Genomic DNA, 57,286 nt, shown 5'->3' on the forward strand with positions numbered 1-57,286 from the left:
GGTACGGAACGTTCGGGTCGTATTGCGGTTGCGCCACAGTCCGGCCCCACACGCGAGCCCGGCTGGACAGGGCCCGGCCGCCCGGTCGACGATATGCGGGCATTCCCCGCCGCATCCGGCCCGGTGACGGGCCGACGGACAGACCCGGCGGGGGCGTACCCGGGGGAAGAACGAAGTGAGCCGACCAGACCGCACCGCGCCGACGACCGACCGCCGCCGCGGCACGCCCCTCACCGGCAGGCCGTCCAGGCTCCCGTTCGCCCGCTTCCCACGGCCCTGAGCGGGAGCGCACGCCCGGTCCCGCACGCCCCCGGTGTCAGTGCGCTCCGCTAACGTCCCGTCCGACCGGCCACCCGACCCGCCGGTCCGTTCCGGGTCCTCCGCTGTCCCGTCCCCACTTGTCCCCATCTGCCCGGAGGCATCGATGAGCTATCCGCCCGACCCCAACAACCCGTACAACCAGCCCCAGCAGCCGCAGCAGCCCCCGCAGCCGCAGCCCGGGTACGGCTACCCGCAGCAGGCCCCGCCGGCCGCCGGGTACGGCTACCCGCAGCAGCAGGCGTACGGGTACCAGCCGATGCCGGGCACCATCCAGGCGAACAACGGCTACATCAACATCGCCCAGCTCGGCACGGTGAAGATAGCCTCCATGGGCCAGCGCTTCGTGGCCCGGCTGATCGACTTCCTGGCGGTCGGCGCGGTCATCGCCCTGGTCATGGCGCTCGGCCTGGCCGGCTCGCTCGGCATCGTCAAGGACACCGAGGACTGCAGCACGTACTCCTACGGGACCGTCAGCTACGACGACTGCATCCAGCAGCAGAACGACGCCGCGGCCGGCCTCGTCGGCACCATGCTGATCATGATCGTCGTGCTGTCGCTGTTCAACCTGCTCTACGAGTGGCTGATGGTCTCCTTCGTCGGCGCCACCCTCGGCAAGATGGCCATGGGCCTGCGCGTGGTCAAGGAGAACACCGGCCGGACCCCGGGCCTGGGCGGCGGCTTCATCCGCTTCATCATCCCGGTCGTCGGCGGGTTCCTCTGCTACATCGGCGCGGTGCTGGTCTACCTGTCGCCGTTCTTCGACAACTCCGGGAAGCTGCAGGGCTGGCACGACCGTGCCGCCGGCACCCTGGTGATCAAGAAGTAACACCGCGCACGACGGAGCGGCCCGGCCCCCTCGGTGGAGGGAGCCGGGCCGCTCGGTCGTTCCGGCGTTCCGTCGGTCGATCAGTGGAAGAAGTGACGGGTGCCGGTGAAGTACATGGTCACCCCGGCCTCGGCGGCGGCCGCGATCACCTCTTCGTCGCGGATCGAGCCGCCCGGCTGGACGATCGCCCGGACCCCGGCGGCGATCAGGATCGCCGGGCCGTCGGCGAACGGGAAGAAGGCGTCGGAGGCCGCGTACGCGCCCTTGGCCCGCTCGCCGGCCCGCTCGACCGCGAGCTTGCAGGAGTCGACCCGGTTGACCTGGCCCATGCCGACGCCCACCGAGGCACCGTCCTTGGCCAGCAGGATCGCGTTGGACTTGACGGCCCGGCAGGCCCGCCAGGCGAAGGCCAGCTCGGCCAGCTCGGCCTCGGACAGCGCCTCACCGGTCGCCAGCGTCCAGGTCGCCGGGTCGTCGCCCTCGGCGTGCACCCGGTCGGCGTCCTGGAGCAGCACGCCGCCGGAGATCGGGCGCACCTCCTGGCGGTTGGCCGGCGCCTCGGGGGCGAGCAGCACCCGCAGGTTCTTCTTGCGGGCCAGCACCTCGACGGCGCCGTCCTCGTAACCGGGGGCCACCACGACCTCGGTGAAGATCGGGGCGATCTGCTCCGCCAGCGCCACGGTGACCGGGCGGTTGACGGCGATCACGCCGCCGTACGCGGAGACCGGGTCGCACTCGTGCGCCTTGCGGTGCGCCTCGGCGACGTCGGCGCCGGTCGCGATGCCGCACGGGTTGGCGTGCTTGATGATCGCGACGGCCGGGCCGGCGTGGTCGTAGGCGGCGCGGCGGGCGGCATCGGTGTCGACGTAGTTGTTGTACGACATCTCCTTGCCGTGCAGCTGCCGCGCGCCGGCCAGGCCGCCACTGCCGTCGGTGTACAGCGCGGCGCCCTGGTGCGGGTTCTCGCCGTAGCGCAGCACGTTCTGGCGCTCGAAGGCGGAGCCGAGGAAGGCCGGGAAGGCGTCCTCGGTCTCGGTGTAGCCGGACTCCTCGAACCAGTTGGCCACCGCGACGTCGTAGGCGGCGGTGTGCGCGAAGGCCTGGGCGGCGAGCCGCTTGCGGGTCAGCAGGTCGAAGCCGCCGGCCTGGGCGGCGGCGAGCACGTCCTGGTAGCGGGCCGGGTCGACCACGACGGCCACCGAGGGGTGGTTCTTGGCAGCGGCGCGGACCATGCTCGGGCCGCCGATGTCGATCTGCTCGACGCACTCGTCCGGGGTGGCGCCGGAGGCGACGGTGGCCTTGAACGGGTAGAGGTTCACCACGACCAGGTCGAAGGGCTCGACGCCCAGCTCGGCCAGCTGCGCGCGGTGCGACTCCAGGCGCAGGTCGGCGAGCACGCCGGCGTGCACGCGGGGGTGCAGCGTCTTGACGCGCCCGTCCAGGCACTCGGGGAAGCCGGTCAGCTCGGAGACCTCGGTCACCGGGACGCCCGCGGCGGCGATCCGGCCGGCGGTGGAACCGGTGGAGACGATCGCGACCCCGGCGGCGTGCAGGCCCTGGGCCAGCTCCTCCAGACCGGTCTTGTCGTACACGCTGATCAGGGCGCGCCGGATCGGCCGGACGTTCTCGGAGACGGGAGTGGTGGTGGGGGCGGCGCTCATGCCGGAATCCATACCTTTCGGTCCTCGATGCGGTGACCCTCGCGGGCCAGCCGGCCCACGACGTCGACGAGCAGCTTGCGCTCGACTGTCTTGATGCGCTCGTGCAGCGCCTCGCCGCCATCGGCGTGATCGGCGTCGAGGACCTCCACGACGCCCTGCGCGATGATCGGCCCGGTGTCGACGCCGGCGTCGACGAGGTGGACGGTGCAGCCGGTGACCCGCACCCCGTACGCCAGCGCGTCGGTGACGCCGTGGGCGCCGGGGAAGGAGGGCAGCAGCGCGGGGTGGGTGTTGACGATCCGTCCGGCGAAGGCCGCGATGAACTCGGGGCCGAGGATCTTCATGAAGCCGGCCGTGACGACCAGGTCCGGCCGGTACCCGGCCACGGAGGCGGTCAGCGCGCGGTCCCACTCCGCCCGGTCCGGGTGGTCCTTCACCCGGTGCACGAACACCGGCACACCGGCGCGCTCGGCGCGCTCCAGGCCGGCGATGCCGTCGCGGTCCGCGCCGACGGCCAGGATCTCCACGCCGTACGCGGGGTCGGCGGCGGCGTCGAGCAGTGCCTGGAGGTTGGTGCCGGAGCCGGAGACCAGCACCACCAGGCGGGCCGGTCCGGGCGTGCGGGGCGGGAAGAGCTGAGCGGGGGCGGCGGCCACTGCGCGATTCTCCGTAGGTCGGGCGCCGTGCGCTGGTACTTCCACCGGCGGTGGGGCCACTACGAACGGCAGGTCGAGCGAGGGGGAACTCCTGGAGAACCCGCCGCGACGCGGGCGCCCGGGGAACCCGTGGGAGCTGCTGACCGTCACCACCATAACGGCTGGTCGGACGGCCCCCGAAACACCGTCGAGGGCTACGCGCGTAGCTGAGACGGGGATCTCGCCGGGTCGTCCCCACCGTCCCCACCGTCCCCGCCGGACCCCGACCGGGCCGCGGTGCGACACCCGCGACCGGTTATCCGGGACGCGACCGGAGCCCCCACCGGGGCCTGCGGGATCATAGGGTGGCGCGGGCACCCGCCCCACCGACCGAGAAGGAATGGCTGAACCATGAGCAGCGGTGACGACACCGGCGAGCGCAACCCCTTCGCGCCGCCGCCGGCGGATGCCCCCGACCAGCCGTGGCGGCCACGCGCTCCCCACTCCGCCGAGGGCTCCGAGCGCCCCGAGGGCCAGGACGGCGATCCGGACGAGCGCCCGCTCGTCCCCCCGCCGCACCCGTGGAGCCCCGGCTACCAGGGCGGCGGCTGGCACCCCCGCCCGCCCGCGCCGCAGCCGCCCCGGCTCGACCCGAGCGACCCCGCCCAGCGCAAGGCCCGCAACGCCGCGCTGGCCGGCATGGGCGCGCTGGTCTGCGCGTTCGCCACGCTCCACTACGTCGCCCTGTTCCTCGGCGCGCTCGCCATCGCCTGGGGCGTCTCCGCGATGCGCACCCCCAAGCCGGCTCCCGCCGACTCCTCGGCCGGTGCCCCGACCGGTGCCCCGACCGGTGGCGCGGTGACCGCCGCCGGGCCCGTCGCCCCGAACCCGCTCACCCCGGCCGCCCTGGCGGGCATCCTCACCGGTGCCGTGACGGTGGTCTTCGTCTCCTCCGTCCTCGGCCTGGCCCTGCGCTACAACGACTACGTCACCTGCGTGCGGGACTCCCTGACCGCCAGCGCCGCCGACGGCTGCGAGCGGCTCGCGCCGCAGTGGTACGTGGACATCACCAAGCAGCGCGAGTAGGTCCGGTCACGGGGCCGGGTCGGCCGCGCCCGGATCGGCCGCGCCCGTGTCGGCGTCGGCGTCGGACACGCGGGGGTCGGGGTCGCTGCTCCGGATATCCGACAGACGGGTGACCGTGGCGTGCACGCGGGCGCGAAGGAGGAGTGCGCTCCGGCGTGCGGCCACGGTGAGCGCTCCAGGGAGGAGCGGCGCACGCCCGCCGGCCGCGCGCAGCACCCGGGCGCGGGCCAGCACGGCGGTCGGGGCGGCCACCGTCGCCACCCAGGCCGCCGCGGCCAGGCCCGTCCACCACGGCACCGGCCCCAGCCAGGCCATCCGGCCCGCCGCCAGCGCCCCGCCCGAGAGCCCTCCGAGCCCCGCCGCCGCCGACCCGACCAGCAGCCCGGCCACCAGCGCCGCCACCGCGGTCGCCGGAACCGACCACGGGCCGCGCGCCCCGGGCCGGCCGCCGGGCCGGCCCGCGATCCTGGCGTCGATCCGGGCCTGGGCCCGCCCGCCGGTTCGGCCGCCGCCGACGGCCGCCGCCCGGCCCAGCAACAGCCCCGGCGCCACGCCCGCCAGCGCCGGCAGCACGCACACCACCAGCCGCCAGCCGCCCGCCCCCGGCTCCGGGAACAGCGCGAACAACGGGAAGTCCGGCACCGGCCCCAGCACCGTCCGCACCGGCGACACCACCGTCCCCTCCCCCGCCGCGAACCCCGGCCCGAGCGCGTACGCCGCGCCCCACAGCACCGCGTTCGGCAGCAGCACCAGGCTCACCAGCAGCACCCCCGCCACCGCCGCCGGCCCGCCCGCGAGCACCTCCGACGAACCGCTCGTGGACACCGCACCCAGCAGCGCCGCCACCGCCGCCCCCGCCACCACCAGCCCGCCCGCCGCCAGCAGCCCTCCCCCCGCCGCCAGCGCGGCCGCCCGGACCGCCACCGCCCCGCCCGTCGGCCGGACCGTCTCCGGCAACCGCGCCAACCACCGCTCCAGCACCCCCGTCACCAGCGGAACCACCCCGCGCGGCCGGGCGCCGACCGCCACCGCCGCCCCGGCCACCAGCGCGACCACCACGAGGTCCGGCAGCACCCTGGCCCGGAACTCCCCCTCGCCCGCACACTGCGCCACCACCCCGCACGCCACCGCGGTGTACCCCGCCCAGACCGCCGAAGCGCCGCCGCGCCCCGGTCGCCCCGCACCCCGCGCCGTCACCCGGCCCGCCACCCGGACCAACTGGCCCACCGCCAGCAGACCGAGCAGCAGCGGGGTCACCGACAACGGCGCCTCCGCCGCCCCGCGCAGCACCGGCGCCCCGTGCCCGAGCAGCCACACCGCCGCCACCAGCCGCAAGGTCCCGTCCGCACCCCCGTCGGCGTACGGCGTCACCACCCAGAGCCCGAGCACCGGGACGGTGACCGCGCAGAGCCCGATCAGGGCCGTCCGGACCCCGGCCAGCAGGGCGGACAGGACGGGCCTGGCCCCCAGTTCGCCCGGCGCTCCCAGAATCGGACGACCCGTCAGCTGCGTCATGGGCCACATCGTGCCAAGGCGACTCGCCATGCTCCGTGAAGCGGCAAACGGCCGGGGTGTCCCAGATTATTGGCTTATGCGCATTTTCAGACCATGCCTGCTCGCCACCGCGACCGACCCGGCCCGGAGTGTCTGATGACCAGGCCCCCGACCGCCGAGCACCCCGGCAACCAGCCCGCGCCCGCGACGCAGCGCCGCAACGGGAAGGGGCGCCGCGCCAAGGCCGCACCGACCGCGCCGACCTCCGGGAACGAAGCCGGGAAGGACGAGGCCGCCGGGCTGCTGCGCCGGCTGACGGCACGTGAGGCGCAGGCCTTCGCCCACCTCGCGGCCGGCCGGGACCTCGCCGAGACCGCCGTCGCCCTCGGCGTCACCCCCACCACCGCCCGCAGCTACCAGCACCGGGCCCTGCGCAAACTCGGCACCCGCACCCAGGAGGAGATCACCGCACTCGCCGCCCTGCTCCCCACCCCGGACGCCACCCCCACCTCCGCGCCCAACCGCCGCCCGAAGCCCGCCGGCGGAAAACCACGACGCGGCCCGAAGCCCGACCGCACCAGGACCACCCCGGCGACACCCCCCGCACCCCACCGGGCCGACGACCGGCCGCCACGGCCCGACTCGCCCGGCGGCGGGTCGGGGCAGGGTGCCCCGGCCGACAGCGGCGAGCACAGGCGGAACACCACGGAGGCCGCGTCGACCCTCCAGGCCGACAGCCAGCAGACCCCTGCCGAGACACCCCCGGCCGAGAGGCAGCGCACCAACCACACACGGAACATCACGGAAACCCCGCCGCCCCTCCAAGGCGGCGACGGGCAGACCCCCACCGACCACGTCGATGCGTCCCCGGCCGACAGGCAGCAGCGCCCCACGCGCGCCGAAGCGGCAGCCCCGCTCGACACGCGCGCCCCGCACCCAGTGGCGGACGCCACCGACACGAACCGCCCGCAGGGCGTACGCGCCGGCCGAGCGGCCGCGCGGGCCGGGCGCAACGCCGGCCGGTCGGCGGCGGAGCAGGCTGTCGCAGCCGACGTCGATGCCCCGCCGGCAGGAGAAGGACAGCCCGCGAGGAGCGCCGGTCCGCCGACAGCGGGGGGCCGAGCGGTCGAGGCCGGCGGCGGCTGGGCGGCGGACGCCGGGCAGGACGGCAGCCGGGCGGCGGCGATGGAGGGGGCCGGGGGGCGTGCCGAGTGGGTGGGGGCGGTGGGGTTCGAGGAGGTGTATGCGGGGGCGCACACGCGCTTGGTGCAGCAGGTGTTCCTGCTCACCGCCTGCAAGTACCGGGCCGTGCGCTGTGTGGGGCGGGCGTTCGACGAGGCGCGGCGGAGGTGGGCGGAGGTGGTCGCGGGGGGCGAGCCGGAGGCGTGGGTGCGGGCGCGGGCGTTCGAGTCGGCGCTGTCGCCCTGGCACCGGGGTGGCCCGCGCCGTGCCCACGCGTGGCGGCTGCCGCACCGGCGGATCAAGGTGCGTCCGGCGGACGAGGCCCAGGCGGTGCTGCCGGACCACGACCGGCTGACCGACCGGGACCGCGCGCTGCTCAAGGCGCTCCGACGGCTGTCGCGTCCGCAGCGCCGGGCGCTGGTGCTGCACGACGGCCTGGGGATGCCGGCCGCCGCGGTGGCGGTGGAGGTGGAGTCGACGGTGACGGCCGCCGAGGCGCGGGTGTGGGCGGCGCGGGTGGCGCTGGCGCACTGGGTGCCGGAGCTGGTCGGGCCGGATCCGGCGGCGGACGGGTTCGCCGACCGGCTGTGCGAGCTGATGCACCGGGCGGCGGTGCGCGGGGCGCCGGAGCCGCCCCGGCCGCCGGTGCCGCTGCTGCGGGCCCGGCACGGGCTGGCGAACGCAGGCCGGACGGGGGCGGCGGCGCTGCTGACGGCGGCGGTCGGCGGTGCGGTGCTGGCGACGCTGGCGGGTGGCGGGCCGGGCGAGCTGTTCCGGCTGCCGGATCCGCCGCCGCCCTCGCTCTGCGCGGCGTTCCCGACCTCGGCGAGCGATCCGGACGCACCGCTGCCGCTGCTGCCGGACGGGCCGCCGTCGGGGATCCAGAGCCTCTGGTGCTCGCCGACGCCGGGGCTGGAGCCGGTCGTACTGGATCCTCCGCCGCCCCGTGAGGACGGGCCGTACCGGCCACCGGCGGGCGGGCGGGCCGCCGAGGCGCTGCCTCCGCCGGGCGCGGTGGCCGCCGAACCTCCGCGCGGCTGCGCCCCCTGGGCGCTGCACCAGTGCGCACCGGTCCGCTGAACAGCGCAGCAGCGCAACAGCCGGGGCGGCGAACAGCACGGCGCCCCCGCCCGGAGGTCCGGGCGGGGGCGCCGTGCTGCGAGCGGTGGGCGTCAGCCCTTGAACAGCTCACGGGCCAGGCGGGCGGTCTCGGACGGCGTCTTGCCGACCTTGACACCGGCGGCCTCAAGGGCCTCCTTCTTGGCCTGCGCGGTGCCCGAGGAGCCGGAGACGATGGCGCCGGCGTGGCCCATGGTCTTGCCCTCGGGGGCGGTGAAGCCCGCGACGTAGCCGACGACCGGCTTGGTCACGTTCTCCTTGATGAAGGCCGCGGCCCGCTCCTCGGCGTCGCCGCCGATCTCACCGATCATGACGATGAGCTCGGTCTCCGGGTCCTCCTGGAACGCCTTGAGGGCGTCGATGTGGGTGGTGCCGATGACCGGGTCACCGCCGATGCCCACGGCCGAGGTGAAGCCGATGTCCCGCAGCTCGTACATGAGCTGGTAGGTCAGGGTGCCGGACTTCGAGACCAGGCCGATCTTGCCGGCCTTGGTGATGTCGGCCGGGATGATGCCGGCGTTCGACTGTCCGGGGCTGATCAGGCCGGGGCAGTTCGGGCCGATGATCCGGGTCTTGTTGCCCTTGGCGCCGGCGTGGGCCCAGAAGGCGGCGGTGTCGTGCACCGGGACGCCCTCGGTGATGACGACGGCCAGGCCGATCTCGGCGTCGATGGCCTCGACGACGGCGCTCTTGGTGTGCGCCGGCGGGACGAAGATGACGGTGACATCGGCACCGGTCTTCTCGATGGCCTCGGCGACGGTGCCGAAGACGGGCACCTCGGTGCCGTCGACGTCCACGGTGGTGCCGGCCTTGCGCGGGTTGACACCGCCGACGATCTGGGTGCCGGAGGCGAGCATGCGGCGAGTGTGCTTCATGCCCTCGGAGCCGGTCATGCCCTGGACGATGACCTTGCTGTCCTTGGTAAGGAAGATAGCCATGGTGTGAAAGTCCCCTTCCTTACTTGTTGGCCAGCTCGGCGGCGCGGTCGGCCGCACCGTCCATGGTGTCCACCTGCTCGACGAGCGGGTGGTTGGCGTCGGTCAGGATCTGACGACCCAGCTCGGCGTTGTTGCCGTCGAGGCGGACGACCAGCGGCTTGGTGACCGCCTCGCCCTTCTCCGCCAGCAGGGCGAGCGCCTGCACGATGCCGTTGGCGACCGCGTCGCACGCGGTGATGCCGCCGAAGACGTTGACGAAGACCGACTTGACGTCGGTGTCGCCGAGGATGATCTCCAGGCCGTTCGCCATGACCTCGGCGGAGGCGCCGCCACCGATGTCGAGGAAGTTGGCGGGCTTGACGTTGCCGTGCTTCTCACCGGCGTACGCGACCACGTCGAGGGTGCTCATGACGAGACCCGCGCCGTTGCCGATGATGCCGACCTCGCCGTCGAGCTTGACGTAGTTGAGGCCCTTGGCCTTGGCGGCGGCCTCCAGCGGGTTGGCGGCGGCCTTGTCCTCAAGGGCCTCGTGCTCCGGCTGGCGGAACTCGGCGTTCTCGTCCAGGGAGACCTTGCCGTCGAGCGCGATGATCTTGCCCTCACCGGACTTGATCAGCGGGTTGACCTCGACGAGGAGGGCGTCCTCCTTGATGAAGACGGTCCACAGCTTCTGCAGGACCTCGGCGACCTGGTCGGCGACCTCGGCCGGGAACTTCGCGGCGGCGACGATCTCGGCGGCCTTCTCCGGGGTCACACCCTCGTTGGCGTCGACCGGGATCTTGGCGAGCGCGTCGGGGTTCTCCTCCGCGACGACCTCGATCTCCACACCGCCCTCGACGCTGGCCATGGCCAGGAAGGTGCGGTTGGTGCGGTCCAGCAGGAACGAGACGTAGTACTCGTCCTTGATGTCCGCGGTCTGGGCCAGCATCACCTTGTGCACGGTGTGGCCCTTGATGTCCATGCCGAGGATCTGCTCGGCCTTGGCGACGGCGTCCGCCGGGTCGGCGGCGAGCTTGACGCCGCCGGCCTTGCCTCGGCCGCCCACCTTCACCTGAGCCTTGACGACGGCGCGGCCGCCGAAGCGCTCCGCGATGGCGGCAGCGTCTGCGGCGGTCTCGATGACATCGCCGTCAAGCACGGGCACCCCGTGCTTGGCGAAGAGGTCCCTCGCCTGGTACTCGAACAGGTCCACGTGTTTGTCCTTGTTCGTGGTCGCGGATTGTGTCTCTACGAGCGTGCCACGGCAGGATCTTCGCTGCGGGTCGTCGGGGCGGTGCGGGTACGCAGAAGTACGGCCTTGCGGCCCACACAGCCACGGGCGCACACGTCAATCAACACGCGCGTCACGTCCGTCTGGCAGGTTATCCCCGGACGACGGGCGTGTTTCGCCCGGGGCCTGCCCGTCTTTGGTGAGAACCGTCACAGAAAGCCCAGGGGGCGTACGCCGGGCGCCCGGACCGGCAGCCCAGGTCGGACCCGCCACGGGTTCCGCCGTTCGAGTGAACCCCGGCGCCGGCACCTTGACGACCGGGCCGGCGGATCCGTTCACGCCCCCTGCTCCGGCACCGGGATCGGGCGCTTCTCGATCGCCGCCGCCATGATCTCCGGGAAGGCGTCGGGGGTGCAGGCGAAGGCCGGGGCGCCGAGCGCGGCCAGCGCGGCGGCGTGCGCGTGGTCGTAGGCGGGCGCGCCCTCGTCGGAGAGCGCCAGCAGGGCGATGAACTGCACGCCGGCCGCCTTCATCGCGGCCACCCGCTTGAGCATCTCGTCACGGATGCCGCCCTCGTAGAGGTCGCTGATCAGGACGACGATCGTCTCGGCCGGCCGGGTGATCCGGGACTGGCAGTAGGCGAGCGCCCGGTTGATGTCGGTGCCGCCGCCGAGCTGGGTCGCGAAGAGCACGTCGACCGGATCGGTGAGCTGCTCGGTGAGGTCGACCACCGAGGTGTCGAAGACGACCAGCCGGGTGTCCAGGCTCTTCATCGAGGCGAGCACCGCGCCGAACACCGCCGAGTGCACCACCGACGGCGCCATCGAGCCGGACTGGTCGATGCAGAGGATGACGTCCTTCTTCACCGCGCGCTGGGCGCGGGCGTAGCCGACCAGCCGCTCGGGGACGACCGTGCCGTGCTCGGGCAGGAAGTTCTTCAGGTTGGCCCGGATGGTGCGGTCCCAGTCGATGTCGCGGTGGCGCGGGCGGTTGACCCGGGCGCTGCGGTCCAGCGCGCCGCCCAGGGTGGCCCGGGTGCGGTCGGCGAGCCGGCGCTCCAGGTCGGCGACCACCCGGCCGACGACCGCGCGGGCGCTCTCCCGGGTGGTCTCGGGCAGCGCGTGCTTGAGCGAGAGCAGGGTGCCGACCAGGTGGACGTCCGGCTCGACGGCCTCCAGCATCTCCGGCTCCAGCAGCAGCTGCTCCAGCCCGAGCCGGGTGATGGCGTCCTGCTGCATCAGCTGGACCACGGTGGACGGGAAGTAGCTGCGGATGTCGCCCAGCCAGCGGGCCACCTGCGGGGCCGAGCCGCCGAGGCCGGCGCTGCGGCGCCCGGAGCGCGGCTGCCCGGCCCGGCCGTCCTCGGCGGCCCCCCGGTAGAGCGCGGCGAGCGCGCCGTCCATCGCGGCGTCCCGGCCGTGCAGGGTGCGGCCGGTGCCGTCCGCCTCACCGCCGAGGACCAGCCGCCAGCGGCGCAGCCGCTCGTCGGCGGGGGCGCCGGGATCGGCGGCGGACGCGGTGGCGGGGGTGGTGACTGCCATCGGGGGCTCCTCTGCGGGTGGTCGGCGGTCTGGGGGGACGGCGGGGCCGTCAGGTGTCGCGGGCCTCGGCCTGCCGGGGGATCCGCGGGCGGTCTCCGGGCTCCTCGTCACCGGTCGGCAGTCCGAGCAGCAGGGCCACCACGGGCAGCGCGGCCTCGGCCCGGACCCGGTCCAACTCGGCCTCCTCCCCGGCGGGTTCGGCGTTCCCCGGGCCCAGCGGACCGGCCGCCACCCGGCCGCCGACGGTGTGCCGGACCCCGGCCTCCAGGGTGGCGAAGGTCCGCCGCAGCAGCGGCAGCACATCAGTGAAGACCTCCGCCGGGACGCCGGTCAGCCAGCCGTCGAGCAGGCCGAGCAACCGGGGGTCGTGGAGCAGCAGCGCGCCGCCCCCGGTCAGGAACCCCTCGATCCAACCGGCCGCGTCCGCCGGGCTGTTGGCGGCGGACAGCACCAGGCCGAGCCGCCGCCCGGCCTCCGCGGAGTCGAGCCGGCCGTCGTCCAGCAGCAGCCGCACGGCGCGCCCGCGCAGCAGGCCGGGCACGCCGGTGGCCGGGCCGCCGGACGGCTCGCGCCGGGCGAGCGCCCGCAGGGTGGCGGCCCAGCGGTCGGCGAGTCCGGCGGCGGGGCCGTCCGCCTGGTCCAGCAGGCCGATCGCGCCGTGCACCTCGTCGAGGTGACCGCGCATCACGGCGGCGCCGGCGGCGTCCAGACCGGTGCAGGCGGGCGGCAGGCCGACGCAGATCCGGTCGGCGAGGCCCGCGGCGACCTCGCCGAGGGCGCCGTGGTCGGTGCCCCGGACGTCGCCGTAGCGCAGCGCGCGCACCAGGGCGGGCAGCGCGCCGGCCAGGTGGGCGACGTCGGTGTCCAGGGCGGCGCAGTCGGCGAGCACCCGCATCACGGCGGGCAGTGCCTCGGCCAGCCCGGCCACCAGGCAGGTCTCCACCAGCCCGGTGAGCTCGGCGAGTTCGACGGCGGCCCGGGCGGTGCCGACCGCCTTGCCGACGGCGGCCCGCTCGACCGTGGTGCCCCACTGGGCGGCCTCGGCGATCCGGACGGCGAACTCGGGCTGCCAGCACAGCCGCCAGCTCTCCCGGAAGGTGCCGGTGGAGGCGACCGAGGAGCGGACCGGCACGCCCCAGTCGACGCCGAGCAGGCGCAGCCGGTGCAGCAGTCGGGAGCGGGCCGCGTCGGTGTCCTTGCGCAGGTCGAGGTCCAGCTCGCGCGGGGCGGGGTCGGGCTTGAGCCGCAGGGCGCGCTGGAGCCGGGCGAGGTCGCGCTGCAGCGGGACGGCGGGCGCGGCCTCGGGCACCTCGCCGAGCGCGTCGCCGATCACCAGCCGGTCCTGGACGAGCGCGAGGGCGACGTCCGAGCCGTCGCACATCACCGCGCGGACGGCGTCCAGCGTCTCGGTGAGTCCGGCCAGCGGGCGGCCGCGCATGACGGCGAGGGTGCGGGCGAGCCGGACGGCCTCGATGACGTGCGCGGAGGAGACCGGGTGGTCCTCGGCGCGCAGCAGGTCGGCGGCCCGGGTGAGCCAGCCGGGCAGCGGGTCGCCGTCCGTGCGGTGCAGGTGGTGGTACCAGCCCGGGGAGACGATCCCGGCGCCGTAGCCGGTGAGCTGGGAGAGCCGGCGGTGCGTCCAGGGCACCCAGGTGATCTCGGTGCGCACCTTCCTGGGCAGTTCGGCGAGCAGCGCGCGGTCGTGCGCGACGGTCGGCATGGCGGCCAGGGCGGGGACGTGGAAGGCGCCGCAGACCACGGCGATCCGCCGGTGGCCGGCCCGGCGGGCGGCGCGGATCTGCTGGCGCATGTACGCCTCGCGCCGCTCGTCGCGCCGGCCGGCGGCGCCGTCCTCGCGCAGTGCCGTCATCGCCTCGGCGACGGCCGCGAAGGGCGCGAGCGCGTCCTCGTCGTCGCCGGGGCGGCGGTGCTCGACGACGTCCTCCCACCAGCGTTCCGGGTCGTCGTGGCCGGCCGCCTCGGCGAGCCGGGCGATCGGGTCGCGCGGCAGGTCCGCGTCCTCCTCGTCGCCGTCGTCGCCGCCCGGCTCCTCCGCCTCCCCGGCGTCGGCGAAGGCGTAGCCGGCCGGCAGGTCGATGAAGCGGAGCGGGAGGCCGAGTCCGGTGGCGTAGCGGATCGCCACCCACTCCGGCGAGAACTCGGCGTACGGCCAGAACGCGGCGCGGGCCGGGTCGTCGGCCGCGTGGGCCAGCAGGGCGACCGGCGGCACCATGTCCTTCTCCGCGGCCAGTGCGAGGATCGGGTCCGCCTCCGGCGGGCCCTCCACCAGGACGGCGTCCGGTCGCAGCTGCTCCAGCGCGGCGGCCACCGAGCGGGCCGAGCCGGGGCCGTGGTGCCGGACGCCGAGCAGCGTCACCTCTGCGCTCATCGCGCCGTCCCTCCCGAGTGTTGCGAGCTTGTGGTCATGTGGCGCGGCGTCGTGCGGCGCACGGCCGTGCCGTTCAGCGGGCGTTCTCACGGGCGGCGCGGTAGAAGTCCTTCCAGCCGTCGCGCTCGCGCACCACGCCCTCGACGTACTCGCGCCACACCTGCTGGTCGGCGGCCGGGTCGCGGACCACCGCGCCGATCACGCCGGCCGCGACGTCGCCGGCCCGCAGCACGCCGTCGCCGAAGTGGGCGGCGAGCGCCAGGCCGTTGGTGACCACCGAGATGGCCTCGGCGGTGGACAGGGTGCCGCTGGGGCTCTTCACCTTGGTCCGGCCGTCGGTGGTGATGCCGGCCCGCAGCTCCCGGAAGACGGTCACCACGCGCCTGATCTCCTCGGCGCCGCCGGGCAGTTCGGGCAGCTGGAGGGAGCGGCCGAGCTGTTCGACCCGACGGCTGACGATCTCGACCTCCTCCTCCAGCGAGCCGGGCAGCGGCAGCACCACGGTGTTGAAGCGGCGGCGCAGCGCGCTGGACAGCTCGTTGACTCCGCGGTCGCGGTCGTTGGCGGTGGCGATGAGGTTGAAGCCGCGCACGGCCTGGGTCTCGGTGCCCAGCTCCGGGATCGGAAGGGTCTTCTCGGACAGGATGGTGATCAGACTGTCCTGCACGTCCGCCGGGATGCGGGTCAGTTCCTCGACCCGGGCGATCCGGCCGTCCGCCATCGCCCGCATCAGCGGCGAGGGGACCAGCGCCTCCCGGCTCGGCCCGTTGGTGAGCAGCTGCGCGTAGTTCCAGCCGTACCGGACGGCCTCCTCCGGGGTGCCGGCGGTGCCCTGCACCAGCAGCGTGGAGTCGCCGCTGATCGCCGCGGCGAGGTGCTCGGAGACCCAGGTCTTGGCGGTGCCGGGCACGCCGAGCAGCAGCAGCGCCCGGTCGGTGGCGAGCGTGGTGACGGCGACCTCCACCACCCGGCGCGGGCCGATGTACTTGGGGGTGATCACGGTGCCGTCGGGCAGCTCGCCGCCCAGCAGGTAGGTGGCGACGGCCCACGGGGAGAGCTTCCAGCGCTCCGGGCGCGGGCGGTCGTCCTGGGCGGCCAGCGCGGACAGCTCGGCGGCGAACGCCTCCTCGGCGTGCTGCCGCAGGACCTCGGTCGCGACGTCGGTCATCGGGGCTCCTTCGGGTCGGCCGCCGGGCACACGGATGCCCGGGCGACGGGGTGATCGGGGGGAGCCAGGTCGGCGTCCCGGCCTGCGGAAACCACCATGCACCGGAGCACTGACAATCCTGACCGCCGCTCAGTTCGGGCCGTCCGGGCGCCGGGTCGAATGTCAGTGCCGCCGCCTACCGTCGTGGTCATGGAGGAACGCTGGAGCACCGAACACATCCTGTCCCTGGCGCCCGACGCCGCCTCGCAGAAGGCCGCGGGCAAGCTCTCCGCGCCCGCCCCCTGGTCCGCCGCGGGCACCGACGGCGCGGCGGTCTGGGGCGAGTGCAGGGGCAGCGGCAGCACGCCGTACCGCACGGTCGTCGAGCTCGCCACGCCCGCCTACCAGTGCAGCTGCCCGAGCCGGAAGTTCCCCTGCAAGCACGCCCTGGGGCTGCTGCTGCTCTGGAGCGGCTCGCCCGCCTCGGTGCCCGACGGCGCCGAACCCGTCGACTGGGCCGCCGAGTGGCTGAAGGGCCGCCAGGAGCGGGCCGAGCAGCGGGCGGTGCGGGCGGAGGCGCCGGCCGATCCGGCCGCCGCCCGACGCCGCGCCGAGAAGCGCTCCGCCCGGGTCGCGGCCGGCGCCGCCGAGCTGCGGCTGCGGCTCGCCGACCGGGTCCGGCACGGCCTCGCCGACCAGTCCACCGCCGGCCCCTGGGAGGACGTCGCGGCCCGCATGGTCGACGCCCAGGCCCCAGGTCTGGCCACCCGGGTCCGCGAGCTCGACGCGGTGCCGCAGCAGGGCCTGCTGGCGGAGTACGCGATGCTCCACCTGCTCGCCACCGCCGCGACCCGGCTCGACGAGCTGCCCGCACCGCTCGCCGCGACCGTCCGCGCCCGGGTCGGCTACACCACCGAGACCGCCGAGCTGCTGGCCGGCCCGACCGTCCGGGACCGCTGGCAGGTGCTCGGCAGCCGGATCTCGCCCATGGACGGCGGCGGCGACGAGCGGCTGACCACTCGTCGGCTCTGGCTGCGCGGCGCCAAGACCGGCCGGCCGGCCCTGCTGATCGCCTTCGGCCGGCCCGGGCAGGCTCCCGAACTCGCCCTGCCCACCGGCCAGGTGGTCGAGGCCGAGCTGGCCTACCACCCCGGCGCCCGCCCGCTGCGGGCCGTGCTCGGCACCCGCTACGGCGCCCCCGCGGCCGCGCCCGACGGCCCGCCGCCCGGCCTGGCCGTCGCCGAGGCGGTGGCCGGCTACGGCACCGCGGTGGCCGACGACCCGTGGCTGGACGCCTGGCCGACGGTGCTCACCGAGGTCGTCCCGGTGCTCTCCGAGGAGGGCTGGCACCTCACCGACGGCCGGCACACCGTCCCGGTGCACCGCGCCGCCGTCCCGGAGACCGCGCTCTGGCGGCTCGCCGCCGTCTCCACCGGCCGCCCGCTCACCGTCTTCGGCGAGTACGGCCACCGCGGCTTCGCGCCGGTCACCGCCTGGGGGCGGGACGGCCGCCCGATCGGCCTCACCACGGCCTGAGCGGGCCCGCCGAACCACGCCCCGGGCGGGCCTCGGCGAACCCCTGACGAGCCCGCGCGCCCACCACCCCGACATCCACCCGCACCCGTTCCACCGGAGGAGGAGGCCCCCGTGCCCGACCCCTGGGAGTCCCTGCAGACCACCGCCCTGCTGGGCACCGACCGCCGCCCGCTCCCCGCGCCCGGCCCGGCCGCCCCGTACGACGGCGCCGTCGACCGCGCCGACCCGGCCACCGCGCTGCTCGAACTCGCCGCGCTGGAGACGGTCCGCCGCCGGGCCGGCGCGCTGCCCGCCCCGGCCCCCGCCGCGGCCGGCCGACCGGCCGCCGAGGACCCCCGCCCCGAGCTGCCGGCCGCCGCCGCCCGCCGGCTCTCGCTGCTGCTCTCCACCCGCGGCGGCGGCAGCGGCACGCTCGCCAACGTCGCCGAACTGCTCCCGCAGTGGCTCGCGACCGCCCGCGAGCGCGGCTACCGCGCACCCGCCGCCAGCGTCCCGGCCCTGCTGGACGCCGCCCGCGCCCGCAGCGAGCTGCGCCCCGACGCGGTCGCGCTGGCCGGCCCGCTCGGCCGCTGGCTCGCCGAGCGCAACGCGGACTGGCGGTTCGTGCAGCGCGCCGCCCCGGAGCCGTCGGCCGTGCCCGAGCCGCCGACCGTTCCGGAGGCACCGACCGCCCCCGGCAGCGCGCCCGCCGAGGGCGACCACCTGTGGCACGAGGGCCTGTTCGCCGAACGGGTCACCCATCTCACCCTGCTCCGCCGCCGCGACCCGGCGGCCGGCCTGGCCCTGCTGCGCGGCACCTGGCCCACCGAGCGCGCCGAGGACCGGCTGCTGTTCCTGGACGCCCTCCAGGAGGGCCTCTCACTCGCCGACGAACCCTTCCTGGAAGCGGCGCTCGGCGACCGCAGCAAGAACGTCCGGACCACCGCCGCCGAACTGCTCTCCACCCTGCCCGGCTCCGCGCTCGCCACTCGAATGGCCGAGCGCGCCCGCGCGGCCGTACGCCTCTCCACCCATGGCACGCATCTGCTGGTCACCCCGCCCACCGCCTGCGACCCCGCGATGCAGCGCGACGGCATACCGCCCAAGTCGCCCACCGGGCGCGGCGAGCGGGCCTGGTGGTTCGGCGAGGTGATCGCCGCCGCCCCGCTCCCGCTCTGGTCCGAGCACACCGGCCTGACGCCCGAACAGCTGCTCGCCCTGCGGGTCGGCGACGCCATCGACGAGACCAGCAGCACCTGGGCCGACGATCTGCGCGAGGCCTGGGCCCGGGCCGCCGTCCGCCAGCACGACGCCGCCTGGGCGCGCGCCCTGCTCGGCCCCGCGCCCGTCCCCGGCCCCGGGCGCGCCGCCCGCGCCACGGGCGCCCCCGCCAAGCTGCTCGCGGTGCTCCCGCCCGCCGAACGGGCCGCCTGGACGGCCGCCTTCATCGAGGCGCACGGCCTCGGCGACGCCTTCCAACTGCTCGGCGCCTGCGCCACCCCGTGGACGCCGCCGCTGTCCACCGCGGTGGTCGAGGCCCTGGCCCGGGCCGCCTCCTCCGGTGCCTACCCGTGGAGCCACAGCGGGGTGCTCGGCATGACCGAGCGCGCGCTCTCCCCGGACAGCGCCGGGGCGGTCGAGGAGCTGGCCGCCGGGGCCGCGACCGCCACCGCCTGGGGCGAGACCTTCACCCGGCTGGCCGGGACGCTGCGCTTCCGTGCGGCGATGCTCGCCGAACTGGCGGCCTGAGCGGCGGCCCGGAACGCCGACGGGGCCGGTGCCGGACGACGTGTCGGGCACCGGCCCCGTCGGCGGCCGTGCGTTCGGCGGTCGCGTGTACGGCGACCGCGCGTTCGGCAGCCGTCAGCCGGCGGCCCGCAGGTTGGCCTCGACCCAGGCGACCACCTCGGTGGTCGGCGTGCCCGGGGTGAAGATGTCGGCGACGCCCATCGCCTTCAGCTCGACGATGTCCTCGTCCGGGATGATCCCGCCGCAGAAGACCTTGATGTCCTCGGCGTCACGCTCCTTCAGCAGCTCCAGCACCCGCGCGCAGAGCGTCATGTGCGCCCCGGACAGGATCGACAGCCCGATGCCGTCCGCGTCCTCCTGGATCGCGGTGTCGACCACCTGCTCCGGCGTCTGGTGCAGGCCGGTGTAGATGACCTCCATACCGGCGTCGCGCAGGGCGCGCGCGATGACCTTGGCGCCGCGGTCGTGACCGTCCAGCCCCGGCTTGGCGACCACCACGCGGATCGGCCCTGACACACCCATCACTGCCTCCCGGACCTCGTCGTCCATCCCCCACCGGACCTTGTGGGCACGGGCGAGGTTAACGAGCAATAACCAATTGAGGGGAGGGTAGCGCCACCCGCCCTGGTTGGCGGCCCCACCCCTCAAGACGAGGGCAAAATCACAGACCGCCCGTCGCCCCTCCCCTGTTCTACCCCGCAACCGCACAGCCCCAGCCCCTTGACATACGGACTTTTGTCCGGACGTCCGGCTTCCGGCTACAGTCTCGTTCGTTTAGCCCCCGCCCGACGACGCGCCCGAGGCCACCTGAGGAGGCAGCCGCGATGGCTCCCGAAGCAGCCGCCCGTCCGACCCGTGCGGAACTGCGCCTCGCCGCCCGCGAGCAGTCCCGGTCCCAGCGCCGCGACGCCGCCAAGGCCGCCACCCGCACGGCGCTGCTGCGGGTCGCGCTGCCCTCGGTGGCCGCGCTCGGCGTCGCCGCCGCGGCGGCCGTCACCGTCCAGGGCGAGGCCGACCAGCAGCGCGCCCAGGCCGCCGGGCGGGTCCCCGAGCAGGCCACCGCCGCCGACTCCCCCGACGTCGCACACAGCGAGGCCGCCCAGGCCGCCCAGCAGGCACTGGCCGCCGGGGAGACCGCCCAGGCCTCCCGCGGCGACGCCCGTCAGCCGCTCGCCGGCACCCAGGGCACACCCGACGCCGGGCAGAACGGGCAGAACGGGCAGGGCGGCCAGACCGGCCAGCCGGTCGCGCAGGCGAACACCACGGCCCCCGACCAGGCCCCGGCGCCGGCGCGCCCCGCGATCGCGATGCCGGTCGCCCAGCACGGCCTCGGCGAGGTGTTCGGCGCGGCCGGCACCCACTGGGCCAAGCGCCACACCGGCGTCGACTTCCCGGTGGACGGCGGTACCCAGGTGATGGCCGTGGCCGACGGCACCATCCGCACCCAGTGGAACCCGTCGTACGGCTACATGACCATCCTCAAGACCGCCGACGGCACCGAGGTCTGGTACTGCCACCTGCGCTCGTACAAGATCCGCAAGGGCACGGTGAAGGCCGGCGACCTCATCGCCTTCGTGGGCAGCAGCGGCAACAGCACCGGCCCGCACCTGCACCTGGAGATCCGCCCGGCCGACGGCGGTGCCCCGGTCGACCCGCTGCCCTGGTTCCTCGCCCAGGGGCTCGACCCGCGCTGACACAGCCGGCGCGGGCCGAACCACCACGAGACACGCCCTACAGCTTCTCCACCGGCGCGTAGCGCAGCAGCAGCTGCTTGCGCCCCTCCGAGCCGAAGTCCACCGTGGCCTGCGCCTTGTCGCCGGCCCCCGTGGTGGCCACCACGGTGCCCAGCCCGAAGGTGTCGTGGGTGACCCGGTCACCGACCGCCAGCGCGACCACCTCGCGCTCCACCGCCGCGCCCGAGCGCCGCGCCGACTGCCCCCAGCCCGCCTTCGGCGAGGCCGCGGCCGACGAACCGCGCGAGGATCCGCCCCGCGAGGACCCGCCGCCGAACGACGAGCCCCCGGAGCCGCCCGAACCGCCCGAACCGCCCGAGGACCGTCCGCCCCAGGAGGACCCCGAGCCGAACCCGCGCGAGGCCGGCGCCGAAGCCGCCCCCGTGCGCTTCCACTCCACCAGCGGCTCCGGGATCTCCTCCAGGAACCGCGAGGCCGGGTTGTACGACGGCTGACCCCAGGCACTGCGCAGCACCGACCTGGTCAGGTAGAGCCGCTGCCGCGCCCGGGTCAGCCCGACGTACGCGAGGCGCCGCTCCTCCTCCAGCTCCTTGACCTGGTTGAGCGCCCGCATGTGCGGGAAGATGCCGTCCTCCATGCCGGTCAGGAAGACCACCGGGAACTCCAGGCCCTTGGCGGTGTGCAGGGTCATCATCGTGATGACGCCCTGCCCCTCCTCGTCCTCGTCCGGGCTTCCTCCCTCGGTCCCGTACTGCTTCGCATCCGGGAGCTGGTCGGAGTCGGCGACCAGCGCCACCCGCTCCAGGAAGTCGGCCAGCGAGCCGACCGGCGGCGCGCCGTCCTCGCCCGCGTCCGGCCGCTCGCCCGGGTCCTGCTCGTACTCCAGGGCGACCGAGGCCAGCTCCTGGAGGTTCTCCACCCGGGTCTCGTCCTGCGGGTCGGTCGACGCCTGGAGCTCGCCCAGGTAGCCGGTCTCCTCCAGCACCGCCTCCAGCACCGCGGCCGGGCCCGCGCCGGACTCGACGACCTGGCGCAGCCCGGCCATCAGCGCGTTGAACTTCTTCACCGCGTTCGCCGAGCGCGCGGCCATGCCGTACGCCTCGTCGACCCGCCGCAGCGCCTGCGCGAAGGAGATCCGCTCGCGCGCGGCCAGCGCGTCGATCATCGCCTCGGCCCGCTCGCCGATGCCGCGCTTGGGCACGTTGAGGATCCGGCGCAGCGGCACGGTGTCCTCCGGGTTGGACAGCACCCGCAGGTAGGCCAGGACGTCCTTGACCTCCTTGCGCTCGTAGAAGCGCACCCCGCCGACCACCTTGTACGGCAGGCCGACCCGGATGAACACCTCCTCGAAGACACGGGACTGCGCGTTGGTGCGGTAGAAGATCGCGACGTCGCCGGGCCTGGCCGCACCCGCGTCGGTGAGCCGGTCGATCTCGTCGGCGATGAACTGGGCCTCGCCGTGCTCGTCGTCCGCGACGTAGCCGACGACCTTCTCGCCGTCCTCGCCGGCCGTCCAGAGCTTCTTCTCGCGCCGGTTGGCGTTGCGCTCGATGACGGCGTTGGCCGCGCTCAGGATGGTCTGGGTGGAGCGGTAGTTCTGCTCCAGCAGGATCGTGGTGGCGTTCGGGTAGTCCTCCTCGAACTGGAGGATGTTGCGGATCGTCGCGCCGCGGAAGGCGTAGATCGACTGGTCCGCGTCACCGACCACGCACAGCTCGGCGGGCGGCACCTCGGCGAGCCGGCCGGCCGCCGGGTCGACGTAGTCGCCGTCGACGGTGCGCTTCGGGGCGTGCGCCGCCGCGCCGCCGCTCAGCTCGCGGACCAGCGTGTACTGGGCGTGGTTGGTGTCCTGGTACTCGTCGACCAGGATGTGCCGGAACCGCCGCCGGTAGTGCTCCGCGACGTCGGGGAAGGCCTGGAGCAGGTTCACCGTCGTCATGATGATGTCGTCGAAGTCGAGGGCGTTGGCCTCGCGCAGCCGCCGCTGGTAGAGGAAGTACGCCTCGGCGAGCTTCTTCTCCGTCGGGTTGGCCGCCTGGTCGGCGTAGGTCTCCTCGTCGATCAGCTCGTTCTTGAGGTTGCTGACCTTGGCGGTGAAGGACTTCGGCGGGAACTGCTTCGGGTCCAGGTCGAGGTCGCGGCAGACCAGCGCCATCAGCCGCTGCGAGTCGGCCGAGTCGTAGATCGAGAACGACGAGGTGAAGCCGAGCAGCTTGGACTCGCGCCGCAGGATCCGCACGCAGGCGCTGTGGAAGGTGGAGACCCACATCGCCCGGGCGCGCGGGCCGACCAGCTGCTCGACGCGCTCGCGCATCTCGCCGGCGGCCTTGTTGGTGAAGGTGATCGCCAGGATCTCGCCCGGCTGCACCCCGCGCGCGCCCAGCAGATGGGCGATCCGGTGGGTCAGCACCCTGGTCTTGCCGGAGCCGGCGCCGGCCACGATCAGCAGCGGCGAGCCGGCGTGCAGCACGGCCTCGCGCTGCGGGTCGTTCATGCCCTCCAGCAGCGCGGCCGGGTCGATCACCGGGCGGGCGGCGCCGTTGCGGTACCAGGCGTCCCGCGCGGCCTCGGCCGCGTGGTCGGTCTGGAAGAGCCCGTCCGGGATCGCCTCCTCGTAGGCGTCGTACGGGACGTCGTCGTCCCCGTACGGCGGCGGCTCCTCGTCGATCGGCGGCGCGGGCTGCTTCGACCCGGCGGCGGGGGCCTCGAAACCGGGGAGCGGGAGGTCGTCAAAGAGGCTACTCATGGCACTGACGAGTCTATGGCCACCCGCCGACAAGCCCGCCCGGCCCTTGACGGAACCGGGCGGACCCGCGGGACACCCGGGTCAGACCAGCCGGCGTGCGGTGGCCCACCTGGTCAGCTCGTGCCGGTTGCTCAGCTGGAGCTTGCGCAGCACCGCCGAGACGTGGCTCTCCACCGTCTTGACCGAGATGAACAGCTGCTTGGCGATCTCCTTGTACGCGTAGCCGCGGGCGATCAGCCGCAGCACCTCGCGCTCGCGCTGGGTGAGCCGGTCCAGGTCCTCGTCCACCGGCGGGGTGTCGGTGGCCGCGAAGGCGTCCAGCACGAAGCCGGCCAGCCGGGGCGAGAAGACGGCGTCCCCGTCGGAGATCCGGAAGATCGCGTCGACCAGGTCGGTCCCGGTGATCGTCTTGGTGACGTAGCCGCGGGCACCGCCGCGGATCACGCCGATCACGTCCTCCGCCGCGTCGGACACCGAGAGCGCCAGGAAGCGCACTCCCCCGGGGTCGCCCATCAGCCCGGCCGAGCGGCGCAGCACCTCGACGCCACCGCCACCGGGCAGGTGGACGTCCAGCAACACCACGTCGGGCCGCGTCTCGGCGACCACCCGGACCGCCGACTCCACGTCGTCGGCCTCGCCGACCACGTCGATGCCGGTCGCCTCGGTGCGCCCGATCTCCGCCCGTACCCCCGTCCGGAACATCCGGTGGTCGTCGACCAGGACGACCCGCGCGCGGCGCTCCGGCGCTGCCTCAGTCATTCGCTCTCTCCATCTCCAGCTCGACCTCGGTCCCGCCGTCCGGCGCGGGCCGCACCCGTGCGGTGCCGCCGTTGCGCTTCATGCGGCCGAGGATCGACTCGCGTACGCCCATCCGGTCCTCGGGCACCGTGTCCGGGTCGAAGCCCGGGCCGTGGTCGCGGACGAACACCATCACGGTCCTCCCCTCGACCTCGGCGTAGACCTGGACCGGTCCCCCGCCACCGTACTTGGCCGCGTTGACGGTCGCCTCCCTCGCGGCCTGCATCTGGGCCGCGATCCGCTCGTCCATCGGGCAGTCGCCGACGATCACCACCTCGACCGGGACGCCGTGCCGGTCCTCGACCTCGGCGACCACCGCGCGCAGGCTCTCCGCCATGGTGTCCGGCGCCTGCTCGGCGACCGCCTCCGGGCGGTAGAGCCACAGCCGCAGTTCGCGCTCCTGGGCCCGGGCGAGGCGCAGCACCTCCTTGGGGTCCTCGGCGCGGCGCTGAATGAGGGTCAGCGTGTGCAGCACCGAGTCGTGCACATGGGCGGCGATCTCGGCGCGCTCCTGGGCGCGGATGCGGGCGGTGCGCTCGGCGCCGAGGTCCTGCCACATCCGCAGCGCGTACGGCCCGACCAGCACCAGCACACCGGCGAGCACCGCGAGCGAGGCCTCGATCACCGAGCCGATCGTCGAGCCGCCGCCCTGGGTGGCGAGGAAGGCGATGATGCCCGCCACCACCAGCAGCACGCCCGCGCCGACCCGGGTGTAGGCGCCGCGCCGCTTCTCGCCCTCCTCCAGGCCGAACCAGCGCTGCCAGCGCGAGTCGTCGGCCTGCCGCCAGACCAGCGCCACGCCGACGCCGATCGCCAGCAGCGGCCAGCTGTACGGCTTGGCGGTCTGCACGTTGAACGCGTTGAGCAGGGCGATCACGCCGATCACCAGCATCACCAGCGCGGCCAGCTGGCCCAGCCCGCCCGGCCGCTGGCCGGAGGCCGCGGTGCCCGACGCGCCGGCCCCCTCACCGGCCTCGACCGGCTCGCCCCGCAGGGCGTGCTGCAGCACCTCGCGCAGCCGGCCGATCCACCCGCCGCGCCGGCCTGCGCCCTTGCTCAGCTCCCCGCCGCCGCCCACCTGCCAGGAGCCGACCGGGACGAAGGAGCCGTTGACGTACACCCAGTGCGCGCCGACCCGCGGCTCGCCGATGCCGATCGGCACCACGAACCAGAAGGCCGCGTAGAGCAGCCCGCCGAGCCCCTGCGCGAAGAACAGCACCACGAAGGCGATCCGCACCCAGCTGACGGGCAGTCCGAGGTGCACGGCGAGCCCGTGCGCCACACCGCCGAGCATCCGCCCCTGCGGGCTGCGGTACAGCCGGCGGTAGGGCGGCTTCGCGTCGCCGGGCGCGGACGGGTCGCCGCCCCCGGGCGGTGCGGGCTCGGGGGCGAGGGGACGGGAGTCGGAACCGGGTGCTGCCACGGCACCGATGGTTCCACGCGGGCGGGCCCGGACGCATCAGGGTGTGGCCCCGCAGGGACCCTGACGCTTATCAGGGACAAGTCAGGGTCCGAGCAGGGGCGGGACCGGTTGGGCGGGGGGTCCGACAGCCACCAGGATGGTGGGCATGACCGAAGACCACCGCGCAGAGGAGCTCCACGAGGCCGGGACGAGCGCCCCGCCTGCGCCGGACCGACCGCCGCTGACCCGGGCCGAGCACCACCGCGTGGTGGCCGGCGTCTGCGGCGGCCTCGGCCGGCACCTGGACATCGACCCGGTGGTGTTCCGCGTCGTGACGGTGGTGCTCTGCCTCTCCGGCGGCCTCGGACTGTTCCTGTACGGCCTCGCCTGGCTGATCGTGCCGACCGAGCCGGGCGCGGACGGCAAGGGCGGCACCCGCTCCGGCCGCACCGAGCTCCAGCGGGTGCTCACCGGCCGGGTCGACGGCCAGTCGGTCGGGGCGGTGCTCCTGACGGTGATCGGCACCGGCGTCTTCTTCTCCTCGATGGGCGACGGCGGCCAGCTGTTCCCGCTGCTGCTGCTCGCCGGGCTGGTCTTCCTGGCCGTCCGCTACGACCCGGAGCGCCGGCGCGGCGGCCGGATCCGCGGCCGCCGCCGGCACCACGGCCACGGTCACGGCCACGGCCACGGCTACGGGGACGGCGGGCGGCCGGGCGGCCCGTACGACCGCTACTTCCCGGAGGCCGGACCCGCCGCCGACCCCGCCACGGCCGCCACGAGCGGCTACCGCTGGCCGCCCGAGGAGCCGGCCGCGGCCGAGGAGGCGCGCGCCCGGCACGCCGCCGCGCGCGAGGCCGGCACCGTCCCCGCCGACACCCCGCACGCCGGCCCGTCCGGCTACCTGTGGGACCCGCGCCACCCCGAGCGCAACCCGTACGGCGGCACCGCGCCGACCCCGCCCTACGGCACCCCGACCCCGCCGCCCGGCGCCCCGGCCCAGCCGTGGTGGCAGCGGACCGACCTGCCGCAGGGCGACCCGCTGCGCAAGGAGGCCGGCCCGGTCCCGCCGGCCCCGCCGCGCCCGCCCGTGGTGGTGCACCGGCGCGAGCGCTCCCCGCTCGGCCTGATCGGCCTGCTGCTGGCGGTGGGCGCGGCCAGCGCCGTCTGGTCGGCCTCGAACAACGGCGGGGCCACCGTACGGGCCGGCAGCGTGCTGGCCACCGCGCTGCTGGTGATCGGGCTGACCCTGGTGCTCGGCGCCAAGTTCGGCCGGGCCCGCCGGCTGGTCGTCCCCGGTCTGCTGCTCACCGTCGCGCTGACGGCGATCGGCGGCTCCTCGGTCACCACCCGGAACGTGGCCGGCGACCGCACCTGGACCGTCGCCACGGCCGCCGAGCTGCAGCCGAAGTACACGCTGGGGGTCGGCACGCTGCGCCTGAACCTCAGCGGGGTCGACCCGGCCGGCACGACCCTGGCCACCACGGCCGAGCTGGGCGCCGGCGATCTGACCGTGACGGTGCCGACGGACGTGACGGTCAACGTGCGCAGCGAGATCGGCCTGGTCGAGGTCCGCGTCACGGGCCGCGAGGGCTACGACGACGGCCCGGGGAACCGCACCTACCAGCTGCTCCCGGTGAACGGACAGGAATCCAAGGGCACGCTCGACCTCACGCTGAGGGTCGGGCTCGGCAACATCAAGGTGGTCCAGCAGTGAGGAAGCACCAGCTCGACCTGTTCTCGCTGATCGCCGGGGGGCTGTTCACCGCGATCGCGGTGCTCTACCTGGTGGCGGCGGTGAACGACGTCTCGGTCAACGGCCGGATCATCATCCCGGTGACCTTCATCGTGCTGGGCCTGGGCGGCCTGGCCGGGGCGGTGGCGGCGGCGGTACGCCGCTCCCGGCCGGAGGAACCCGGGCAGGACCCGGGACACCAGCTCCACTCAGGACGCTAGCTCTCCAGCGGGCCCAGGTGCAGCTTGTCGCCCTCCTTGGTGACCCGGTACTTCGGCAGCGGCTTGGTGGCCGGGCCGTTCACCACCGCGCCGGTGGCCGCGTCGAACCGGGAGCCGTGGCAGGGGCAGTACAGCTGACCGTTCTTCGGCGCGTCGACCGCGCAGCCGGAGTGCGTGCAGACCGAGGAGAATCCGCAGTACTGACCGGCCTTGGGCTGCACCAGGTAGACCGCGTCGCCGCTGGCCGGGTCCTTGACCTGGGCCGAGCCGCCGACCGGGACGCTCGCCGCGTCCACCGTCACCGGCGCGCCGGCCGGTGCCGGGGCGGTCGGCCGCTGGGCCTTCGCGGTGGGCTTGTCCCGCCCGAAGGTGGCGGTCAGCGAGCCGGTGAGCAGTCCGGCGCCGCCCAGGGCGACGGCCGCGAGGCCGCCGTCCATCAGGGCCCGGCGCCGGACGTGGTCCTCGTGCAGACCGCGCAGGCGGTCCCGGGCGGAGCGCCGGGCGAGGTAGCCGTCCACCGAGAGGTACGGGGTGCCGGCCAGTACCAGCGGCGTCCAGGCCATCAGGTAGGCGAGGTCGTTGCCGAGGTAGTACGGCGTGACGCTCCAGCTGACGGTGAGCCAGAGGGTGAGGCTGATCAGCGCCCCGCCGGCGGCGGCGAGCCGGCCCCAGAGGCCGATCAGGGTGCCCAGGCCCACCGCGAGTTCGCCGAAGGCGACCAGCAGGGCGAACGGGGTGGGGTGGGACAGCGCCGGGCCGAGCAGGAAGTCGATCGGGCTGGAGCCCTTGACGGCCCGGGTCTGCGAGACGAACGAGGCGGGGTCGCCGGCCCCGGCCAGGTAGTGGCTGTCGGAGAGCTTGTCGAGCGAGGCGTGGACGAAGGTGACGCCGAGGAAGATCCGCAGCGGCAGCAGCGCCAGGCGTGAGCCGGCCGCCTTCCACCCGGCGATCCGTCCGGTGGTGCCCGTCGGGCCCGGTCCGTCCTGGGTGCCCGGAGGCGGTCCTGCCGTGCCGTCGCCGACGGTCCCGGCCGCCACGGAGCTGCTGGCCTCCGCCATTCCCCACACCTTCCCTCACCGGCCCGTCACCGCCTGACAGGTCCGGACGCATTCTGCCCGCTCGTGGCCGCTTTCGGTGGGAGGGCCCACCCGGGGGCGCGGAGTCCGCTGGTGGGCCGACGACGAACACCCGCGCCGCCGACCCCTGGTACGGGGGCGGCGGCGCGGGTGTTCGGAACCGGTCAGGGCCGGCCGGGGCGGGGAGTGCTCACTCCCACTCGATGGTGCCCGGCGGCTTGCTGGTGCAGTCCAGCACGACGCGGTTGACGTCGCGGACCTCGTTGGTGATGCGGGTGGAGATGCGGGCCAGCACGTCGTACGGCAGGCGCGACCAGTCGGCGGTCATGGCGTCCTCGGAGGACACCGGGCGCAGCACGATCGGGTGACCGTAGGTGCGGCCGTCGCCCTGGACGCCGACGCTGCGGACGTCCGCGAGCAGGACCACCGGGCACTGCCAGATCTCACGGTCCAGGCCGGCCGCGGTCAGCTCCTCGCGGGCGATCGCGTCGGCGTCGCGCAGCAGGTCCAGGCGCTCCTTGGTGACCTCGCCGACGATCCGGATGCCCAGGCCCGGGCCCGGGAACGGCTGGCGCTGGACGATCTCCTCCGGCAGGCCGAGCTCCTGGCCGACCATCCGGACCTCGTCCTTGAACAGCTTGCGCAGCGGCTCGACCAGCGCGAACTGGAGGTCCTCGGGCAGCCCTCCGACGTTGTGGTGGGACTTGATGTTGGCGGTGCCCTCGCCACCGCCGGACTCCACCACGTCCGGGTACAGGGTGCCCTGGACGAGGAAGTCGACCGACTCGCCGTGCTCGCCGGCCTCGGCGATGATCTCGGCCTGCGCCTGCTCGAAGACCCGGATGAACTCCCGGCCGATGATCTTGCGCTTCTCCTCCGGGTCGCTGACGCCCTTCAGCGCGTCGAGGAAGCGCTCCTGCGCGTCGACGACCTTCAGCTGCACGCCGGTGGCGGCCACGAAGTCCTTCTCGACCTGCTCGGTCTCGCCCTTGCGCATCAGGCCGTGGTCGACGTAGACGCAGGTGAGCCGGTCGCCGATGGCCTTGTTGACCAGGGCGGCGGCGACCGCCGAGTCCACGCCGCCGGACAGGCCGCAGATGGCGCGCTTGTTGCCGACCTGGGCGCGGATCGCCGCGACCTGCTCCTCGACCACGCTGCCGGTGGTCCAGGTGGGGGCCAGGCCGGCGCCGCGGTAGAGGAAGTGCTCCAGGACCTGCTGGCCGTGGTCGGAGTGCAGCACCTCGGGGTGGTACTGGACGCCGTAGAGGCGGGCCTCGTCGTTCTCGAAGGCCGCGACCGGCACCACGTCGGTGGAGGCGGTGACGGTGAAGCCCTCGGGGGCCGCGGAGCAGGCGTCGCCGTGCGACATCCACACCGAGTGCTGCGCCGGAACGCCCTCGAACAGGGTCGAGCCGGTGCGCGAGACGGTCAGCGGGGTGCGGCCGTACTCCCGGGCGCCGGTGTTGTCGACGGTGCCGCCGAGCACGGTGGCCATCAGCTGGAAGCCGTAGCACATGCCGAAGACCGGCACGCCGGCCTCGAAGATCGCACGGTCGAGCTGCGGCGCGCCCTCCTCGTAGACCGACGAGGGACCGCCGGAGAGGATGATCGCCTTCGGGTTCTTGGCGAGCATCTCGGCGACCGGCATGCTGCTCGGCACGATCTCGCTGTAGACCCGGGCCTCACGCACCCGACGGGCGATGAGCTGGGCGTACTGGGCACCGAAGTCGACGACCAGGACGGTGTCGGTCTCAGGTACGGACTGGACGGGAGTAGCAGAGGACACAGACGGCCTTCCGGCAGCGGTACGAAAGGTGTCGCGCGTGGCACGCCCTACGGAGGGTGCGCGGAGTGCGACGGGCGGGGGTCTGCCATCGAGTCTACCGGGCTGGCCGGTTTCACTCGTCTGCCCGCCCCGGGGACCGTGACCGGCACGGGCGCCGGTTCGTTGCTCCGGGCGGACCGTACGACCGCGCCGCGCCCACCAGACGCGTCGCCCCGCCCCGGCCAGGGCGCCTCCGTACGGGCACTGCAGGACCACGCGTGGAGCTCACCCCCAGTCCACCGGCGCGCGTGGCGCCGTCGCGGAGAACCGGCCCCGGCCGGGGAGCGGCGCGCCGTGGGACCGCGCGCGGGTGCTGCGGCCGGCCAGCAGGGGACAGCGAACCCGGCCGCGACCGGGGCAGGAGGTGGGGCGGCCGGCCGCCGGGGACGCCCGGGGCCGGCCGCCGCACCCGCCGCGGGACCGGCGCACCCCGCCCGCCGTCCCCGCGCCGCTGCGCACGTCCTTGTGCGCTCCGGCCAGCATCATTACGCACCGTGATCATCGTCGCCGTCCCGGCGCCGCCCCGGCGCCGACCCCCGCGGCACCCCCGCACGGCGGGCCCGACCCGGGCCGGCCATCGGCCCGGCCGGAAACGCCCTGTACCGAATCATGCCGAATCGGTTGCAGAGCAAGCCCTTCGTCCAGGACGATGCTGCATGGAAGAGGTTCTCCCGGTGGCCGACGGGCTACCTGTGGAGTCCCGTCCCGGTGCCGCCGAGACCCACGGTGGCAACGATTATCACCTCACGCTCCGTGAGCGATGGTCCGATGCCGGCCTGCGCGCCGGACCGCCGCCGCGGCACTGTGCGCCCGCGCGCGCCGGCCCATCCCCGCCGGAGCGGTGGCGCACGGCACGTCGAGCCAACCGTCCGGACGGCGCTCCTCCCCCGGCGCCGTCATCCAGCACCGGCGCGGCCCTGACGCCGAGTGCTGAGCGACAAAGGGCCCCGTTCCCCCGCGGGGCCCTTTGCCCTGTCCGGGGCCGGACGGCTGATCCGGACCGCTACTCCGGCCGACGGCTCCAGACGCTGGGGTCCACCGGCCCGTCGTCCTCCGGGCGCCGCGCGGCGGCCCACTGGGTGTCGCCCGAGCCGATCACCTCCGAGACGACCGGTGAGCCGTCGGGGAAGTCGGGCAGGTCCCGCTCGGACTGCGCCGGCACCTTCGCCGACGCCCCCTCCGTCCGGCCGTCGCGGGCCGCCAGCAGCCGCGGCACCGCCAGCGCGCCGACCGCCGCCCAGACCAGATTGGCCACCAGCAGCGTCCAGGGCACCAGGGAGATCGCGGTCTCGAACTCGGCGCCCTCGCCGAGGCCGAGGTCGCGGGCGGTGGCCCTCGACGAGCTCAGCATCCCGGACACCACCATCAGCAGGCTGAGCCCCACCCCGTACACCAGCGCCAGCCGGAGCCGGTCGGCGGCGTCCAGCCGCCGCCGGTACGCCGTCCAGCCGAGCACCGCGGCGGCGGCCAGCGCGAGCAGCCCGGTCCAGCGCCAGTCGCCGCTCGCGCCGTGCAGGTCGAAGAAGGAGTACTCGTCGACGTCACTGCGGTCCGGGTACCAGTCCGAATCGCCGGCGTCCGGCACCTCGCTGCTGGTCCGGAAGGTCGCCCCGGAGCCCAGCCCGAGCAGCATCAGGCCGACGTTGGGCAGGAAGGCCGTCGCGGTGGCGGTCGGTTCGCCGCCGACGCCCTCGTCGCCGCTCAGCACGGCGACCACCACGAGACCGGCCACCGACGCCAGGCCGACCGAGACCGCCAGCGCACGGCCGGCCGCCAGCCCGGCGACCGCCCAGCCGCGCACCGCCCGGTTGCGCCAGGCCGCCCAGCGCAGCGCGTCCGTGCCGTACACCGCGAAGGCGAGCAGCCCGGCGAGCAGCGCCGTCCAGCCGGCCGCCTCGACCCAGCCGGCCGAGGACTCGTAGCTGACCTGCCTGAGCGTCCCGAAGTCCGCGTCCACGTCGAAGCGACCGCCCGGTTGCCAGCCGGCGCCGCCGACCAGGCCGAGCAGCACGGTCACCGCGGCCGCGACCACGGCGGTGCGCACGGCCTCGCCGGTCGCCTGCCGGCGGGTCTGCTGCTCGCCGGTGAGCTCCTGCCCGCGGCGCGCCCCGATCCGCAGGCCGAGCCAGAGCGCGAGCAGCCACAGCCCGGTGACGGTCAGCGGGACGGCACGCACCAGTACCGCGCTGCCCCGCACGAGTTCGACCGGGCCGCCGGGGCTCGCGTCCAGGCGGAACGGCGCGCCGAGCGCGCCGAGGACGATCGCCAGCGCGGTGCCGAAGCGCGTGCTGTAGGAGGGGTGGTCGAGGACGGAGGTGTAGGGGAAGAACTCCCCCGGGATCGCCACCACCAGCGCGGCCAGCAGCAGCACGGCGGTGGGCGCGACCACCGCGCGCAGCGCCGGGCGCCAGTCGGCACCGGTCAGCCAGAGGAGCACGGCAGGCCGGTGCGCGGCCGGGTCGTACCGCCGGCCGGCGCCCCAGGGGCCCGCGGTTCCCGTCCCCGGCGTCCCCGGGAACGGTGGCACGGCGGGCGGCACGGACGGCGGGGGCGGCGGCGCCGACGACGGCGGAGGCGGCGGCAGGGCGGGTGGCGGCACCAACGGCCGCCCGCAGGACGCGCAGCCGAGCGCTCCCTGTGCCGACGCCGCGCCGCAGGATGCGCAGATGGCCATGGACCGCGTCCCCCCGTCCGAACGAACGATCTCCTGGTCCCCCAGGGCGCCCCTTTCTCCCACCGGGTACGGACGGCTGTCAACCGCTCACGCGCCGCCGGGCGTTCTCGGGACACACCCGGGACATTCCCGGATCCGGGCGGCGCCCCGGCGGCGCGGGGTCAGGCCTGCTTCTTCGGCACCTCCGGCACCGCCAGCAGCGGCAGCCGCAGCGCGCCGAACGCGTCGGCCGGCACCGCCGGGGCGGCGGGCCGGACCGGGGCGACCCGGCGGTACTGCTCGCCGGGCGCCGGGCGGGTGTCCGGCTCGCCCTTGTTGGGCCACATCGACATGGCGCGTTCGGCCTGCGCCGTGATGGTCAGCGAGGGGTTGACGCCGAGGTTGGCGGAGACCGCCGCACCGTCCACCACACTGATCCCGGGGTGCCCGTGGAGCCGGTGGTAGGGGTCGACCACGCCGGTCAGCGGGGAGTCGCCGATCGGGCAGCCGCCGAGGAAGTGCGCGGTCATCGGGATGTCGAAGATCTCGCCGACGCTGCCGCCGGGGAAGCCGTTGATCTCGTCGGCGAGCGCCTGGGCCCCGCGCTCGGCGGCCGGGATCCAGGTCGGGTTGGGGGTGCCGTGGCCCTGGCTGGAGGTCAGCGCTCCCTTCCCGAGGCCCTTCTCCTTCAGCGAGACGGTGATCGAGTTGTCCAGCGACTGCATCACCAGGCCGATGATTGTCTTCTCGGACCAGCGGTGCTGGTTCATCGAGCGGGCGAAGTTCACCGGGTGCTTGACCGAGTTGCCGAGGTAGCGCAGCCAGCGCGGGACCCGTCCGCCGCCCCGGACCTGGGCGATCGACAGCGCGCCCATCGCGTTGGAGCCCTTGCCGTAGCGGACCGGCTCGATGTGGGTGTTCTCGTCCGGGTGGATCGAGGAGGTGATCGCCACGCCCTTGGTGAAGTCCGCGCGGGCGCCGTACCGCCGGTCGGTGGTCTGCGCGCCCACCAGCGCCTCGGAGTTGGTCCGGGTCAGCTCGCCGAGCCGGGCGGAGATCCGGGGCAGGTGGCCGGCCGCGCGCATCCGGTGCAGCAGGGTCTGGGTGCCGTAGGTGCCGGCCGCGACCACCACCCGGGCGGCGGTGATGGTCCGCGCCCCGGCCTTCACCGGGTCGGTGGTCGAGCGGCCGTCGGTGCGCCGGACGTCCACCGCGAAGCCGCCGTCCCGCTCGCGGATCCGGGCCACCGTGGTGAGCGGGTGGATCTCGGCGCCGCCCCGCTCGGCCAGGTACAGGTAGTTCTCGGTGAGCATGTTCTTGGCGCCGTGCCGGCAGCCGGTCATGCACTCGCCGCACTCGACGCAGGCCCGGCGGGCCGGGCCCGCGCCGCCGAAGTACGGGTCCGCCACCTCGGCGCCGGGCGCCGCCTTCGCCGTGCCGTCGCCGTCCTGGCCGTCGCCGAAGAAGACCCCGACCGGCGCCATGTGGAAGGTGTCGCCGACGCCCATCCGCTCGGCGGCGGCCCGCAGGTGGACGTCGGACGGGGTGACGGTCGGGTTGAGCCGCACCCCGAGCATCCGCCGCGCCTGGTCGTAGAACGGCGCCAGCTCCTCCTGCCAGTCGGTGATGTGGCGCCACTGACGGTCCTCGAAGAACGCCTTCGGCGGCACGTACAGGGTGTTGGCGTAGTTCAGCGAGCCGCCGCCGACCCCCGCGCCGGCCAGGATCATCACATTGGCCAGCAGGTGGATGCGCTGGATGCCGTAGAGGCCGAGCTTCGGCGCCCACAGGTAGTTGGCCACGTCCCACGAGTTCCTGGGCAGCTCGTCGCGGTCGAAGCGGCGCCCGGCCTCCAGGACGGCGACCCGGTAGCCCTTCTCGGTCAGTCGCAGCGCCGAGACCGAGCCGCCGAAACCGGAGCCGACCACCACCACGTCGTAGTCGAACTCCCGGTCCTCAGCCGAACCCACCATCTGCCACTGCTCCTTCGGAAGTCGTCCACGAAACGGGGTAACCGGCTGCCGCCGGGCGGGCTACCTGACGCGCAGGGCCTTCAGCATCCGCAGCCCGGCGGTCATCATCGCCGCGTACTGCCGGTCGTCCTGGCCGAGCGCCGGCGCGAGCGGCAGCAGCCGCTGGCTCGCGATCGTCTGCGCCTCGGTGAACCGCAGGATGCCCTCGGCGCCGTGCCGCCGGCCGAGCCCGGAGTCGCCCATGCCGCCCATCGGCGAGCCGGCCGAGCCGTACGCCGCGCCGTAGGCCTCGTTGACGTTGACCGTGCCGGTGCGCAGCCGGGCCGCGACCGCCCGGCCGCGCCGGACGTCCCCGGTCCAGATGCTGGAGTTGAGGCCGTACGGGGTGGAGTTGGCGGCGGCGACCGCCTCCTCCTCGGTGTCGAAGCGGTAGACGGAGACCACCGGTCCGAAGGTCTCCTCGCCGCACACCGCCATGTCCGGGGTGACGCCGTCCAGGATGGTCGGCTCGAAGAAGAACGGGCCGAGGTCCGGCCGGGCCCGGCCGCCGGCCACCACGGTGGCACCGGCCTTGACCGCCTCCTCGACGTGCCGGGTGGTGGTCTCCAGCTGCCGGGAGGAGACCAGCGAGCCCATGTCGGCCCCGTACGCGAGGCCGCCGCCGAGCCGCAGCGCGCGGGTGCGGGCGGCGAACTTGGCGAGGAACTCGTCGGCCACCGAGCGGTGCACCAGCAGCCGCTCGATCGAGATGCAGAGCTGGCCGGCCGAGGAGAAGCAGGCCCGGACGGCGCCCTCGGCGGCCCGGTCGAGGTCGGCGTCGGCGAGCACCAGCATGGCGTTCTTGCCGCCGAGTTCGAGCGAGGCGCCGACCAGCCGCCCGGCGGCGCGCCGGGCGACGTCGCGGCCGGTGCGGGTGGAGCCGGTGAACGAGACGTAGTCGCCGTGCTCGACCACGGCCGGGCCGATCACCGGGCCGTCGCCGATCACGATCTGCCACAGGTCGGCCGGCAGCCCGGCCTCGATCAGCAGCTCGCGGGCCCAGAGCGCGGTCAGCGCGGTCTGCGTGTCCGGCTTGTTGACCACCGCGTTGCCGGCCACGAAGGCCGGCAGGGCGTCGCCGACCGACAGCTCCAGCGGGTAGTTCCACGGCGAGATGTGGCCGACCACGCCCTTGGGGCGGCGGGCCTCGACGGCCTGGGTGAGCAGCGGCACCGCGCCGAGGTGCCGCTTGTCGCGCAGGTACACGGGGGCGCGGCGGCCGTAGTGACGGGCGGCGATGGCGACGGCCATGACCTCCTCGAAGGCGTGCAGCCGGGCCTTGCCGGTCTCCGCCTGGACGAGGTCGAGCACCTCGTCCTGCCGCTTGAGCAGCAGGTCGTGGAAGCGCAGCAGGACGGCGGCGCGACGGCGGACCGGCAGCGCGGCCCAGGCCGGCTGGGCGCGCCGGGCCAGCTCGAAGGCGACCTCGACGTCCGCCGGGGTGGACTGCGGCAGGCCGGCCAGCCGCTCGCCGGTCAGCGGGGCGACCGTCTCCACCACGCTGGGCTCGCCGGTGGCGGTGATCCCGGCGGCGAGGCGGGCGACCAGGGACGGCGGCACGGCCGAGGCGACGGTGCGCCCGCCGCCGGGCGCGGCGGGATTGCGGCCCGGCGCGCCGGTGCCGGCGGGGTCGTTGGCCGTGGCAGCTGCTGTGAGGTCCGTCATAGGGCGCAGCCTAGGCGCTCGGCGCCCGGTTCGGTACCCGTCGGTAACAACAAAACGGACGGCCGGCGGCCCCGTCGGATCCGGCAGGTCGGCCGGTCAGTGGATCAGCGGATCAGCGGGTCGGCGGATCAGCGGGTCGGCGTGAAGTAGTGCAGCACCGCGTTGAAGCGCTGCTCGGCCTCGTTCCACTCGGTGCCCCGCTCCGGGCTGGACGAGTAGATCGCGTAGCTGGTGCCGTCCTTGTCGATGAACTCGGCCTCGATCGCCCGCCGGCGACCGCCCTCCTTGGCCAGGTAGCTGAACTCCCAGACCGCCGCCTCGTGGCCGTTCACCGCGACGCTGGTCAGCTTGTGCTGCTTGTAGTCCTTGAGCGAGGAGACGGTGCTCTCCATCTGCCGCATGTGCTCCAGCGGCCGGACCGACTGGCCCACGGTGACCGCGAACTGCAGGTAGTGCACCTTGTTGTCGGGGCTGTAGTAGATCTGGTTGTCGGACGTGCTGCTGCGCTGCCAGACCGGGGTGGTCGCGGGCAGCGGGAAGCGGAAGCCGGCCGGGTCGTCCACCCAGCGGTAGCCGACGGGCGGCGCGGGCGTGCCGTCGCCGGGTCCGGTCGGCTGAGGCTCGGCCACGGTCGGGGCCGGCTTGACCACGTCCGCGTCCGGCCCGCCGTGCCGTCCCCTCAGGTAGAACACCCCGGCGACGACCCCGGCGGCCAGCACCGCCAGCGCGACCGCCAGGACCAGCAGCACTCGCCGGCGCCTGGCCGGCCCGCGCACCGGCGCATCGGGGTACACCACCGGCGCGACCGGGCCGGCGGGCGCCCCTTCGACGGGCTCCCGCACCGGGTCCGCCCCGACGGACGGCACCGCCGGCGACTCCTCGGCCACGGCGGCCGCCGTCCGCGGCACGGTGACCGCCTCCGGCCCCTCGGCGGGCCGCCCGGCCACCTCGCCCGACCCGTCCGGCCGCTCCGGCCCGCCCGGCTCGCCTGGCTGGCCCGCTTCGCCCGACCGGTCCACCACCGGCACCGTCTGGGTGGGTATCCGCACCGGCGTGACCGGCTTGAACCCGATGGTGTGCCCGGCCTGCACCTCCGCCAGCATCCGGGCCGCCTCGTCCGCGGTCGGCCGGTCCTCCGGGTCCTTGGCCATCAGCGCGGCCAGCACCGGCCCCAGCGGCCCGGCCCGGCGCGGCTCCGGCAGCGGGTCCCCGACCACCGCGGCCAGCGTGGTCAGCGGCGAGGTGCGGCGGAACGGCGAGTCGCCCTCCACCGCCGCGTACAGCGTCGCGCCGAGCCCCCACAGGTCGGAGGCCGGGCCCGGCCGCTCGCCCTGCGCCCGCTCCGGCGCCAGGTAGTCCGGCGAGCCGACCAGGTCGCCCGGCCGGGTCAGCTCGGCCGAGCCCTCGTAGGTCGCGATGCCGAAGTCCAGCAGCACCGCCCGCCCGGTCCCGTGCTCCAGCAGCACGTTGGCCGGCTTCACGTCCCGGTGCAGCACGCCCAGCTGGTGGCCCCGGTGCAGCGCGGCCAGCACCTGGCCGCCCACCTCGGCGGCGGCGCGCGGCGGCAGCGTGCCGTCCTGGCTGATCACGTCGGCCAACGAGCGGCCGTCGACCAGCTCCATGACGATCCACGGCCGGCCGTCCTGCTCCAGCACGTCGTGCACGGTGATCACGCCGGGGTGCTTGATCCGGGCGGCCGCGGCAGCCTCCCGCTTCATCCGGGCGTGCAGGATCTGCAGCTCCTCCTCGGGGAGGTGGTTGACGGTCAGCTCCTTGACCGCGACCTCACGGTCCAGCATCCGGTCCCGGGCCCGCCACACCGTGCCCATCCCGCCGCGGCCCAGCCGCTCGCCCAACTCGTAGCGCCCGGCCAGCAGCCGCTCCGCCTCGGCCGACTCCGGCCGGTCCTGCGCGCCCATCCGCGACCGCTCCCCCTCATCCACCTGCCGTCACCGCGACGGAGGGCCCGGCGCAGACCACTCGGTGCAGACCGCTGAATCGAACAAATCCCACGGACACATTAAGCGCCCCGCTCCTCCCCCGGTAATCTCCCCCACCCGCCACCCCGGCGACCACCTTCCCACCGGCCCCGTCAGCCTGCGAACAGCACCACGGCCACCACGCCGAGCAGCAGCAACAGGAACACCCCGCCCACCAGGACCGGGCCCAGCAGCGCCGGCGGGATCCGCGGCGGCCGGTCCGGTCCGGACGCCTCCGCCCGCGGCCGCTCGGCACCCGCCGCACCGTCATGCTTCACCGCACCGCCGCGCTTCACCGAGCCGCCGCTTTTCACCGAGCCGCGCCGCCCGGGCGCGCGCCGCCGCTCCGGCAGCGGCGGCGCCACCCGGTCGCCGGCCGCCGGCTCCGGCGCGCCCGCCAGCAGCTCCGCCAGCTCCAACCGGACCTCCGCGGCCGTCGGCCGCCGCGCCGGATCGGGCTGCAGCAGCCGCTCGACCAGCGGCCCCAGTGGCCCGCACGCCTCCGACGGCACCCGCCGGCCCTCCCGCACCGCCGTCACCAGCTCCGGCACCCCGCTCTCCGGGTACGGCGCGCGGCCGGTCACCATCCGGTGCAGCAGCACCCCGAGCGCCCAGCAGTCACCGGCCGGACCGCCGTCCAACGGCCAGCGCTCCGCCACCGACCCGACCAGCTCGGCCCGCACCTCGTAGCGGCGCCGCCCGCCCGGTCCGCCCAGCTCCTCGGCCAGCACCTCCTCGGCCACCCCCGGGAGCAGTCCGCCCAGCAGCGCCGCGCCGTCCTCGCAGACCAGCACCGAACCGGCGGTCAGGTTCCCGTGCGCCAGGCCCGCGTCGTGCAGCGCCCGCAGCGCCGCGGCGAGGTCCGCGGCGACCTCCGCCGCCCGGTACGGCGGCAGCGGGCCGTCCGCGAGCAGCGCGGCCAACGGCCGCCCGGCCTGCCGCTCCTCGACGGTCCAGAGCCGGTCGCCCTCGACGAACGCCCCGGCGCCCTGCAGCAACCGCGGATGCCGCGGCGCGGCGGAACCGACCGCCGCCACCCGGCGCACCAGCCGCTCGCCCTCGACCGACCCGGAGCCGTCCGGCTCCTGATCGCCGATCAGCGACGCGGGAAGCTCCCACGCGCGCAGCCGGACGACGTCGCCGCTCCCCTCGTCCACGGCGAACGCGCTCAGCGCCTCCGGCCGGTCCGTCAGCCGGTAACGCCCCGCCAGCACCTGCCCCGGGCCCGCTCGCATGCGTGTTCCTCTCCGCTCACCGCCAAGCCTAGGCCCAGTCCGGCCGCGGCAGGCACCGCGCGGGCACCCCGGATTACCCTCGGTCCATGGACTGGACCGATCTGATCGACGCGGCCTTCGACATGGCCGGCAGCAGCAACAACGGCACCCGGGCCGAGGCCCTGCGCACCGTCGAGGCGAACGTCGCCCCCGACGAGAGGCCGGTCGCCTCCACGGCCGGGCGCCACCCCGACCACTTCCGCAAGGGCGTCCTGGTCCTGACCACCCACCGGCTGCTCTTCCTCAAGGACGGCAAGCCCCCGGTCCCGGTTCCGCTGGAGGCGGTCACCGACGCGACCGTCACCAGGACCCGGATCAACGGCGAGGTGCTGCTGGTGGTCGCGCTGACCGGCTCGCACCGCTTCGAGGACGTGGTCAAGGCGGAGATCTTCGCCGAGCAGATCCGCACCACCGCCCTGAACGCCCGCCAGGCCTCCCGGAAGACCCTCGGTGCCCCGGCCCCCGCGGCCGCCGCCTCCGGCGCCGAGCTGCTGGAGCAGCTGGAACGACTGACCGCCCTGCGCACCGCCGGCGCCCTCACCGAGGAGGAGTTCACCCGCGCGAAGCACCGCCTGATCGGCTGACCCACCGCCGCGCGGCCGCCCCGGGTCGGAGCGCCCGGAGGCGAGCGGCGCGAATCACTGCGCCGGCTGGAAGGTGTCGAAGGCGGTCTGGCGGGCCTGCGCGTTCTGCGGGGCGGCCCAGTCCGCGTCCGGCGTCGTCCAGTAGATCGCGTAGCCGTACTTGGCCGGGGAGCCGGTGACGAAGCCGCGGTTCAGCGAGTGCGTGCGCGGGCTGCCGCTGGTCCACTCCCAGTCGGCCGCGTTGGTCCACTCCCGGTAGGCGACGGACTGCAGCTGCACCCGCTGGTAGTTGGTCACCTGGCCGCGCAGCCCCGGCTCGGCGTCCTGCCAGTCGGCGAGCGCGCTCGGCCCCGGGCTGGTCGTCCACTCGATCCGCAGGGTGCTCCCGTTGCCCTTGAAGGTGCGGCGGATCGACTCCGAGCCCGACGGCTGCAGCCAGTCGGGCAGCACGACGGAGAAGCCGGACGGGTCCTTGTACTCGTGGTACCCGGCCGGCACCGCCGCCCCGGTCGCCGTCGGAGTGGGCGTCGGAGTCGGAGTCGGGGTGGGCGTCGGAGTCGGGGTGGGCGTCGGGGTGGGCGTGTCGCTCGGCGTCGGGTCCGCGCTCGGCGTGGGGGCGGGCTCGGGCACCGCGTCCTGCGCCGGACCGGAGCTCTCCGACACCGTCACCGGCGCCGCGCTGCCCGGCGTGACGTCCGCCGCCGCGGTGCCGCGCGCGCCGTTCGCCGAGCCGTCGTCGGAGCCGCCGAGCGCCTGCACCAGCGCGACCACGCCCGCGATCAGCAGCAGCACCACCACGACCGTCGCCACGGCCAGCCGCCGCCGGCCGGTGCGCGGGTCGGCCCCGGCCGCCTGGGTCGCGCCCAGCGTCCACTCACTGGTGACCGGCCGGACCGCATCCGTCTCCGAATCCGACGGACCCGACGAACCGGAAGGACCCGACGGCCCCGACCCGCCCGCCGCGCCCGAAGGCTCGCCGGACACCACAGGCACCACCGGCGCCGCCGACTCCCCCTTCCCGGCGTCCCCGGCCCGGCTGCCCACCCGCACCGTCCCGAGCAGCCCGCCGATCGGCCGCTTCGCGCCGCCGTCCGCGACCGGCACCGCCTGCTCGGTGGTCGACTCGGCCCGCGCGGTCGCCTCGGCGACCACCCGCTTGAGCATCGCCCGGGTCTGCGAGGCGGTCAGCCGCTTCGCCGGGTCCTTGGCCAGCAGCCCCTCGATCACCGGCAGCAGCGGCCCGGCGTTCGCCGGGGCGGCCAGCTCCTCCGTCATCACCGCGGTCAGGGTCGCCAGCGCCGAGCCCCGGTCGTACGGGGGCCGGCCCTCGACCATCGCGTACAGCGTGCCGCCCAGCGACCACAGGTCGGCCGGCGGTCCGGGCTTCTGTCCCTGGGCCCGCTCCGGGGATATGTACGAGGGCGCGCCGACCAGCATCCCGGTGGAGGTCACCGAGCTGTCGCCCTCCACGCTGGCGATGCCGAAGTCGGTGAGCACCACCCGGCCGTCCTCGCCGATCAGCACGTTGGACGGCTTGACGTCCCGGTGCAGGATGCCGAGCGCGTGGGCGGCACTCAGCACGCCGAGCACGTCCAGCGCGATCTCCGCCGCCCGGGCCGGCGCCAGCGGACCGTCCTCCCGGACCACGTCCGCCAGCGAGCGGGACTCGACCAGCTCCATGACGATCCACGGCCGGTCGTCCTCCTCGACCACGTCGAAGACGGTGACCGCCGAGTTGTGCCGGATCCGCGCCGTCGCCTTGGCCTCGCGCAGGGTGCGGACGATCAGCCGGTGCTTCTCGTCCTCCTCCACGCTGGCGTTCATCCGCAGTTCCTTGACCGCGACCGTCCGGCCCAGCATTTCGTCCTCGGCGCGCCAGACGGTGCCCATGCCGCCACGCCCGAGGACGTCGTTCAGCCGGTAGCGTCCGGCCAGGAGGCGGCCGTTGGAACCCTGCGCCTGGGTCATTCGGAACGTTCCCCCATGTGCTGCCGGCGGTCGTGGTGACGGCGTGTCGGACCGGCGTCAGGCCCGAGCGCCCAAGCCTCCATCATCCCCTGTCACGCGCGCCCCCGACCACCCGGCCCCCGGCCACCCTGGCGCGCGCCCGGGCCGGGGCGGCGCTCCGTGCCCGATCCGTGATCGAAAACTCTGTCGACCCCGCTCCGGGCCCTGCTACCGTTCGGCAGCTCACCGTCTTTCCGGGGGGAACACGACGTCCATGACCGCATCCGAACCGGGCGCTGACGGCCAGTCGGTCCGGCCGCCCACGGCCCCGCACTTCTCGGTCGCACCGGAACCGGAGACCCCCGAGGGCTACGTGGCCCCCGGGATGCCCGGTGCCCCGGTGGCCGGTTACCGCCCCGTCGAACCGGCCGACCCGGCCGGGACCGGTACGGCCGACGGCACCGGCGGCGCCCCGGAGCACCGTCGCCGCCGGCACCGGACGGGCCCGGCCGTGGCGCTGGCCGTCCTCGCGATGCTGGCCGGCGCCGCGGCGTTCGGCTGCGCCCCGGCCCGCGCGGAGGCCACCGTCGGCTGGCTGGCCATCGCCCCGGCGGCGGCGGTCGCCTGGCCGCTGGGCCGGCTCGGCGGCCCCGGCCGGTTACTGCCGCCGCTGGGCGCCCTGCTGGCGTCCGGCGCGCTGTTCCTCGGCCAGTTGCTCGGGCAGACCCGCCGGCTGCACGAGCTGGCGGGCACCGGCTACGGCGAGCTGCTGCACGACGCCCTCCCGCTCTGGCGCGACGGCCGCCGCCCGCTGGACCTGGTCTTCTTCGGCATCGCCGTGATCGGCGGCTTCCTGCTCACCCGCCGCGCCGCCACCCGCCAGTGAACCCGCGCCGACACGGCGCGGGGCCCCCGCCGCGGTGCGCGACGGAGGCCCCGGGAGAACGGGCTCAGCGGTGGTTGAGCGCCGGGTTGACGGTCACCTCGACCCGCTGGAACTCCTTGAGCTCGGTGTACCCGGTGGTCGCCATCGCCCGGCGCAGCGCGCCGAACAGGTTCATGGTGCCGTCCGGGGTGTGCGACGGGCCGGTGAGGATCTCCTCGGTGCTGCCGACCGTGCCGAGGTCGACCCGCTTGCCGCGCGGCAGCTCCTCGTGGACGGCCTCCATGCCCCAGTGGTAGCCCTTGCCGGGCGCGTCGGTGGCGCGGGCCAGCGCGGCACCGATCATCACCGCGTCGGCGCCGCAGGCGACCGCCTTCGGGATGTCGCCGCTGTAGCCGACGCCGCCGTCCGCGATGACGTGCACGTAGCGGCCGCCGGACTCGTCCATGTAGTCGCGGCGCGCGGCGGCGACGTCGGCGACGGCGGTGGCCATCGGCACCTGGATGCCGAGCACGTTGCGGGTGGTGTGCGCGGCGCCGCCGCCGAAGCCGACCAGCACGCCGGCCGCGCCGGTGCGCATCAGGTGCAGCGCGGCGGTGTAGGTGGCGCAGCCGCCGACGATGACCGGGACGTCCAGCTCGTAGATGAACTGCTTCAGGTTGAGCGGCTCGGCCGCGCCGGAGACGTGCTCGGCGGAGACGGTGGTGCCGCGGATGACGAAGACGTCGACCCCGGCGTCCACGACGGCCTTGGAGAACTCGGCGGTGCGCTGCGGCGAGAGCGCGGCGGCGGTGACCACGCCGGAGTCGCGGACCTCCTGGATCCGCTGCTTGATCAGCTCGGCCTTGATCGGCTCGGCGTAGATCTCCTGCAGGCGGCGGGTCGCGGCGGACTCGTCGGTGATCGCGGCGATCTCGTCGAGCAGCGGCTGCGGGTCCTCGTAGCGGGTCCAGAGGCCTTCCAGGTTCAGCACGCCGAGGCCGCCGAGGCGGCCGATGGCGATGGCCTGCTGCGGGGAGACCACGCTGTCCATGGGAGCGGCCAGGAACGGCAGCTCGAAGCGGTAGGCGTCGATCTGCCAGGCGATCGAGACCTCCTTCGGGTCACGCGTACGGCGGCTGGGGACGACGGCGATGTCGTCGAAGGAGTACGCCCGGCGGCCGCGCTTGCCTCGCCCGATCTCGATCTCAGTCACTTCGAGCCCTTCTGGTGGTGTTGCTCATGCCCGCCGGGTCACCCCGGCCGCCCCCCAGTATCCCGCACCCGTCCGCCCTCGCACGGCCCCGCCCGGCCCCCGGTCCCCCGGCAGGCGGTCCCCGGACAGCCCGCGGGGCCCGCCACCCCTCGGTGGCGGGCCCCGCGGCCGGGTGCCCCGATCAGCGGCGGGCGCTGTAGTTCGGCGCCTCGACCGTCATCTGGATGTCGTGCGGGTGGCTCTCCTTGAGGCCCGCCGAGGTGATCCGGACGAACCGGCCCTTGCTCTCCATCTCGGCGACGTTGGCGGCGCCCACGTAGCCCATGGTCTGGCGCAGACCGCCGACCAGCTGGTGCAGCACCGCGCCGAGCGGGCCGCGGTAGGGCACCTGGCCCTCGATGCCCTCGGGGACGAGCTTGTCGTCCGAGGCCACCTCGGCCTGGAAGTAGCGGTCCTTGGAGTAGGAGCGGCCCTGGCCGCGGGACTGCATGGCGCCCAGCGAGCCCATGCCGCGGTAGGACTTGTACTGCTTGCCGTTGATGAACAGCAGCTCGCCCGGGGACTCCTCGCAGCCGGCCAGCAGCGAGCCCAGCATCACGGTGTCGGCGCCGGCGGCCAGCGCCTTGCCGATGTCGCCGGAGTACTGCAGACCGCCGTCGCCGATGACCGGCACGCCGGCCGCCTGGCAGGCCAGCGCGGCCTCGTAGATCGCGGTGACCTGCGGGACGCCGATGCCGGCGACCACGCGGGTGGTGCAGATGGAGCCCGGGCCGACGCCGACCTTGACGCCGTCCACGCCGGCGTCGATCAGCGCCTGGGCGCCGTCGCGGGTGGCGACGTTGCCGCCGACCACGTCGACCTTGACGGCCGACTTGATCTTCGCGATCCAGGCCAGCGCGTTGTGGCTGTGGCCGTGCGAGGTGTCGACGACCAGGAAGTCCACGCCCGCCTCGACCAGGGCCTGGGCCCGGTCGAAGGCCTCGGCGCTCGCGCCGACGGCGGCACCGACCAGCAGCCGGCCCTCGGAGTCCTTGGCGGCGTTGGGGTACTGCTCGGCCTTGACGAAGTCCTTGACCGTGATGAGGCCCTTGATCCGGCCGTCGTCGTCGACCAGCGGCAGCTTCTCGATCTTGTGGCGGCGCAGCAGCGCCATCGCGTCGACGCCGGAGATACCGACCTTGCCGGTGATCAGCGGCATCGGGGTCATGATCTCGCGGACCTGGCGGGTGCGGTCGGTCTCGAAGGCCATGTCGCGGTTGGTGACGATGCCGAGCAGCTTGCCGCTCCCGTCGGCGATCGGCACACCGGAGATCCGGAACTTGGCACAGAGCGCGTCGGCCTCGGCCAGCGTGGTCTCCGGGCCGACCGTGATCGGGTCGGTGACCATGCCCGACTCGGAGCGCTTCACCAGGTCGACCTGGTTGGCCTGGTCCTCGACCGACAGGTTGCGGTGCAGGACGCCGACGCCGCCCTGACGGGCCATCGCGATCGCCATCCGCGACTCGGTGACCTTGTCCATCGCCGCGGAGAGCAGCGGAATGTTGACGCGCACGTTGCGGGAGACCCGCGAGGAGGTGTCGACCTCGTTCGGCAGCACCTCGGACGCCCCCGGCAGCAGCAGGACGTCGTCGTACGTGAGTCCGAGCATCGCGAACTTCTCGGGTACGCCTGCGGCGTTGTAAGACATTTCGGGGGTACCTTCCGTGGCCGGCTCGATCAGCTCGCGCCCTGCAGGTGGGGGCGCTGTCATCAGCTCACTCGCTCGGACGCCGAAAGCCCGGTGGCCGTGACCGTTGGAGGATCCTCCAGGGAAACCCCGTGCACACCGTCGAAACTTTGGCGACCCGCCCAGGCGCCGATACCCCATGGTACTGGCACCGCGAATGCGCTCTCGTGTGCCCTTGACAACACAGCCCGGCCATGGGCCATTCCGCTCCTAGGAGGACTCCTCCGCGAGCGCCCGCAGCCGGCTGAGCGCGCGGTGCTGGGCGACCCGGACGGCCCCCGGGGACATCCCGAGCACCTCCCCGGTCTCCTCCGCCGAGAGCCCGGCGGCCACCCGCAGCAGCACCAGCTCGCGCTGCCGGGCCGGCAGGTTGGAGAGCAGTTCCTTCGCCCAGGCCGCGTCACTGCTGAGCAGCGCCCGCTCCTCCGGGCCGAGCGCGTCGTCCGGCACCTCCGGCAGGTCGTCCTGCGGGATCACCGTCGAGCCGGGCCCGCGCATCGCGGCCCGCTGCAGATCGGCGATCTTGTGCGCGGCGATCCCGTAGACGAAGGCCTCGAACGGGCGCCCCTGGTCCCGGTACCGGGGCAGCGCGCAGAGCACCGCGACGCAGACCTCCTGCGCGATGTCGTCCACGTGGTGCCGGGCACCGCCGGGCAGCCGCACCAGCCGGCCGCGGCAGTACCGCAGGGCCAGCGGGTGGACGTGGGCGAGCAGCGCGTCGATCGCCGGACCCTCGCCCCGGACGGCGGCCGCGACCAGTGCGGAGAGCGCACCGGGACCGTCGCCCGGTTCCGCGTACGCCGGGCCGGGCCCGGGCGCGGAGGGCTCGGCCTCCACCGGGTCCGCCTCACCGGGAGCCCCGGTCACGTCGTCACGCATCGGTCCATGGTGCCTGGTCGCGCGGGAAAACGCGGCACCGCGTCCGGAGTTGTGCACCGGAACGTTATGCGGTGCCGCACCGGTCCGCACCACCGGCCCCTCCTGCACCGTCCCGCCTCCCGCCCCGCCGCCCCGGGCGCTCCCGTCCGCGGCGCCGTCCGCCGAGTCTCCCGCGGCCGTGTGGTTCGCCGCAGTTCCTGCCCGCTGGTCCCCGAGGTGCTCCACTCCTCCATGGTGCAACCTCGGGACCGTCACGTCACACGCCCCCGCGCGGACAATCGCGCGGAGCGTGCCGGACCCGGCGGCGCCGGCGGCGGTCAGCGGACCAGGCCCCAGCGGAAGCCCAGCGCCACCGCGTGCGCGCGGTCCGAGGCACCGAGCTTCTTGAACAGCCGCCGGGCATGGGTCTTGACGGTGTCCTCGGAGAGGAACAGCTCGCGGCCGATCTCGGCGTTGCTGCGTCCGTGGCTCATGCCTTCGAGCACCTGGATCTCACGCGCCGTCAGGGTCGGCGCCGCGCCCATGTCCGGGCTGCGCAGCCGGCGGGGGGCGAGCCGCCAGGTCGGGTCGGCGAGCGCCTGGGTGACGGTGGCCCGCAGTTCGGCGCGCGAGGCGTCCTTGTGCAGGTACCCGCGGGCGCCGGCGGCGACCGCGAGGGCGACCCCGTCGAGGTCCTCGGCGACGGTGAGCATGATGATCCGGGCGCCCGGATCGGCGGACAGCAGCCGCCGGACCGTCTCCACCCCGCCGAGGCCGGGCATCCGGACGTCCATCAGGACGAGGTCGGAGCGGTCGGCCACCCAGCGGCGGAGGACCTCCTCCCCGTTCGTCGCGGTGGTGACCCGGTCGACACCGGGTACGGTCGCGACCGCGCGGCGAAGCGCCTCGCGGGCGAGCGGGGAATCGTCGCAAACGAGAACGGAAGTCATGACCGTCGTCCTCCGCAGCTGATCCGCGTCACGTTGAGCCTCCTGGCTGGTACGAACCTCTTCGACACGGCCGATCGGCGTCAGACTCCGTGCTGATCGCCTGAGATTCCCCGCGATCGTTCCCGACGTCCGGCGCCCGCTAACCGCCTCCGCACTTCCAACGACCATCACTCGAATGAGTTACGGCCTTCGGGGCCACCTCCACCACTGTACGTGGCCGACCCGTTACCGATCAGCCGCATCGCGGTGCACACGCCGCACTTTTGCGCAGCTCGCGCGCGGTCGGCGTACAACCCGCACACCCGCGCGGGTCCTCGTGCGCCGGTCGGCCACCCGATTGCCACATTCGCGCCCGGCGGTCGCCGGCCCGGCAGGCCTGCCCACTTTGCCCGGTTTTAGAGCTTTCGTATGGTCATTGACTGTTGTGCCACTCTGTGGGTGACTTGTCCATGGAGTTGCCGTAAGTCATATTTCCAGGTGTCCACACCGCGCCGGACGCCCGCCGTGCCGTCGCCGACGCAAGCCGCCGGCGACCGGCCCGCGGTCGACGACCTCTGAAGGGAATGAGCCATGGCAGATTTCTCCCGACTCCCCGGCCCCAACGCGGACCTCTGGGACTGGCAGCTCTCCGCAGCCTGCCGCGGCGTGGACAGCTCGCTCTTCTTCCACCCCGAGGGGGAGCGCGGCGCGGCCCGCAGCTCGCGCGAGGCGAGCGCCAAGGAGGTCTGCATGCGCTGCCCGGTGCGCACCGAGTGCGCCGCGCACGCGCTGGCGGTGCGCGAGCCGTACGGCGTCTGGGGAGGCCTGACCGAGGACGAGCGCGAGGAGATGATGGGCCGCTCGCGCAACCGGCTGGTGGAGGTACCGCTCGTGGCGCCGAGTGCGGCCCAGCAGTAGAAACGCCAGGCTCCGCCCGACCGGGAAGAAACGTTACTTCCCGGAGTGACACCTGTTCGGGGCCCGCCCGGTCGACACGGGCCCGGCACGCCGGCGGGTCAGCGCCCCGCCGTCGCCCCCGCCGCCGCCCCCGCCAGCCGCTCCAGCATCAGCGCCACCGCCGGCACCTCGGCGAGGTCCGGCAGGGTCAGCGCGACCACCTGCCGCACCGCCGGCGCCCCCGAGACGGCGTGCACCGCCACCGGCACCACCCCGTCCGGCCGTACCGACTCCAGCGCCAGTCCGGGCAGCACCGCCACCCCGAGTCCGGCCGCCACCAGCCCGACCACCGCCGGGTAGTCGTCGGTCGCGAAGTCGATCCGCGGCTCGAAGCCGGCGCCCGCGCACAGCTCCACCAGGTGCCCCCGGCACTGCGGACAGCCGGCGATCCACTGCTCCCCCGCCAGTTCGGCCAGCCCCACCGGCCCGCCGCGCCCGGCCAGCCGGTGCCCCGCGGGCAGCAGGCCCACCAGCGGGTCGTCCAGCAGCGGGGTGACCACCAGATCGGACCAGTCGGCCCCGGCGCTCAGCTGCTGGGCCTCCAGATTGGCCTCGGCGCGCGCCTCCCGGGGCGTTCCGTGCGCGGGCGCGGGCGCCGGCGCGAGGGTGGATCCGGGGGCCTGCGGGTAGCGGAAGGCGAGCGCGACCTCGCACTCGCCGCCGCGCAGCATCGCCAGCGACTCCGGCGGCTCGGCCTCGACCAGCGACACGCGCACGCCCGGATGGCTGTCCCGCAGCCGGGCGACGGCCGGCGGCACCAGGGTCGAGCTTGCGGTCGGGAAGGACACCAGCCGCACCCGTCCGGCCCGCAGCCCGGCGATCGCGGCGACCTCCTCCTCCGCGGCGGAGAGCCCGGCGAGGATCCCGGTGGCATGCTTGAGCAGGACCCGCCCGGCCTCGCTCAGCTGCATCCCGCGGCCCGAGCGGACCACCAGCGGGGTGTCCACGGACTTCTCCAGGGCCTTCATCTGCTGGCTGATGGCGGGCTGGGTGCAGCCCAGCTCGCGGGCGGCGGCGGAGAAGGAGCCGGTGCGGGCTACGGCACGCAGGACGCGCAGGTGGCGGGCCTCGATCATGCCACCAAGATATAAGGGATTCTTTGCATTACGCAAAATTCAACTGATAGTTGAAGACTGAAGCAGCCCTGAACGGCCGCAGGCCCGGCCCGCCACCCCTCTCGGGGCGCGGACCGGGCCTGCGTCAGTGGCCGCGCTCAGCGGCTGCGGCCTCGGTGGCTACGGCCTCAGTGCGAGTGGCCGTGACCGCCGTGCGAGTGACCGTTGTCGGCCTCCTCCTCCTTCTTCTCCACCACGAGGGTCTCGGTGGTGAGCAGCAGGGAGGCGATCGAGGCGGCGTTCTCCAGGGCGGAGCGGGTGACCTTGACCGGGTCGATGACGCCGGCCTTGACCAGGTCGCCGTACTCGCCGGTGGCGGCGTTGTAGCCCTGGCCCTGCTCCAGCTCGGAGACCTTGGAGGTGATGACGTAGCCCTCCAGGCCGGCGTTCTGGGCGATCCAGCGCAGCGGCTCGTGCAGCGCCTTGCGGACGACCGCGACACCGGTGGCCTCGTCGCCGGACAGGCCCAGGCCGTCGTTCAGCACCTTGGCGGCGTGGACCAGGGAGGCGCCACCACCGGCGACGATGCCCTCCTCGACCGCGGCGCGGGTCGCCGAGATGGCGTCCTCCAGGCGGTGCTTGCGCTCCTTGAGCTCCACCTCGGTGGCGGCACCGACGCGGATGACGCAGACGCCGCCGGCCAGCTTGGCCAGGCGCTCCTGCAGCTTCTCGCGGTCCCAGTCCGAGTCGGTGTTGGCGATCTCGCCCTTGATCTGGGCGACGCGGCCGGCCACGGCCTCGCTCTCGCCGGCACCGTCGACGACGATCGTCTCGTCCTTGGTGACGGTCACGCGGCGGGCCGAGCCCAGCACGTCCAGACCGGCCTGGTCGAGCTTGAGGCCGACCTCCTCGGAGATCACGGTGCCACCGGTCAGGACGGCCAGGTCGCCGAGGATCGCCTTGCGGCGGTCGCCGAAGCCCGGGGCCTTGACGGCCACCGCGTTGAAGGTGCCGCGGATCTTGTTCACCACGAGGGTGGACAGCGCCTCGCCGTCGACGTCCTCGGCGATGATCAGCAGCGGGCGGGAGGAACCGCCCTGCAGGATCTTCTCCAGCAGCGGCAGCAGCTCCTGGATGGAGGAGATCTTGCCCTGGTTGATCAGGATGTACGGGTCCTCCAGGACCGCCTCCTGCCGCTCCGCGTCGGTGACGAAGTACGGCGACAGGTAGCCCTTGTCGAACTGCATGCCCTCGGTGAAGTCCAGCTCCACGCCGAAGGTGTTCGACTCCTCGACAGTGATGACACCGTCCTTGCCGACCTTGTCGATCGCCTCGGCGATCAGCTCGCCGACCTGGGCGTCCTGGGCGGACAGGGTGGCGACGGCGGCGACGTCGTCCTTGCCCTCGATCTCACGGGCGACCGACAGCAGGTGCTCGGAGACGGCGGCGACGGCCTTGTCGATGCCCTTCTTCAGGGCGGCCGGGCCGGCGCCGGCGGCGACGTTGCGCAGACCCTCGTTGACCAGGGCCTGGGCCAGCACGGTGGCGGTGGTGGTGCCGTCGCCCGCGACGTCGTTGGTCTTGGTGGCGACCTCCTTGACGAGCTGCGCGCCAAGGTTCTCGTACGGGTCGTCGAGCTCGACCTCACGGGCGATGGTGACGCCGTCGTTGGTGATGGTCGGGGCGCCGAACTTCTTGTCGATGACGACGTTGCGGCCCTTGGGGCCGATGGTCACCTTGACGGTGTCGGCCAGCTTGTTGACACCGCGCTCCAGCGAGCGGCGGGCGTCCTCGTCGAACTGCAGGATCTTCGCCATGTTCCCTATTCCCTCGGGGGTGCGGCCTTCACGGCGGCCGCTCGACTACGTGAACCAACAGCCACGCCCCGGTCCCCTGTCACTAGGGACACGGATCCGGGGCGTGGCTCTGACGTCTTACTTCTCGATGATGGCGAGAACGTCGCGGGCGGAGAGCACCAGGTACTCCTCGCCCTGGTACTTCACCTCGGTGCCGCCGTACTTCGAGTACAGGACGATGTCACCGACGGCGACGTCGAGCGGCAGACGCTGGCCGTCCTCGAAGCGGCCCGGGCCGACGGCCAGGACGACGCCCTCCTGGGGCTTCTCCTTGGCGGTGTCCGGGATAACCAGGCCGGAGGCCGTGGTGGTCTCGGCGTCGAGCGGCTGGACCACGATGCGGTCCTCGAGCGGCTTGATGGCAACCTTGCTGCTGGTGGTCACGTCCGAGCTCCCCTTCGGAGATTACGGGGTTTTCTAACGGGTAGGGGCGAACTCGCGCATCTGCCGTCGCGGGGGTCAGACACGCACTGTCGCGTTAGCACTCCCCCGGTGGGGAGTGCTAGTGATGACCATAGGCCGCGGTTAGCACTCAGTCAACCAGAGTGCCAACGACGCGCCCGGCGGTCCCACGATCCGAATGAGTGGGCGACGGGTGGCCGTACTCATGTGCGGGGCGGTCCCGGCCCGCACACCCGGCCGTCCTCCTGTCGCCTTCGGCCAGCTCCGACCGGCGAGAATGGCGGGGTGGAGAACGACGACCTGCGGCCCCTGCTGACCGACCGGGGCCAGGCCCTGCTCGCCGAACTGCGCGACTTCGCGCCCGGGGAGGAGCTGGCGCTGGCCACCCGGCTGCGCAATGAGCACCCCGCCGAGCTGGTCTCGGCCGCCTTCGGGCAGGCCCGGCTGCGGCAACGGGCCCGGGCCAAGTTCGGCGCCGACGCCGACCTCATGTACTTCACGCCCAACGGCGTCGAGCAGTCCACCCGGCGCGAGGTCGCCGAGTGGCGGGCGCGCCGCTTCGCGGACCTCGGGGTGAAGCGGCTGGCCGACCTCTGCTGCGGGATCGGCGGCGACGTGCTGGCGCTGGCCCGGGCCGGTGTCGAGGTGCTCGCCGTCGACAAGGACCCGGCCGCCTGCGCCGCCACCGCCGCCAACGCGGCCGCGCTGGGCCTGGCCGACCGGGTCGAGGTGCGCTGCGCGGACGTCGCCGACATCGACGTCACCGGCTTCGACGCGGTCTTCACCGACCCGGCCCGGCGCACCTCGCGCGGCCGGGTCTTCGACCCCGAGGCGTACGCGCCGCCGCTGTCCTGGGCGATCGAGGCCGGCCGGCGCACCCCGGTCGGGGCGCTCAAGGTGGCGCCCGGCATCCCGCACGAGGCGGTGCCGGCCGACGCGGAGGCCGAGTGGGTCTCCGACCACGGCGACGTCAAGGAGGCGGTGCTCTGGTTCGGCACCCGGGCCGAGCGCCCGCACCGCGCCACCCTGCTGCCGCAGCGGGCCAGCCTCACCGGCGGCGACCTGCCCGACCCGCCGGCCGGCCCGGTCGGCCGCTACCTCTACGAGCCGGACGGCGCGGTGATCCGGGCCCACCTGGTCGCGGAGGTGGCGCAGCGGGTGAACGGGCGGCTGATCGACCCGAAGATCGCCTACGTCACCTCGGACGAGCTGGTCGACACCCCGTACGCGCACGGCTTCGAGCTGACCGACGTGCTGCCGTTCCACATCAAGAGGCTCAAGGCGCTGCTGCGCGAGCGGGGCGTCGGCACCGTGGTGATCAAGAAGCGCGGCATGGCGATCACCCCGGAGGAGCTGCGCCGCCAGCTGAAGCCCGCCGGCCCGAACGAGGTCACGGTGATCCTCAGCCGCACCGACCACGGCCCGCTGATGATGCTCGGCCGGCCGGTGACCGGCCCGGCCGCGGCCGTTCAGCCGGCCGGCGCCGCGATGTAGTCCTCAAGACGGGCCACCGCGAAGCCCTGCTCCTGGATCCTGGCCAGCAGTTCCCCGAACATCTGCGTCATCGTCTCGCCCTTGAGGTCCTTCGGGCCCCGGAAGTGGGCGAGCACGATGTCGCCGGGCCGCAGCTTCTTGTCCGCCGCCTGGTACTGCATGTCATGGATCTGCATCGACTCCCGCCACAGCACGATCGCCCGCGGCCCGCACTGCTGCACCGCGGTGTTGAGCGCCGGCGTGTTGGCGCCGTCGCCGTAGGGCGGGCGGAACAGCAGCGGCGGGGTGCCGTACTGCTGGGTGAGCGCGGCCTGGGCGTCGCAGACCTCGGACTTCTGCTTCTCCGGCGTCACCTTGCTCAGCTGCGCGTGGTCCACGGTGTGGTTGTGGACGTGGTTGCCGAGCGCCTGGAGCCGCTTGAAGTAGCCGTAGTCGTCCTTGACGATGTCGCGGGTCAGGAACATCGAGACCGGCACCTTGAGGTCGGTCAGCATCTCGACGAACTTCGGGTCCTTCTCGGCGCCGTCGTCGATGGTGACGAAGACGACCTTGTCGGCGGTCCGCACCTCGCTGAACACCGGGACCTGGCCGGTCCGCTGGAGCTTCACCGGCTTGTCGGCGGGGGCCGGGGGCGCGGGCGGCAGCGGGGTGAGGTGCCACTTCGCCCAGGCGGCGGCGTCCCCCTCGGCCGGGGCGGGGGAAGCGCTCGGCGGCGGGGTGGCCGCGCCCTGTTGCGGCGCGGCGGACCCGGCCGGGGCGGTGGTGCCGCCCGGCGCCACCAGCGCGGCGGACGCGGCGCCGCTGTCGCCCCCGCCCGAACACCCGGTGGCGGTGGCCAGCAGGGCCATGGCCCCCACCGCGTACACCGTCGTCCTGCTCCACCCGTGCCTGTTCACCGCGCCGCGCTCCCCGTTCCCGTTCAGCGATCCCACTCGCTAGCACGGTAACGCCACGGCGTTCGGTTCCCGATCGGACGTGCGAACGGGCGCCGGGATCAGCCTTGCACGGCCTACTCCACGTGCTCGCTGGTGAAGGACCAGCGGTGCACCGGGCGGCCCAGCAGGCCGGCGGGCGGCTCGGCCACCGGCACCGGCTCGCCGGACCACCAGGTGATCAGCAGCACGCGCTCGCCGGGGGCGGCGAACAGCTCGGCGCGTTGCAGCCCGGCGCGACCGCGCAGCGCGGGCAGCGCGGTCTCCCGGACCCAGGCGGAGAGCTCGGCGCCGCGTCCGTCGGCGGCCCGGGCCTCCCACATCGCGGCGGTGGTGCTCACGCCTGCCCGCCCAGGGCCTGATAGGCCTGGCCGTGGAAGTCCGTGTGCGGGACGTGGACCTCGGTGACGGGCAGCGAGGAGTCCGCCGACAGGTCGAAGGAGGACGGCGCGCGGTCCCGCCAGACCATCTCGGAGCCCAGCGCGGCGACCATCGCGCCGTTGTCGGTGCACAGGCCCGGGCGGGGCACCCGCAGCCGGATGCCGGCCTTGTCGCAGCGCTGCTGGGCCATCTCGCGCAGCCGCGAGTTGGCCGCGACGCCGCCGCCGATCATGAGGTGGTCGACGCCGTTGTCCTTGCAGGCCTTGACCGCCTTGCGGGTCAGCACGTCGGTGACCGCCTCCTGGAAGGACGCCGCGACGTCGGCGACCGGCACCTCCTCGCCGGCCCGGCGCTTCGCCTCCACCCAGCGGGCGACGGCGGTCTTCAGACCGGAGAAGGAGAAGTCGTACTCCGGGTCCCTGGGGCCGGTCAGGCCGCGCGGGAAGGCGATCGCCTTCCGGTCGCCCTCCCGGGCGGTGCGGTCCACCACCGGGCCCCCGGGGAAGCCGAGCCCGAGCACCCGGGCCACCTTGTCGAAGGCCTCGCCGGCCGCGTCGTCGATGGTCGCGCCGAGCGGGCGCACGTCGCTGGTGATGTCCTCGCTGAGCAGCAGCGAGGAGTGCCCGCCGGAGACCAGCAGGGCCATCGTCGGGGACGGCAGGCGGCCGTGCTCCAGCTGGTCCACGCAGATGTGCGAGGCGAGGTGGTTGACGCCGTACAGCGGCTTGTCCAGGGCCCACGCGTACGCCTTGGCGGCGCTCACGCCGACCAGCAGCGCGCCGGCCAGGCCCGGGCCCGCGGTGACGGCGATGCCGTCCAGGTCGCTCGCCTTGACGCCCGCGGTGTCCAGGGCGCGCTGGATGGTGGGGACCATCGCCTCCAGGTGCGCGCGGCTGGCGATCTCGGGGACGACGCCGCCGAACCGGGCGTGGTCGTTGACGCTGGAGGCCACCGCGTCGGCGAGCAGGGTGGTGCCGCGCACGATGCCGACGCCGGTCTCGTCGCAGGAGGTCTCGATGCCGAGGACGAGCGGTTCGTCAGCCATGGGGGGTGTCCTTCTTCACGTCCGGTCGCGGGTGGTCCGCGGGTTCGTCGAGGTCTTCGGGGCCGGCGGCGCCGTCGACGGCGACGGCCGCGAGGTCGAGGCGCATCACCAGCGCGTCGACGTTGGCGGGCTGGTAGTAGCCGCGCCGGATGCCGACCGGCTCGAAACCCGAGCGCTCGTAGAGCCGCTGCGCGCGGGTGTTGTCCACCCGCACCTCCAGCAGCAGGTCCGCGCAGCCGCGCCGGGCGGCCTCCCGGACCAGGTCGGCGAGCAGCGCCGCGCCGAGGCCGGCGCCCTGGTGGCGGCCGGCGACGGCGATGGTCTGCACGTCGCCCTCGTCGGCCACCGCCATCAGCCCGGCATAGCCGACGATCGTGCCGTCCGGGGCCTCGGCGACGGTGTAGTGGCGGGTGCCGCCGGGGCGGGCCTCGGCCAGCTCGGACCAGAACATGCCGGCGGACCAGGCGTCCTCGGGGAACAGCTCCAGCTCCAGCGCCAGCACCGGGGCGATGTCCCACCAGCGCATCGGGCGCAGCGTGGCGACGGGGGCGGCGGTGCGCACGGCCCCGTCGGTGCTCGGGCCGGTCACGCCGGGAGCACCGCCTTGTAGCCGGCCGGCACCTGGGCGTCCGGGCGGCGCAGGTAGAGCGGGGCGTTGGGCAGCAGGGCCCGGCCGGCGGCCAGCTCGGCGGCGGCGAAGTCGGCGAGCGCGCCGGCCGAGACGTGCTCGGGGCCGTGCGCGCCGGGGAAGGCGTCCGGGTAGAGCAGCGCGCCGGCGCCGACCGAGCGGGCGGGGGGCGTCAGCTCGCCGGGGCGGTCAACCGACGGGCCCTCGGTCCGGGTGCCCTCGGCGTCGTAGGAGGCCCAGTAGACCTCCTTGCGGCGGGCGTCGGTGGCCACCGTGAACGGCTCACCGGCCAGGCCCCGCGCGCGGGCCCGGTGGGCGATGGCGTCCAGGGTGCAGACACCGTGCACCGGCAGGCCCAGGGCGTGCCCCAGCGCGGCGGCGGTCACCAGGCCGACCCGCAGGCCGGTGTACGGTCCCGGGCCGACACCCACGGCGATGTCGGTCAGCCGGTGCTTGTCGACACCGGCCGCCCGCAGCACCTGGTCGATCGCGGGCAGCAGGAGTTCGCCGTGGCGCCTGGCGTC

Annotated in this window: 44 protein-coding genes and 1 pseudogene (1 of these 45 only partly in view); 12 read left to right on the plus strand and 33 right to left on the minus strand. The window is 74.7% G+C overall.

Going from position 1 to position 57,286, the window contains the following annotated elements; genetic code table 11:
- The first annotated feature begins 424 nt into the window (after positions 1-424).
- On the plus strand, positions 425-1,147 hold the full coding sequence (locus ACFVVU_RS18030; RefSeq protein ID WP_387790825.1) for an RDD family protein: 723 nt from the start codon (positions 425-427) through the stop codon (positions 1,145-1,147).
- 80 nt (positions 1,148-1,227) lie between these two features.
- Here ACFVVU_RS18030 and purH read toward each other — a convergent pair whose 3' ends face one another.
- Both purH and purN read right to left on the minus strand, forming a co-directional pair.
- Positions 1,228-2,808, minus strand: a complete 1,581-nt coding sequence (gene purH / locus ACFVVU_RS18035; RefSeq protein ID WP_380685415.1) for a bifunctional phosphoribosylaminoimidazolecarboxamide formyltransferase/IMP cyclohydrolase — start codon at positions 2,806-2,808, stop codon at positions 1,228-1,230.
- Positions 2,805-3,464 carry a phosphoribosylglycinamide formyltransferase gene (gene purN / locus ACFVVU_RS18040; RefSeq protein ID WP_380685413.1) on the minus strand — a complete coding sequence of 220 codons (660 nt, stop codon included), beginning with the start codon at positions 3,462-3,464 and terminating at the stop codon, positions 2,805-2,807. The genes purH and purN overlap by 4 nt, the downstream gene beginning before the upstream one ends.
- A 390-nt stretch (positions 3,465-3,854) precedes the next feature.
- Here purN and ACFVVU_RS18045 point away from each other — a divergent pair, with 390 nt between their 5' ends.
- Positions 3,855-4,529 (plus strand): hypothetical protein, encoded by a 675-nt coding sequence (locus tag ACFVVU_RS18045; protein ID WP_387790827.1) that lies wholly within the window; start codon positions 3,855-3,857, stop codon positions 4,527-4,529.
- Between the two features lie 6 nt (positions 4,530-4,535).
- Here the strand turns inward: ACFVVU_RS18045 and ACFVVU_RS18050 are convergent, their stop codons facing one another.
- Positions 4,536-6,044 (minus strand): DUF6350 family protein, encoded by a 1,509-nt coding sequence (locus tag ACFVVU_RS18050; protein ID WP_387790829.1) that lies wholly within the window; start codon positions 6,042-6,044, stop codon positions 4,536-4,538.
- A gap of 135 nt (positions 6,045-6,179) precedes the next feature.
- Between ACFVVU_RS18050 and ACFVVU_RS18055 the strand changes: the two genes are divergently transcribed.
- The gene (locus ACFVVU_RS18055; RefSeq protein ID WP_387790831.1) at positions 6,180-8,285 is read left to right on the plus strand and encodes a LuxR C-terminal-related transcriptional regulator; all 2,106 of its coding nucleotides are present in this window, start codon (positions 6,180-6,182) and stop codon (positions 8,283-8,285) included.
- A 92-nt stretch (positions 8,286-8,377) separates the two neighbouring features.
- On the opposite strand, the gene sucD is transcribed toward ACFVVU_RS18055, so the two are convergent.
- The 5 genes from sucD to ACFVVU_RS18080 all read right to left on the minus strand — a co-directional run bounded on the left by sucD (position 8,378) and on the right by ACFVVU_RS18080 (position 15,570).
- Entirely contained in the window at positions 8,378-9,262 is an 885-nt protein-coding gene (gene sucD / locus ACFVVU_RS18060) for a succinate--CoA ligase subunit alpha (protein WP_355358528.1), read from the minus strand.
- A 19-nt stretch (positions 9,263-9,281) separates the two neighbouring features.
- Positions 9,282-10,454 carry an ADP-forming succinate--CoA ligase subunit beta gene (gene sucC, locus ACFVVU_RS18065; protein ID WP_387790832.1) on the minus strand — a complete coding sequence of 391 codons (1,173 nt, stop codon included), beginning with the start codon at positions 10,452-10,454 and terminating at the stop codon, positions 9,282-9,284.
- 353 nt (positions 10,455-10,807) lie between these two features.
- Positions 10,808-12,013 carry a VWA domain-containing protein gene (locus ACFVVU_RS18070; protein ID WP_387790834.1) on the minus strand — a complete coding sequence of 402 codons (1,206 nt, stop codon included), beginning with the start codon at positions 12,011-12,013 and terminating at the stop codon, positions 10,808-10,810.
- 49 nt (positions 12,014-12,062) lie between these two features.
- Positions 12,063-14,402 carry a DUF5682 family protein gene (locus tag ACFVVU_RS18075; RefSeq protein ID WP_387790835.1) on the minus strand — a complete coding sequence of 780 codons (2,340 nt, stop codon included), beginning with the start codon at positions 14,400-14,402 and terminating at the stop codon, positions 12,063-12,065.
- 73 nt (positions 14,403-14,475) lie between these two features.
- On the minus strand, positions 14,476-15,570 hold the full coding sequence (locus ACFVVU_RS18080) for an AAA family ATPase (protein ID WP_380685956.1): 1,095 nt from the start codon (positions 15,568-15,570) through the stop codon (positions 14,476-14,478).
- Between the two features lie 189 nt (positions 15,571-15,759).
- Between ACFVVU_RS18080 and ACFVVU_RS18085 the strand changes: the two genes are divergently transcribed.
- Both ACFVVU_RS18085 and ACFVVU_RS18090 read left to right on the plus strand, forming a co-directional pair.
- Complete coding sequence (locus tag ACFVVU_RS18085) at positions 15,760-17,085, plus strand: SWIM zinc finger family protein (RefSeq protein WP_387790837.1); 1,326 nt, start codon at positions 15,760-15,762, stop codon at positions 17,083-17,085.
- A gap of 111 nt (positions 17,086-17,196) precedes the next feature.
- On the plus strand, positions 17,197-18,813 hold the full coding sequence (locus ACFVVU_RS18090) for a DUF5691 domain-containing protein (protein WP_387790839.1): 1,617 nt from the start codon (positions 17,197-17,199) through the stop codon (positions 18,811-18,813).
- Positions 18,814-18,927: 114 nt separating this feature from the next.
- On the opposite strand, the gene ACFVVU_RS18095 is transcribed toward ACFVVU_RS18090, so the two are convergent.
- Positions 18,928-19,335: a cobalamin B12-binding domain-containing protein gene (locus ACFVVU_RS18095; protein ID WP_355358936.1), complete on the minus strand. Its 408-nt coding sequence runs from the start codon at positions 19,333-19,335 to the stop codon at positions 18,928-18,930.
- 302 nt (positions 19,336-19,637) lie between these two features.
- Between ACFVVU_RS18095 and ACFVVU_RS18100 the strand changes: the two genes are divergently transcribed.
- Complete coding sequence (locus tag ACFVVU_RS18100; protein ID WP_387790841.1) at positions 19,638-20,507, plus strand: M23 family metallopeptidase; 870 nt, start codon at positions 19,638-19,640, stop codon at positions 20,505-20,507.
- 37 nt (positions 20,508-20,544) lie between these two features.
- Here ACFVVU_RS18100 and pcrA read toward each other — a convergent pair whose 3' ends face one another.
- The 3 genes from pcrA to ACFVVU_RS18115 all read right to left on the minus strand — a co-directional run bounded on the left by pcrA (position 20,545) and on the right by ACFVVU_RS18115 (position 25,345).
- A complete protein-coding gene (gene pcrA / locus ACFVVU_RS18105) occupies positions 20,545-23,253 on the minus strand; it encodes a DNA helicase PcrA (protein ID WP_387790842.1) in 2,709 nt (902 codons plus the stop codon).
- A gap of 81 nt (positions 23,254-23,334) precedes the next feature.
- Positions 23,335-24,012: a response regulator transcription factor gene (locus tag ACFVVU_RS18110; RefSeq protein WP_355358501.1), complete on the minus strand. Its 678-nt coding sequence runs from the start codon at positions 24,010-24,012 to the stop codon at positions 23,335-23,337.
- Positions 24,005-25,345, minus strand: coding sequence for a PspC domain-containing protein (locus ACFVVU_RS18115; protein ID WP_380685641.1), 1,341 nt, complete (start codon positions 25,343-25,345; stop codon positions 24,005-24,007). The genes ACFVVU_RS18110 and ACFVVU_RS18115 overlap by 8 nt, the downstream gene beginning before the upstream one ends.
- Positions 25,346-25,619: 274 nt before the next feature.
- Here ACFVVU_RS18115 and ACFVVU_RS18120 point away from each other — a divergent pair, with 274 nt between their 5' ends.
- Complete coding sequence (locus ACFVVU_RS18120) at positions 25,620-27,167, plus strand: PspC domain-containing protein (RefSeq protein ID WP_387790844.1); 1,548 nt, start codon at positions 25,620-25,622, stop codon at positions 27,165-27,167.
- Positions 27,164-27,406, plus strand: a complete 243-nt coding sequence (locus ACFVVU_RS18125; protein ID WP_380685639.1) for a hypothetical protein — start codon at positions 27,164-27,166, stop codon at positions 27,404-27,406. The genes ACFVVU_RS18120 and ACFVVU_RS18125 overlap by 4 nt, the downstream gene beginning before the upstream one ends.
- Here the strand turns inward: ACFVVU_RS18125 and ACFVVU_RS18130 are convergent.
- The 8 genes and pseudogenes from ACFVVU_RS18130 to ACFVVU_RS18165 form a co-directional block, all read right to left on the minus strand.
- Positions 27,403-27,843 carry a ubiquinol-cytochrome c reductase iron-sulfur subunit gene (locus ACFVVU_RS18130; RefSeq protein ID WP_380685644.1) on the minus strand — a complete coding sequence of 147 codons (441 nt, stop codon included), beginning with the start codon at positions 27,841-27,843 and terminating at the stop codon, positions 27,403-27,405. The two genes, ACFVVU_RS18125 and ACFVVU_RS18130, sit on opposite strands and share 4 nt — an antisense overlap.
- 48 nt (positions 27,844-27,891) lie before the next feature.
- Positions 27,892-28,464 (minus strand): annotated as a pseudogene (locus ACFVVU_RS18135) (DoxX family protein); the annotation flags it as partial.
- Positions 28,465-28,672: 208 nt separating this feature from the next.
- The gene (guaA, locus tag ACFVVU_RS18140; protein ID WP_355358489.1) at positions 28,673-30,268 is read right to left on the minus strand and encodes a glutamine-hydrolyzing GMP synthase; all 1,596 of its coding nucleotides are present in this window, start codon (positions 30,266-30,268) and stop codon (positions 28,673-28,675) included.
- A gap of 1,042 nt (positions 30,269-31,310) precedes the next feature.
- Positions 31,311-32,744 (minus strand): hypothetical protein, encoded by a 1,434-nt coding sequence (locus ACFVVU_RS18145; RefSeq protein ID WP_387790846.1) that lies wholly within the window; start codon positions 32,742-32,744, stop codon positions 31,311-31,313.
- A gap of 398 nt (positions 32,745-33,142) precedes the next feature.
- Positions 33,143-34,933, minus strand: a complete 1,791-nt coding sequence (locus ACFVVU_RS18150; RefSeq protein WP_387790848.1) for a GMC oxidoreductase — start codon at positions 34,931-34,933, stop codon at positions 33,143-33,145.
- Positions 34,934-34,993: 60 nt separating this feature from the next.
- Positions 34,994-36,637, minus strand: coding sequence for a succinic semialdehyde dehydrogenase (locus tag ACFVVU_RS18155; protein WP_387790850.1), 1,644 nt, complete (start codon positions 36,635-36,637; stop codon positions 34,994-34,996).
- Between the two features lie 128 nt (positions 36,638-36,765).
- Complete coding sequence (locus ACFVVU_RS18160; RefSeq protein WP_387790852.1) at positions 36,766-38,556, minus strand: protein kinase; 1,791 nt, start codon at positions 38,554-38,556, stop codon at positions 36,766-36,768.
- 173 nt (positions 38,557-38,729) lie between these two features.
- Complete coding sequence (locus ACFVVU_RS18165; RefSeq protein ID WP_387790853.1) at positions 38,730-39,851, minus strand: protein kinase; 1,122 nt, start codon at positions 39,849-39,851, stop codon at positions 38,730-38,732.
- Positions 39,852-39,937: 86 nt separating this feature from the next.
- Between ACFVVU_RS18165 and ACFVVU_RS18170 the strand changes: the two genes are divergently transcribed.
- Entirely contained in the window at positions 39,938-40,474 is a 537-nt protein-coding gene (locus tag ACFVVU_RS18170; RefSeq protein WP_387790855.1) for an SHOCT domain-containing protein, read from the plus strand.
- Between the two features lie 54 nt (positions 40,475-40,528).
- Here ACFVVU_RS18170 and ACFVVU_RS18175 read toward each other — a convergent pair whose 3' ends face one another.
- A complete protein-coding gene (locus tag ACFVVU_RS18175; protein ID WP_387790857.1) occupies positions 40,529-42,442 on the minus strand; it encodes a serine/threonine-protein kinase in 1,914 nt (637 codons plus the stop codon).
- A gap of 253 nt (positions 42,443-42,695) precedes the next feature.
- On the opposite strand from ACFVVU_RS18175, the gene ACFVVU_RS18180 reads away from it, so the two are divergent.
- A complete protein-coding gene (locus ACFVVU_RS18180; protein ID WP_380684252.1) occupies positions 42,696-43,307 on the plus strand; it encodes a hypothetical protein in 612 nt (203 codons plus the stop codon).
- Between the two features lie 64 nt (positions 43,308-43,371).
- On the opposite strand, the gene ACFVVU_RS18185 is transcribed toward ACFVVU_RS18180, so the two are convergent.
- The 4 genes from ACFVVU_RS18185 to ACFVVU_RS18200 all read right to left on the minus strand — a co-directional run bounded on the left by ACFVVU_RS18185 (position 43,372) and on the right by ACFVVU_RS18200 (position 48,033).
- A complete protein-coding gene (locus tag ACFVVU_RS18185; protein WP_355358463.1) occupies positions 43,372-44,499 on the minus strand; it encodes a GuaB3 family IMP dehydrogenase-related protein in 1,128 nt (375 codons plus the stop codon).
- Positions 44,500-44,680: 181 nt separating this feature from the next.
- On the minus strand, positions 44,681-46,186 hold the full coding sequence (gene guaB / locus ACFVVU_RS18190; protein ID WP_380681568.1) for an IMP dehydrogenase: 1,506 nt from the start codon (positions 46,184-46,186) through the stop codon (positions 44,681-44,683).
- A gap of 249 nt (positions 46,187-46,435) precedes the next feature.
- Positions 46,436-47,104: an RNA polymerase sigma factor ShbA gene (gene shbA, locus ACFVVU_RS18195; protein WP_380681570.1), complete on the minus strand. Its 669-nt coding sequence runs from the start codon at positions 47,102-47,104 to the stop codon at positions 46,436-46,438.
- A gap of 317 nt (positions 47,105-47,421) precedes the next feature.
- Positions 47,422-48,033, minus strand: a complete 612-nt coding sequence (locus ACFVVU_RS18200) for a response regulator transcription factor (protein ID WP_014136228.1) — start codon at positions 48,031-48,033, stop codon at positions 47,422-47,424.
- A gap of 570 nt (positions 48,034-48,603) precedes the next feature.
- Between ACFVVU_RS18200 and ACFVVU_RS18205 the strand changes: the two genes are divergently transcribed.
- On the plus strand, positions 48,604-48,930 hold the full coding sequence (locus ACFVVU_RS18205) for a WhiB family transcriptional regulator (protein WP_380681572.1): 327 nt from the start codon (positions 48,604-48,606) through the stop codon (positions 48,928-48,930).
- Between the two features lie 98 nt (positions 48,931-49,028).
- Here the strand turns inward: ACFVVU_RS18205 and ACFVVU_RS18210 are convergent, their stop codons facing one another.
- The 3 genes from ACFVVU_RS18210 to groES form a co-directional block, all read right to left on the minus strand.
- Positions 49,029-50,045, minus strand: coding sequence for a LysR family transcriptional regulator (locus tag ACFVVU_RS18210; RefSeq protein ID WP_380681574.1), 1,017 nt, complete (start codon positions 50,043-50,045; stop codon positions 49,029-49,031).
- Positions 50,046-50,212: 167 nt separating this feature from the next.
- Positions 50,213-51,841: a chaperonin GroEL gene (gene groL, locus ACFVVU_RS18215; protein WP_355358448.1), complete on the minus strand. Its 1,629-nt coding sequence runs from the start codon at positions 51,839-51,841 to the stop codon at positions 50,213-50,215.
- Positions 51,842-51,958: 117 nt separating this feature from the next.
- Positions 51,959-52,264, minus strand: coding sequence for a co-chaperone GroES (groES, locus tag ACFVVU_RS18220; protein WP_014136232.1), 306 nt, complete (start codon positions 52,262-52,264; stop codon positions 51,959-51,961).
- 303 nt (positions 52,265-52,567) lie between these two features.
- Here groES and ACFVVU_RS18225 point away from each other — a divergent pair, with 303 nt between their 5' ends.
- Positions 52,568-53,776 (plus strand): methyltransferase domain-containing protein, encoded by a 1,209-nt coding sequence (locus tag ACFVVU_RS18225; protein WP_387790860.1) that lies wholly within the window; start codon positions 52,568-52,570, stop codon positions 53,774-53,776.
- Here ACFVVU_RS18225 and ACFVVU_RS18230 read toward each other — a convergent pair.
- From ACFVVU_RS18230 to tsaB, 5 genes are all read right to left on the minus strand, one after another.
- Complete coding sequence (locus ACFVVU_RS18230; RefSeq protein ID WP_387790862.1) at positions 53,752-54,672, minus strand: polysaccharide deacetylase family protein; 921 nt, start codon at positions 54,670-54,672, stop codon at positions 53,752-53,754. The two genes, ACFVVU_RS18225 and ACFVVU_RS18230, sit on opposite strands and share 25 nt — an antisense overlap.
- A 113-nt stretch (positions 54,673-54,785) precedes the next feature.
- Positions 54,786-55,049, minus strand: coding sequence for a hypothetical protein (locus tag ACFVVU_RS18235; protein ID WP_387790864.1), 264 nt, complete (start codon positions 55,047-55,049; stop codon positions 54,786-54,788).
- Entirely contained in the window at positions 55,046-56,134 is a 1,089-nt protein-coding gene (gene tsaD / locus ACFVVU_RS18240; protein WP_387790866.1) for a tRNA (adenosine(37)-N6)-threonylcarbamoyltransferase complex transferase subunit TsaD, read from the minus strand. The genes ACFVVU_RS18235 and tsaD overlap by 4 nt, the downstream gene beginning before the upstream one ends.
- Complete coding sequence (gene rimI, locus ACFVVU_RS18245) at positions 56,127-56,660, minus strand: ribosomal protein S18-alanine N-acetyltransferase (RefSeq protein ID WP_387790886.1); 534 nt, start codon at positions 56,658-56,660, stop codon at positions 56,127-56,129. Before rimI ends, tsaD begins: the two co-directional genes overlap by 8 nt.
- A 59-nt stretch (positions 56,661-56,719) precedes the next feature.
- Positions 56,720-57,286: the 3' portion of a tRNA (adenosine(37)-N6)-threonylcarbamoyltransferase complex dimerization subunit type 1 TsaB gene (gene tsaB / locus ACFVVU_RS18250; protein ID WP_387790868.1), read on the minus strand. Its footprint extends 90 nt past the window's final position; only the last 567 of its 657 coding nucleotides appear in the window; the start codon falls outside the window, past its right edge; the stop codon is at positions 56,720-56,722.

Origin of the sequence: Kitasatospora sp. NPDC057965 (assembly GCF_042887135.1) — a bacterium.
Lineage (GTDB): Bacteria > Actinomycetota > Actinomycetes > Streptomycetales > Streptomycetaceae > Kitasatospora.

Bases quoted from the DNA above. Each gene is read 5' to 3' on its own strand.
- ACFVVU_RS18030 (WP_387790825.1), top strand. From the start codon at position 425: ATGAGCTATCCGCCCGACCCCAACAACCCGTACAACCAGCCCCAGCAG.
- purH (WP_380685415.1), bottom strand. From the start codon at position 2,808: ATGAGCGCCGCCCCCACCACCACTCCCGTCTCCGAGAACGTCCGGCCG.
- ACFVVU_RS18045 (WP_387790827.1), top strand. From the start codon at position 3,855: ATGAGCAGCGGTGACGACACCGGCGAGCGCAACCCCTTCGCGCCGCCG.
- ACFVVU_RS18050 (WP_387790829.1), bottom strand. From the start codon at position 6,044: ATGACGCAGCTGACGGGTCGTCCGATTCTGGGAGCGCCGGGCGAACTG.
- ACFVVU_RS18055 (WP_387790831.1), top strand. From the start codon at position 6,180: ATGACCAGGCCCCCGACCGCCGAGCACCCCGGCAACCAGCCCGCGCCC.
- sucD (WP_355358528.1), bottom strand. From the start codon at position 9,262: ATGGCTATCTTCCTTACCAAGGACAGCAAGGTCATCGTCCAGGGCATG.
- ACFVVU_RS18070 (WP_387790834.1), bottom strand. From the start codon at position 12,013: ATGGCAGTCACCACCCCCGCCACCGCGTCCGCCGCCGATCCCGGCGCC.
- ACFVVU_RS18075 (WP_387790835.1), bottom strand. From the start codon at position 14,402: ATGAGCGCAGAGGTGACGCTGCTCGGCGTCCGGCACCACGGCCCCGGC.
- ACFVVU_RS18080 (WP_380685956.1), bottom strand. From the start codon at position 15,570: ATGACCGACGTCGCGACCGAGGTCCTGCGGCAGCACGCCGAGGAGGCG.
- ACFVVU_RS18085 (WP_387790837.1), top strand. From the start codon at position 15,760: ATGGAGGAACGCTGGAGCACCGAACACATCCTGTCCCTGGCGCCCGAC.
- ACFVVU_RS18095 (WP_355358936.1), bottom strand. From the start codon at position 19,335: ATGGGTGTGTCAGGGCCGATCCGCGTGGTGGTCGCCAAGCCGGGGCTG.
- ACFVVU_RS18100 (WP_387790841.1), top strand. From the start codon at position 19,638: ATGGCTCCCGAAGCAGCCGCCCGTCCGACCCGTGCGGAACTGCGCCTC.
- pcrA (WP_387790842.1), bottom strand. From the start codon at position 23,253: ATGAGTAGCCTCTTTGACGACCTCCCGCTCCCCGGTTTCGAGGCCCCC.
- ACFVVU_RS18110 (WP_355358501.1), bottom strand. From the start codon at position 24,012: ATGACTGAGGCAGCGCCGGAGCGCCGCGCGCGGGTCGTCCTGGTCGAC.
- ACFVVU_RS18115 (WP_380685641.1), bottom strand. From the start codon at position 25,345: ATGCTCGGCGGTGTGGCGCACGGGCTCGCCGTGCACCTCGGACTGCCC.
- ACFVVU_RS18120 (WP_387790844.1), top strand. From the start codon at position 25,620: ATGACCGAAGACCACCGCGCAGAGGAGCTCCACGAGGCCGGGACGAGC.
- ACFVVU_RS18130 (WP_380685644.1), bottom strand. From the start codon at position 27,843: ATGGACGGCGGCCTCGCGGCCGTCGCCCTGGGCGGCGCCGGACTGCTC.
- ACFVVU_RS18150 (WP_387790848.1), bottom strand. From the start codon at position 34,933: ATGGTGGGTTCGGCTGAGGACCGGGAGTTCGACTACGACGTGGTGGTG.
- ACFVVU_RS18155 (WP_387790850.1), bottom strand. From the start codon at position 36,637: ATGACGGACCTCACAGCAGCTGCCACGGCCAACGACCCCGCCGGCACC.
- ACFVVU_RS18160 (WP_387790852.1), bottom strand. From the start codon at position 38,556: ATGGGCGCGCAGGACCGGCCGGAGTCGGCCGAGGCGGAGCGGCTGCTG.
- ACFVVU_RS18165 (WP_387790853.1), bottom strand. From the start codon at position 39,851: ATGCGAGCGGGCCCGGGGCAGGTGCTGGCGGGGCGTTACCGGCTGACG.
- ACFVVU_RS18170 (WP_387790855.1), top strand. From the start codon at position 39,938: ATGGACTGGACCGATCTGATCGACGCGGCCTTCGACATGGCCGGCAGC.
- ACFVVU_RS18175 (WP_387790857.1), bottom strand. From the start codon at position 42,442: ATGACCCAGGCGCAGGGTTCCAACGGCCGCCTCCTGGCCGGACGCTAC.
- ACFVVU_RS18180 (WP_380684252.1), top strand. From the start codon at position 42,696: ATGACCGCATCCGAACCGGGCGCTGACGGCCAGTCGGTCCGGCCGCCC.
- guaB (WP_380681568.1), bottom strand. From the start codon at position 46,186: ATGTCTTACAACGCCGCAGGCGTACCCGAGAAGTTCGCGATGCTCGGA.
- shbA (WP_380681570.1), bottom strand. From the start codon at position 47,104: ATGCGTGACGACGTGACCGGGGCTCCCGGTGAGGCGGACCCGGTGGAG.
- ACFVVU_RS18200 (WP_014136228.1), bottom strand. From the start codon at position 48,033: ATGACTTCCGTTCTCGTTTGCGACGATTCCCCGCTCGCCCGCGAGGCG.
- ACFVVU_RS18205 (WP_380681572.1), top strand. From the start codon at position 48,604: ATGGCAGATTTCTCCCGACTCCCCGGCCCCAACGCGGACCTCTGGGAC.
- ACFVVU_RS18210 (WP_380681574.1), bottom strand. From the start codon at position 50,045: ATGATCGAGGCCCGCCACCTGCGCGTCCTGCGTGCCGTAGCCCGCACC.
- groL (WP_355358448.1), bottom strand. From the start codon at position 51,841: ATGGCGAAGATCCTGCAGTTCGACGAGGACGCCCGCCGCTCGCTGGAG.
- tsaD (WP_387790866.1), bottom strand. From the start codon at position 56,134: ATGGCTGACGAACCGCTCGTCCTCGGCATCGAGACCTCCTGCGACGAG.
- rimI (WP_387790886.1), bottom strand. From the start codon at position 56,660: ATGCGCTGGTGGGACATCGCCCCGGTGCTGGCGCTGGAGCTGGAGCTG.